Source organism: Thalassotalea sp. G2M2-11 (assembly GCF_017168195.1).
Classification (GTDB): Bacteria; Pseudomonadota; Gammaproteobacteria; order Enterobacterales; family Alteromonadaceae; genus Thalassotalea_E.
This window is the reverse complement of sequence record NZ_JADNYL010000002.1, coordinates 576714-634384: the sequence shown is the minus strand read 5'-3', so window position 1 is coordinate 634384 and position 57671 is coordinate 576714. Positions and strand designations below refer to the sequence as shown.

The window sequence follows — 57671 nt, the reverse complement described above, 5'->3', positions numbered from 1 at the left end:
TGACTTTCTTGGGTCGCTTCAGCATCATATTCTTGATCTTGGGCCAAGTTAGCTGTTTGCGCTGATCCTGTTTTACCAGCTGCATCATATTTGCTGCCGATAAAAGCTTTATGGGCAGTTGCTCCTGGTTTTTGAACCGTGTTATGCATGCCATCGAGTACTATGTCCCAATATTTGGCATCTTTCAGCACTATTGGTCTTTTCTCATCAATCGGATGTGCTTTGGTGACGAGTTTTTGTTGGGGTAATTGTTCGCCTGTTTGTGGTTCGTTGGTATTGTCACTATCAGTGGCAGACTGATCGACAGCTATCACTTCGGTTGTGGCTTTTAATAAGTGTGGTACCTTAATTTGTCCTTTATTGACTAGAATTGAAACGGCTTGGGCAAGTTGTAGAGGTGTCACTGACCAGTAGCTCTGACCTATACCGACTGATAATGTTTCACCGGTATACCAAGGTCGATTTTTTCGGGCGCGTTTCCACTCGACACTGGGCATAATACCGCGACTTTCTTCATAAATATCAATACCTGTATGCTCACCAAAGCCAAACTTTTCCATCATACGGGCGATACGGGTTATCCCCAGCTTATATGCTAGGTCATAATAATAGACATTACAGGACTGTTCTAATGACTTGGTTAAGTTGACTTTACCGTGACCCCATTTTTTCCAATCTCGACGTTTATTTTCTACCCCTTTCAATTGATAAAAGCCAGGGTCATAAATCTCTGTTTCTGGCGTAATAATCCCTTCTTCTAAGCCTGTAAGAGCCAATAATGGTTTAATGGTTGAAGCGGGCGGATAACCAGAACCTGACACGGTACGATTAATTAAAGGGCGGTTACGTGAACTTAAAATGTTTTTATAATCACGGGTGCTAATGCCGTGAACAAATAAATTACCGTTATAACTAGGGTTTGAATACATGGCAAGCACACCGCCATCTCTAGGATCAATAGCAACTACAGCCCCACGTTTACCTGATAATGCTCGCTTAGCAATCATTTGCAGTTCTATATCTAAGGTCAGGGTTAAATCTTTACCGGGAATAGGTGGCGTGAAGTCTAATGTTCGTATAATACGTCCTTGGTTATTAACTTCTACCTCTTGGTGTCCTACGGTGCCATGTAAAATGTCCTGGTAATACTTTTCTAGTCCTAATTTACCTATATTGCGGGTTGCCGCATAATTTTCTGTTTTGTTTTGCTCTTCTAGCATGATCGCATCATGGCCATTAATACGGGCAACATAACCGATTGAATGAGTGGTTAAATCAGCAAATGGATAGTAGCGCTTGAGTCTGGCATCAATAAAAACCCCTGGAAATTTATGTTGGTTGACTGAAAACATTGCTACTTGTTGTTCGCTAAGGCGCGATTGTAATTCAATTGGCTTGAAACGGCGTTTGCTTCGTAGTGACTTAAAGAGTTTTTCTTGTTTTTCTTTTGATATATCAAGTAACTCACTGACTTCAGTAATGGTTTTTTCGAGATCTTTGACCTGCTCAGGGATGATTTCAATACTGTAGATTGCTTTATTTTCAGCCAATAATACATTGTTGCGATCGTAAATCAGTCCTCTGTTCGGAGCGACAGGAAGTAATTTTATTCGGTTTGAATTTGAACGCGTTTGATATTTTTCGTAAGAACTAATTTCCAATTCATAAATATTATTGAATAAGATCAATATTAACGTACAGACACCTAAAAAAGCGATAAAGGCTCTGCGAGCGAATAGGTTAGCTTCTGCGCTATGATTTCGAATAACAACGCGTTTATTTTTCCGCATGGTTACTCTCTGTGATAAGGATGGTTATTGTTTATACTCCAAGCCCGATAGAGGCTTTCGGCGACAAGTACGCGTACCATAGGATGCGGCAATGTTAAGGGTGACAGTGACCATTTTTGCTCTGAAGCCTCGATACATGCCGGCGCTAACCCTTCCGGTCCTCCCACTAATAACGCGACATCTCGGCTATCAAGTTGCCACTTTTCAAGTTGCTTGGCAAGCTGTGGTGTTGTCCAAGGTTTTCCCTCAACTTCTAGTGTGACAATACGGCAACCTTTTGGAATAGCAGCCAGCATTTGCTCACCTTCTTTTTCAAGGATGCGCGCAATATCGGCATTTTTTCCTCGTTTGCCCGGGGAGATTTCAACCAAATGAAATGACATATCACGAGGGAATCGACGGCTGTATTCGTTGAAACCTTGTGTGATCCAATTCGGCATTTTATTGCCGACTGCGTAGAGTGTGATACGCATTAGCTGAAATTATTCCCAGAGTTGTTCAAGTTGGTATTTATCACGGCTTTCATCGGTCATGATGTGGATCACGATATCGCCTAAATCAACCAAGGCCCATTCGCCAACATCATTACCTTCGATGCCTAAAGGTTCGACACCTTCTGCGCGACAGTCTGTGACTAATGATTGTGCGATGGATTTTACATGACGACTGGAGTTGCCTGAGGCAACGATCATGTAGTCGGCAAAGTCGGACTTATCAGCAATATCTAACGTGGTAATATCGCGACCTTTCATGTCTGCTATTTTTTCAGTGACAAAAGCGGTTAATGCTTTATTTTGCAAAGTTACTTCTCTTTTAATGTTAAGTTGTTTAATAACCCAATGGGCTGTTGATCTTTGCTGTTTAATTTTTGTTCGAGAGAAAAGCGTTTTAATCACGGCGTGAGGATTGACGCCTAGTCATCTAAGCAAATCTCCTCACAACACCCAGTTAAACGCTTTTAAGCGAACCTTTCAGGCAGCGTTTGTTGTCATTTCTACTGTGTTAGCACTTTTTCATGTGGAACAACCACAGATCAAAAGTACTGCCTTGTATAAATCTCCAACAAACTGCTGAAAAAATAAACTTGAAGTTCAACAGCCCTTAGATAATACCACTAAATTTTTACTAGGTTAACCGTCTAGAGACGCACTGATTAAAGATAAAGTTGCTGTTGCTTTATATAACTGATGATATTTGAAGGTAATTTATTGTTATCAAATATGTTTTTTGATATTTCATCACGTATTTCAGTCGATGATATATCAAGGGCTTGTTGTTGGTGGAAAATGATCTTTCCCGATGTTAAATGGTGTAACTGCGCTAATGTTTCCACAAAGTGTGCTGACAATTCCTTCATTGATGGCGTGTGCAAGTCTACCGGCTGATAGCCTGGCCTCACATTGACCACTATATGGCAAAGTTCTAAGATGGTTTGCCATTGATGCCAAGTGGTGAAGCTGAGTAGTGAATCCATCCCCATGACAAAAAATAACTGGCTGTGAGGTTGTTCCTGTTTAAGTTCTGTTAATGTATCGACTGTGTAAGAAGCTTTAGTACGAGCTAATTCTCTGGTATCAAGTTTTAGTATGGGAAATTGCTGACAAACCAGTTCTACCATGGCTTTACGTTGTTGTGCGTTGGCCGTAGTATTGTGTTTATGAGGGGGAATGTGGGCTGGCACTAGGTGCAAGCATTCAAGCCCTAACCATTGAGCTGTTTCTATGGCAGGGAAAATATGCCCATGATGGATTGGATCAAAAGTTCCTCCCAGTATGCCGATACGATGAAGTTGCTTTGTCTCTGACTGCCGTTTAGTTGTATTCATAGTTCAGTGATAAGTTTTTCATCTGCTCACTGTGATATAAGGTAACAATCACATCGGCTAATAAAATGAAAGGATTAAAGTCACTGGCACTTTTTGACTGAAAATCGACTTCAGCAATGCGCGATAAGGCAAGCGCCAGACTGCGCGAAGAGAGAGTATTGAGAGCTTGTTGATAAAGTGGCTTTCTTTTGTCCCATATACGATACTCGCTGCACAGTTTGTTGAAGGTTTCCCCTAGCTCCATACGTTGTTGCATTGTTGCTAATTGTTTGACTTCTTTATGAACAAACCAAATTAATTGACCAATAGCGGTTCCGTCTTGTTGTAACTGATCTAACATAGCAACTGCTTTTTTGATATCGCCTGTTAGTACAGCATCAATAAGTTGGAAAGGATTAAACTTTGCTTGTTTAATTAGCAATTGTTCGGCATCTTCACTGGTGATCAGCTGTTGGCCGAATAAGATCGCTAATTTTTGTAACTCTTGATCTAATGCGTTTAAATTACCTTCAAATAATTCTGCTAATTGCAGCACCACATCGGGCTGAATATTGAGCTGATATTGCCTTGCCTGGTTTTGGATCCAATGGCTTAATGGTTTACCTTCAATATCATATAAAGGCACAAAGCAGCCTTGAGATTCGAGTGATTTAAACCATTTTCTTTTTTGACCAGCGCCATCAAGTTTTTGACCATGTATGAGCAATAACACATCTTGATGAAGCTGTTGACTAAGCTCGCTTAGTACTTTGCTACCTTTATCGCCTATCTTATTGCTGGTCAGTTCCACTTCAATAATGCGCTGGTTAGCAAACAAGCTCATCGCTTGATATTCTTGCTCTAGTTCAGACCAATCAAATTTTTCGTCAACGGTCAGGCGTATCAGTTCTTCATAGCCTTGCTGCTTGAAATGTTGTTTGATCGTGACCAGGCTATTGTTTTTTTGCCAAGGTTCATCACCAAAAATTAACCAAACAGGCTTGAATCCTTGATTAACAGTATTGATTAATTGATTGTGATAAATTCGCATAGGCGATAGCAATCCTTAAAGCTCAGTAGGCTATGATTGAATACTGGCCATAGAACGTAAAATTTTATCTGCTGCATCTAGGCGCATTTCACGTAACATTAATGCCAGTTCACGACTTTTAGCTAAGGCAAAGTTGGGATCATCCTGATAGTTGCGATTGATCTCAAATTTAAATGATTGCTTCTCTTTGTTGGCCCGTAAAATTTCATAGCGCACCGTGTAAATTAGCTCATATTCTGCCACTTGACCATTGGGGAATACTGATAATGTTCGACGGTCTAGCTTATCTTTGAGGATGCGCATTTGTGGTAGATCATCACTGAATTGTTTTACCACATTGACTCGGTTACGGATCAAATGTTGTTTAACAATGCGGGTGAGTTCACCATATTGATCCACAGAGCTAACATAAATGGTTTGCAATTCTGGCGACAATAAGTAATTGCCGCGTAACTGAAAGCCACAAGCAGCAAGCAGTAAAGTGCATAGGATCATACTATGCACTTTCGCTTTATGGTGTAAGTAATCACTTACTCTTTTCATCTAATTAACCTATTGTATCGACAATGACTCACAGGGTTAATTGGCCACAATATTGAGTAGTTTGCCTGGGACAAAAATAACTTTACGCACGGTTTTGCCTTCAACAAACTTAGCAACGTTTTCTTCTGCCAAACCTTTTGCTTCTACTTGATCTTTGTCTGCATCAGCGGCAACTGTGATTTTACCACGTAGCTTACCATTGACTTGTACTATGATAAGTTTCTCATCTTCAACCAATGCTGACTCATCAACTTGCGGCCATAAAGTATCTTCTACTAAGTTGCCATTACCGATCACTGACCATAAATGGTGTGCCAGATGAGGGACAATTGGGCTTAACATTAATACCATCGCTTGAATAGCTTCTAACATGACGGCACGGTCTTCTGTGCTGTCAGTTTTTGCTTTACTCAAGTGGTTCATTAATTCCATAATTGCGGCGATGGCAGTATTGAAAGTATTTCTACGACCAATATCATCACTGACTTTTTTAATGGTTTTATGTAATTCTCGGCGTAATGTTTTTTGATCGCTATTGAGCCTTAACCCTTCAACCGCAACAGCTTGTTCACCTTGGGTGAAGTCATGTACAAGTTTCCAGACACGTTTTAAGAAACGATGAGCCCCTTCAACTCCTGAGTCAGACCATTCAAGCGTTTGCTCTGGTGGCGAAGTAAACATGATAAACAAACGAACGGTGTCTGCACCATATTGTTCAATGACATGTTGTGGATCAATACCGTTATTTTTTGACTTCGACATTTTGCTCATACCCGCAGAAATTACAGGTTGACCGTCTAGTTTACTGATGGCTGAAGTGACTTGACCTTTTTCATTGCGCTCAACGGTAACGTCTGATGGTGCAATCCACTCTTGACCACCATTTGCTGCTTCGCGATAGTAAGTATCTGCTAATACCATGCCTTGACATAATAAGCTTTTAAATGGTTCATTACTTTGTACTAAGCCAACATCTCGTAGCAGTTTATGGAAAAAGCGTGCATATAATAAATGTAAAATAGCATGTTCAATACCACCAATGTATTGGTCAACAGGTAACCAATAATTAGCTTTTTCTGGATCCAACATTTGCCCGTCTTCATTTGGTGAGCAATAACGGGCGTAATACCATGAAGATTCCATAAAGGTATCAAAGGTGTCTGTTTCACGAAATGCCGCTTCCCCATTGTATGTGGTTTTGGCCCACTCTTTATCGTCTTTGATTGGCGAAGTAACACCATTCATTACCACATCTTCGGGTAATTCAACTGGTAGCTGATCTTCAGGAACCGGCACGGATTCACCGTTGGCTAAATTGATCATTGGGATTGGTGCACCCCAGTAACGCTGGCGTGAAACACCCCAATCGCGTAGGCGGTAATTAACCGTGACTTTACCTTTGCCTTGAGCAATTAACTTATCAGAGATAGCTTTAAAAGCGTCATCAAAAGCCAAGCCGTCAAATTCTCCTGAATTGATCAGGGCATTTTTTTCGACAATCGCCGCTTTGTTGATGTCATCTCCATCGCTTGCGGTGATGACTTGCTTGATGGGTAAGCCGTATTTAGTGGCAAATTCCCAATCACGTTGATCATGACCTGGTACCGACATGACTGCGCCTGAGCCGTAATCCATCAAAACAAAGTTAGCTGCCCAAACGGCAACTAATTCACCAGTGAGTGGATGGATCGCTTTTAATCCGGTATCGACGCCTTTTTTCTCCATAGTCGCCATATCGGCTTCTGTGGCGTTATTGCTTTTACATTCTGCAATAAAGTCGGCTAATGCTGGATTGTTTTTCGCTGCTTCAAGCGCTAATGGGTGTTGGGCTGCAAGTGCCACATAGGTAACCCCCATCAAGGTATCTGGACGGGTTGTATAGATGTCAAAGCTGTCACTAGAATCAGCTACCTGAAAGGTCATTTCAACCCCTTCAGAGCGTCCAATCCAGTTTTTTTGCATAGTTTTTACTTGTTCAGGCCAGCCATCTAACTGGTCTAAATCATTTAGTAATTCTTCAGCATAATCGGTAATTTTGATAAACCATTGTGGGATTTCTTTTTTCTCTACAATGGCTCCAGAGCGCCAACCTCTACCGTCAATGACTTGCTCGTTAGCAAGTACGGTTTGATCAACTGGATCCCAGTTTACTGTGGCATTTTTCTTGTACACTAAGCCTTTTTCATAAAGCTTGGTAAAGAACCATTGTTCCCAACGATAATAGTCTTTTTTACAAGTGGCTAATTCACGATCCCAATCATAACCAAACCCTAATAACTTCAATTGATTTTTCATGTAATCAATATTTTGATAGGTCCATTTGGCAGGAGCTGAGTTATTTTTTATCGCAGCATTTTCAGCAGGTAAACCAAAAGAGTCCCAACCCATAGGTTGCATGACGTTTTTGCCTTGCATGCGCTGATAACGAGAAATCACATCGCCTAAGCTGTAATTACGAACGTGACCCATGTGTAATTTACCGCTTGGGTATGGGAACATAGAAAGACAGTAAAACTTTTCTTTTTCTGGTTGTTCTTCTGCTTTAAAAGTTTTGTTATCTGCCCAAAATGCTTGCACTTCAGCTTCAATTGATTGTGGATTGTAGATGGATTCCATTAATGATTTTCTCAAAAAAATTTGATGTGATGCCGATGCTTATTTTGTTTGATAAAACGAGACATTTCGGCGGATAAAATAATCGTCATAGAATACATGAAATACCTATTATTCGACAAGCTTAATCGGAAGAGGTGTTCGATAATTGTGCGATTTATCACTGTTTTTTGATTCTATCGGTTGATAATAGGATTTATAGGCAAATTTATACTATATAAAAGATAAGGACTAATAGCGGTGGAGTTGCCTGTGAATAAAGAGCGAAGTTCAGATTTTTATAATCGATTATCTCGTTGGATTGTTGATGTTAAGCAACACGAAGTCACAAAAATTGTTGAAATTGTTGAGCACGCTAAGGTGGTATTAAAAGCGGCGGAAACAATTCCTGAAGAAAAGGTAAAGCAGTTTATTGATAATTTTAATTATGATCTACATGAGTTTTATCAGCAATATCAAGAACAAGCTAAACACTCTATTTATCTGGGCCTAATGAATGAATCATTTTGGGCGTTAATGGAAAATATAACCGATAAATCGCAAGTAGAATGGGCAGAGTTGTCGGAAGATTTTCAGCATCAAGGAGAATATACAACGGGGGATTATATAGGCTTTGGTATTATAGAATGCCAAAAGTGCCACCATATTTTACATATAAGCCATTTAACTGAAATTACTGATTGTCTACATTGCGGTCATAACCATTTTACGCGTAAAAGTTTAACACCATAAAAAATGCAACATTTTTTGCTTATTAAAGCCAATGCAGAGTAAACTAAGCGTTCTTTTGTATTCTAGTGTTAGTGTTTATAACTTGTTCATTTGTTTTGTTTTTCTACATGATGCTTAATACAAACTTACCGCGAATAATAAATTAGCCCTTTGGTGATATTGCATGACCTTATCGATTGAGAATAACCGTTTATCAGCCCAACAATTAACTGCAGAACTGGATGAAACGCTTTTTGCTTCAACGCAAGATGAAGAGAAAAATGAATCCGTGTTTTTAGGTCATCACCGTGCAAAAGAAGCATTAGACTTCGGCTTAGCGATGCAAAATAAAGGTTTTAATATTTATGCGATGGGGGAGCATGGCACTGGTCGTCAAACCTTGATTATGCAAATGTTATCGGCTAAAGCTGCGAAAGAACAAACGCCTGATGAGTGGTGTTATATTAATAACTTTGATGATGTTCATGCACCTTATCGCTTGTATGTGAGTCCCGGCGATGGCAAACAATTGTTAGCGCGTATTAATACCTTTATTGATGAGTTATTAGATTTATTTCCTGAAGTGTTTGATAACCCAGGATATCAGCGTCAAAAGGCTGCAATTGATCGAGAGTTTAATCAAAAATATGATGAAGCCATTGCCATTGTTGAAGCGACCGCATTAAATAATGATGTAGTGTTATACGAGGAAGCGGGTGAAATCGGCTTTTCTCCTTTGGTAGATGGTCAACCAATCAATGATAAAGAATTTGCAAACTTACCAGAAAGTAAGCGTAATGATTTCTATGCTTTATTGGAAAAGTTAGAAAACTTATTATCAGAGCAGTTAATCGAATTACCGCAATGGAAGCGTATTTCATCAGATAAGTTACGAAAATTGAAGCATGAAACTGCTGAGCAAAGTATTCGTCCTTTTTTAAAAGAGCTTGAGCATGAGTTTGCCAGTAATTTAGGAGTATTAAAGTATTTATCCAAGGTAAAAGCACATGTTGTAGAGGCTACGCTTGATATTCTTTTAGATGAAAATGCAGAGAAAGAGCAAAGTGAGAAAGATGCGCGTAAATTAATGCAGGAGCGTTTTTTGCCAAACTTATTAGTGGCACGTTCTGCCGATGAAGGCGCACCTGTGGTCTATGAGCAAAATCCTACCTTTCAAAATTTATTTGGACATGTTGATTTTTCAACGTTTCAAGGGAGCACTTACACGAGTTACCGATTAATTCGACCTGGTGCTTTGCATAAGGCTAATGGTGGTTATTTATTATTAGAGGCTGATAAGTTGTTAAACCAACCTCTTGTGTGGTCGCGATTAAAGTTGGCATTAAAAACTCAACAAATAACCATTGAAAACCCTTATTCAGAATACGCTCAAACGAGTGGCGTGACGTTACAACCTGAGAAAATACCACTTAATGTGAAAGTAGTATTATTAGGGGATCCAGATATTTACTATACCTTGCAAGATTATGATCAAGAGTTTGCTGAGTTATTTCGTGTATTAGCCGACTTTGATCGTCACTTAGACAATACAGAGCAACATTTACTGGAGTATGCTCAATTAATTCGTTTACGAGGTAAGAAACACCAATATCCACCGATCACTACCAGTGCCGTGGTTGAATTAATTCGTTATGCCCTTAGGCGAGCAGAACATCAGCATAAAGTGTCAATTAATATTTCACAAGTTAATGATTTACTTGATGAAGCGGTATATTTTTGGCAACAACAAAATGAGCAGCAAGAGTTAACAGCAGAATTTGTTAAACGTGCTTTGGCTGCCAAAGAAAGACGGACCGGACGGATCAGTGAAGCTTGGCTTAATGAAATCAAAGAAGAACAAGTGTTGATCAGTACCCAAGGGAGTCAAGTGGGGAAAGTGAATGGTTTGACCGTGTTAGAAATCGGCGACAGCGTCTTTGGAACACCCGCTAGGATCACAGCCACTGTCTATGTGGGAAGCCATGGAATTACCGATATAGAGCGAGAAGTTGATTTAGGGCGCTCTATCCATTCCAAAGGTGTCTTATTACTATCTGGTTATATTGGTCATAAGTATGGTCAACGTTTTTCAGTGACAATATCCGCTAATATCGCCATTGAACAATCTTACGGTCATATTGATGGTGATAGTGCTTCTATGGCTGAGTTATGTGCATTGATCTCTGCTATTTCACACCTGCCCATTGACCAAGGCATCGCGATCACAGGTTCAATGAACCAACATGGTGAAGTGCAATCAATCGGTGGGGTTAATGAAAAAATCGAAGGCTTTTATCGACTGTGCCAAGACAAAGGTTTGACAGGTCAACAAGGGGTCATTATTCCCAAGACAAATATGATCAACCTGATGTTATCTGCTGAAGTGATTGCTGCCGTTGAGGCGAAAAAATTTCATATCTATGCAGTAGAAAATGTTGATCAAGCATTGGAAATATTGATGAAACAACCCGCGGGTATGATCAATAGTGTCGGGCGTTATCCGCGAAAATCCATTCACGCCATTGTACTTGATAAACTGGCTAATCTTTCTGATTTACTTGACGGTGGTGAAGAAGATTAGGACCTGCCCTGTGAGATTGTTGCACACCTTGCTCATCTCCAATCACATCTAGTATCGGGTTTATCGACAGTGGAGATAACGTTTTAGCGATGCTGTAAGACATTCTGTGACCTAGAAAATAGCAGCTTTTAGACAAACTTAACTTTATTTGCTCAATTATTAAGCAAATGAAGTTTTTTTTTCTATACTCAAATTATTGTTGTGATCATGCAATGTTATCTTTGGATTGATGAGGAGCAGACATCGAATAATAATAATAACGCTATAAAGATAAGTTAATTGGTTATTGGTTCAATGCGCTATTGACTAATATCACAATTTTACCCCGTCGGTTAAGACGGTATCACCACTAACATCATTTTCAGACAGTTATTGATACTGTCACGGCTTTCTATGGCTATTCTTTTATCTAAAGCTATTGAATTTTAAGAAAATTTTGCATTTTTCAAGCTTTATCTTATAGTCAGTATTAACAACAAAATATATAGATTGCGACTTAGGTTAGGCATTCGTCATGAAGATCATGAAGTAAGTTGCATAGTGGGCATTTCGGTAAGTCAGCGGTCTATCGATTTATACATCCGTAAAGATGTTAAATGATTTGGGGGCGCTGTGAATATATCAGAGCAAATGACGCAATTATGGCCGATCGCCGCATATTTTCTTATTTTGGCGGGTATGTTGGTGTTTATGATGGTGCTCTCTTATGTGCTTGGCCCTAAAACCCATACCCGTGCGAAAAATATTCCCTATGAATCGGGTGTGGTTTCCATTGATGACAATAAAACACGTTTTACCAGCCATTTTTTCCTCTACGCTATTTTCTTCGTTATTTTTGATTTAGAAACGATTTATTTATTTGCTTGGGTGATTGCATTCGATGACGTTGGCTGGATGGGATTTATTGAAGCGAGTATTTTTATATTCGTGTTACTTGCTGCTTTGATTTATATCTGGCGAATTGGTGCTTTGTCATTGAAACGCCGACACCTTCCCTATAGACAAAATCAATTAACAATGTCTTCCTACACATCAACATCGCGAGGTCGCTGATGGATTGGTCGTTAACAAAAGCGAAACTTGATCAGGCAATGACAGCATCGCAAAAAATATCAGAGCAAGAGCTTAAACGAAATATTTTTATGGCCAAACTTGATGATATGGTGAACTGGGGGCGAAAAAACTCAGTTTGGCCGTTCAATTTTGGTTTAAGTTGTTGCTATGTTGAAATGGCCACAAGCTTTACCTCACGACATGATATTGCACGTTTTGGTGCTGAAGTGATCAGAGCCACCCCGAGACAAGCTGACTTAATGGTGATCTCAGGTACCTGTTTTCGAAAAATGGCACCTGTGGTACAGCATTTATATGAGCAGTTGTTAGAGCCTAAGTGGATTATATCCATGGGCTCTTGTGCTAATTCTGGTGGTATGTATGACATTTACAGTGTTGTACAAGGGGTGGATAAATTTATACCGGTTGATGTTTATGTGCCGGGCTGTCCGCCAAGACCGGAAGCGTTACTGGAAGGTTTGCTGTTGTTGCAAAATGCAATTGCCCACCAGCCAAGACCCTTAAGCTGGGTGGTGGGTGAGCAAAATGTGACGCAAATAGAAAAACCATCACTGCGTGATATTAAGCATGAACATCGTATCAATGTGCAACAACTTGACGAGCCGGATTCTATCTAATGGCAAGTATTAACCTTCAAGCAAGCCGTGATTGGCAACCTAGCCATACATTGCCCATTATCGATGAAATACTTGCGCAAGATAGTGGCTTATCGCTTACGCCTGTGACAGCAATTGAAAACATTGTGGATGATATTACCAGTTGCTGGGTTGATAAGAACCAACTATGTCAATTGATGCAAGTACTGAGGTTTGACTTAGCTAAGCCATTTGAAGTGTGTTTTGACATTACTGCCATTGATGAGTCTGAACGAACTTGCAAAGCCGTGCATGTCAGTGATTTTACCGTGAGTTATCATTTAATTTCGTATCAACGTAATGTTGATTTGCGTATTAAAGTAGCCTTAGGAAAGCAGGATAAAACGCTGCCAAGTATCTGTAGTTTTTGGCCGAATGCTAACTGGTATGAGCGAGAAGTTTGGGACATGTTTGGCATTGTGTTTGACAACCATCCCTATTTGACGCGAATTTTAATGCCGAATACCTGGCATGGACATCCACTATTAAAAACACATCCTGCTCGGGCGACTGAAATGGAACCCTTTAGTTTACCGCCGCTTAAACAAGACGAAGAACAACAGGCATTACAGTTTGATCCTGAAGCTTGGGGCATGAAGCGCCAGAGTCAAGATAACGATTTTATGTTTTTAAATTTAGGCCCTAACCATCCGAGTGTGCATGGCGCTTTTCGAATTGTTTTACAAATGGATGGTGAAGAAATTGTCGATTGTGTGCCCGATATTGGTTATCACCATCGCGGCGCAGAAAAAATGGGTGAGCGACAATCTTGGCACAGTTACATCCCTTATACCGATCGTATTGATTACCTCGGCGGGGTAATGAATAACTTTCCTTATGTTATGGCGGTTGAAAAGCTTGCAGGGATCACAGTGCCTGATAGGGCAAAAGTGATCCGCATTATGACGGCAGAAATGTTCAGAATTTTAAGTCATTTATTATTTTATGGCACCTTTGCTCAGGATATTGGCGCTTTATCACCAATCTTTTATATGTTTGTTGATCGAGAAAAGTTATTTGGCATTATCGAAGCGTTTACTGGCGCAAGAATGCACCCTAGTTGGTTTCGAATTGGTGGTATTGCTTCAGATCTTCCCAAAGGTTGGGAACAATTAGTGCGTGACTACGTTGAATATTTACCTAAGCGTTTAGATGAATACGAAAAGATGGTGATGCAAAATTCTTTGTTAAAAAATCGTACCATTAATGTCGGAGCTTATTCAACCAAAGAGGCATTGGAATGGGGAGTCACAGGCCCAGGTTTGCGAGCAACAGGGTTCTCGTGGGATTTAAGAAAGCAGCGGCCATACGGCGGTTATGATCAATTTGATTTTGATGTGCCTGTTGGTGAACGTGGTGATTGCTATGATCGTTGTCGTGTGCGGGTAGAAGAAATGCGGCAAAGCATTCGTATTATTGAACAGTGTTTAAATAATATGCCAGAAGGGCCTTACAAAGCCGATCACCCGCAAACCACGCCACCGGATAAAGCCAGAACCATGACAGATATTGATACCTTGATCCCACACTTTGTGAATGTTTCTTGGGGGCCAGTGATCCCTGCGGGAGAAGTCTCTGTGGCGGTCGAAGCAACTAAAGGGATCATGGCATATCACTTGATAAGTGATGGTTCTACCATGAGCTATCGCACACGGATCCGCACACCAAGTTTTCCACACCTACAAATGTTACCAGTGATCAGTCGGGGACAGATGGTTGCTGACTTAATCGCGACGCTCGGCAGTGTGGATTATGTTATGGCAGATGTTGATAGGTAATGTGATGAATATTGTGAATCAAGTCATGCCTCACCCAAATAACTATCTTACCGATGCTGAGTTGGCGCAAATTGATCATGAGATCAGTATCATGGAGACGCGTGAAGCAGCCGGCATTGAAGCATTGAAAATAGTGCAAGCGCATCGCGGTTGGATAAGTGATGATTCTTTATTGGCAATAGCGCATTACTTGCAAATGTCGAGTGCTGAACTTGAAGGGGTGGCGACATTTTATAATCTGATTTATCGCCAACCGGTAGGTAAATTTGTTATTCATCTTTGTAACAGTGTGAGTTGCCATTTAACGGGATATGCAGAAGTATTAGCGGCTGTTAAACAATACTTAGGGATTGAATACGGACAAACCACGCAAGATGGTTTATTTACTTTATTATCTAATGCCTGCCTTGGCGGGTGTGATAAGTCACCAGTGATGATGATTGGTAGTGAGCATTACCAACAATTAACACCGGATTTAGCCATCGACATTCTCGAGCAATTAAAACAAACAGCAAAAAGTCATGGTGGTGATTCATGAATGCTATGACACACCCGTTAACTCATTTGGTTAATTTAGCAAAACCACTTAATTTTTCTCAATATAGTGAGCAAGGGGGTTATGTTGGCGCACGTAATGCTTTACTTGAATATAGTCCTGAACAAGTATTAGAGCTCGTTAAATCGTCAGAGTTAAAGGGGCGTGGTGGAGCAGGATTTCCCACCGGAATGAAATGGAGCTTTGTGCCGCAATTTGATGAGCACGACCGCCGAGCAGCTCAGAACAAATATTTAGTCTGTAATGCCGATGAAATGGAACCGGGTACCTTTAAGGATCGGTTATTACTTGAAGGGGTACCACATCAGTTAATCGAAGCGATGATCATTGCAGCTTATACCATAGGCGCAAATAAGGCGTATATCTTTTTACGTGGCGAATATTTTTTAGCCGCGCAAAGATTACAACAAGCGATAGATGAAGCGTATCAAGCTGGTTGGTTAGGAAAAAACATTCAGCAAACAAATTTTCACCTCGATTTATACTTACATACTAGTGCTGGTCGTTACATCTGCGGCGAAGAAACCGCATTGATTAATGCTTTAGAGGGTAAGCGAGCAAACCCCAGAGCTAAACCGCCATTTCCGCAAGTTGCCGGACTTTTTGGCAAGCCGACCATTGTCAATAATGTCGAAACCTTAAGCAATTTACCGCACATTTTAAAAAACGGTGTCAATTGGTTTAAAGAACTGTCTCCGGGTAGTGATGCTGGCACTAAAATATATGGCGCTTGTGGTCGAGTGAAAACTCCTGGCTTATGGGAGTTACCCATGGGAGCGACCATTGGCCAGGTATTAAATGACCATGCTGGCGGCTTATGTGAGGGTTTATCACTTAAAGGCTTGTTACCAGGCGGTGCATCAACTGACTTCTTATTACCTGAGCATTTAGATACGCCAATGGATTATGATTCGATTGCCAAGGCAGGTAGTCGTTTAGGTACGGGTGGTTTGATTGTGCTAGATGATAAAAACTGTCCTGTTGCTATGGTGTTAAATTTACTACAGTTTTTTGCTCAGGAGTCGTGTGGATGGTGTACACCATGTCGTGATGGTACGCCTTGGGCTGTGGAACTATTAACACGTATTGAACAGGGCACAGGCACGGTCGATGACATCGATAGCTTATTAAAATTATGTGATTTCATGTGGATAGGTAAAACCCATTGTGCATTAGCTCCCGGAGCCGTTGAACCGTTAAAAAGTGCCTTAAAGTACTTCAATGATGATTTTGTTGAACACATTGAAAAAGGCTGCTGTCCTTACCATGGAGGGCATTAATATGACGTTTGATAAGCAAAATAGCCAAGTCACTATTTATATTGATGATCAGCCTTATCAGGTGTCGACTGATAACAATTTACTCGCTGGTGTGCTCTCTCAAAAACTCAATTTACCTTATTTTTGTTGGCATCCTTCCATGGGCTCTGTTGGTGCGTGCCGTCAATGTGCCGTCACGCAATATCAAGATGAAAATGATCAACGGGGCCGACTGGTGATGGCTTGTACTACGCCAGTGACTGATGGGATGAGGATCAGTTTAAAAGATAGCCAGTCAGAGCAATTTCGTGAGCAAGTGATTGCCGCCATGATGACTAACCATCCCCATGATTGCCCAGTGTGTGCTGAAGGGGGGGAATGTCATTTACAAGATATGACGGTAATGACGGGCCATACACACCGTAATTATCAGGGCGAGAAACGGACGTTTAACAACCAATACTTAGGAGAATTTGTTGGCCATGAAATGAACCGCTGTATTACTTGCTATCGCTGTGTGCGTTTTTATAAAGATTATGCTGGCGGTGATGATTTTGGGGTGTATGGTTCTAAAAACCAGGTGTATTTTGGTCGTCAGCAAGAAGGGCAACTAGAAAGTGAATTTAGTGGTAACCTTGTTGAGGTATGCCCAACAGGTGTGTTCACCAATAAACTTTTCTCTGCCCATTATGCTCGTAAGTGGGACTTACAATCGGCACCGTCTATTTGTGCCCATTGCAGTATCGGCTGTAATACCAGTGTCGGTGAACGTTATGGCAGTGTTCGCCGAGTAATGAATCGTTATAACCAAGCTATTAATGGTTACTTTTTATGTGATCGAGGCCGTTTTGGTATTGGTTTTGTTAACGGTGAAAAACGACTTCGTCAAGCAAGCGGCATTCGTCAATCATCACCCGAACGTTTAAGTAAGCTAGATGTCAGTAAAGCTTTGGTCCATTTTAGAGGTAAACGTTTTATTGGTGTTGGTTCGGCTCGAGCATCATTTGAAGCGAATTATTTATTGAAGCAATTTGTCGGTAATAGCAAATTTTCACTAGGCTTAACCGAGCGACAAATGCAGTTGGCGTCACTTCACCAGCAATATTTAAGTCAATATCAGCCGGTGAGTATAGCCGACATTGAACAAAGTGATTTTGTGCTAATTGTCGATGAAGACATCACACAAACTGCCCCAAGAATGGCATTAGCAGTGCGGCAAGCATTACGTAATGCCAGTATTGAAAAAGCGTCTGAATTGGGCGTGCCCCATTGGCAAGATAGTGCAGTAAGAACCATTGGCGGGCAGGAGTTATCTCCGCTATACCTTATCCAATCGATGGGTACTAAACTTGATAATGTTGCTGAGCAAGTGATCATGCAAAGTACAGCAGCGACTATTAAGCTACTCAATTTGATGACGGAGTTAATCACTAGTAACGCACCGTTAATCGATATTCATCATCAAGGGCAACAACTATCGTCGCTACTGAATCAATTAGTCAGTGCGAAAAAACCTTTAATTATCGGTGGTTGGAGCCGTCAAAGTCCGCAGTTGCTAAGCGCTATTATGTCTTTACTTGATGTTTTAACGAAAGCGGATATGCCTGTACGTAGTGCCATAGTAGCGCAAGAGGTGAATCAAGTAGGGGCGATTTCATTGCTCGACCAACAAAGTTTATCAGTTGAAGATATCTTAGAAAATGTTAAACAAGAGCAATCATCTGAAGTCGGCGGTATCATTTTTCTTGAGCAGGAACTATCAGGAGTATCGCAAACACAACTTGAACAATTAAAACAAACTCAGTTAGCGATTATTGCTCTTGATCATAGTGAAAATGCAGTGACAGCGCTTGCCGATATTGTTTTACCTGCTGCTTCTGTGACAGAAGGCGATGGTCATTATGTCAATTATCAGGGACTGATCCAACGATATTATCAAGTGCATCCTAACCGTTTGCCAATAATGGATAGTTGGCGTTGGTTAACCTTACTGGCAACGACTTTGTTTGCTGAACACCCGCTAGCGAAAGAAGCCCAGTCTTTAAGCCAACTACATGATGATTGCCGTCAATATGATGCGAAGTGGCCGATGTTACCATTAGATGATCATTATGATATTGCTCGTGAAAGTCATCGTACTAGCGGACGCACTTCGAAAACCGCAAATATCAGTGTACATGAACCTAAAACCACTCAATCAACCGATGGCTACCGTTTTTCTATGGAAGGTAGCAAGCCTAGTAGTACGGCAGAAATGCCTTTTACTTGGGCGCCAGGTTGGAATTCAAATCAATCAATCACTCAATTCCAACAAGAGGTGGCAGGGTCTTTATTGTTACCAATGACGACCCAGTATTTATCAATAGCGCAATCTATTGCAAAGTATTGTGATCATAGCGAAGCGGTCGTTCAAACAAGCCAAGCAAATGCTTTGCAGTTTTCTCAGCAAATAAAGTGGTATCAAGGCGATTGGCAAGCAGGTTTAACACCGGAGTTTACCTTAATCGAATCAACGAATTATATCTTTTTATCGAGCGACTATGCGAGTCAGCAAGGCTGGCAATCGGGGCAATGGTTGCAAGTATCTTGCATGAGTTCAAAAGATAATGCACCCACTAGTGTGATAGCGGAGCTGTTTTTTGATCCTAGGTTAAGCGATGAGCTCTGTTATGGTCAGTTAAATGAGCTTGCAACATTTGATGTCAAACAAGTCAGCTTGATGGCTGCCAGTGAAAAGCAAGTTGCTGATTATAAAATGCGAAGGAAGGCAGAACATACTAAGGCTGAGCAAGCACAACAGTACATGCTTGAACGTTTAAAACAGCAAGACCAATTCATTCCGATCCGTTTAATGAATGGAGGGCTTGATGATGTCTAGTGCTCTTTGGCAGTTAGTGGAAATCACTATCATTATCTCTCTGCTTATTCCTATTGCGGCGATGTTAGTGTGGGTTGAAAGGCGTTTAATCGGTATTTGGCAAGATAGACTAGGACCTAATCGTGTTGGGCCTTTTGGTATTTTGCAGTCGTTTGCCGATTTATTGAAAATACTTGGTAAAGAAGATTGGATCCCTCCTTTTAGTGAGCGATTGGTATTTACTATTGCGCCTGTGATCGGTGCGGTGAGTGTACTAATGAGCTTTGCAGTGATCCCATTTTCGCCAACTATTGGTGTCTCGAATTTAAATATTGGCTTGCTATTTTTTCTAGCCATGGCTTCTTTAGCTGTGTATTCCGTGGTACTTGCGGGTTGGGCATCAAATTCAAAATATGCACTGTTGGGCGGTATGAGGGCTGCGGCACAAACGGTGAGCTATGAAGTGTTTATGGGCATATCGGTGATGGGGGTAGTGATATTAAGTGGTACCTTTAATTTACGTGAAATTGTACTTGCACAAGCAGACGGTTGGTTTATTCAATCACAATTTGTTGGCTTTGTGGTGTTCTTAATTGCTGGCATTGCTGAGAGCCACCGTTTACCTTTTGATTTACCTGAAGCTGAAACAGAATTAACAGCTGGATTTCACACCGAATATTCAGGCTTAAAGTTTGCGCTATTTTTTCTCGGGGAGTATTTAGGCGTTACCTTAATTTCGGCAATGTCGGTGGTATTGTTTTTTGGCGGTTGGCAGATGCCTGAGCCTATAAATACTTGGTTACCGCCTTTGGTTTGGTTCATTCTAAAAGTGATGTTGTTAGTGGTGTTTTTTATTTTGTTAAGAACATCCTTACCTCGACCACGCTTTGATCAGTTAATGGCGTTTGGTTGGAAGTTTATGTTGCCACTTGCCTTATTAAACTTACTGGTGACAGCTGCATTAAGGCTGATGGGAGTTTTGTAATGTTGAGTCAATTTCGCACCATTTGGTTAGTGCTTAAACATACATTTACTAAGGCTGATACGGTTGAATATCCAGAAAAAAAACCGTATTTAGCGCCGCGATATCGCGGTCGTATTGTGCTCACCAGAGAACCAGATGGCCAGGAGCGTTGTGTCGCTTGTAATTTATGTGCAGTAGCGTGCCCTGTTGACTGTATTGCCCTGCAGCAAACCATCGATGATGACGGCCGTAAACGAGCCGAGTTTTTCCGCATTAATTTTTCCCGCTGTATTTTATGTGGTTTTTGCGAAGAAGCTTGCCCAACCTATGCAATTCAATTAACACCAGATGTTGAGCTAGCAGAATATGATAGGCAAAACCTGGTGTATGAAAAAGAACACTTATTGATTAACGGAGTGGGAAAATATCCTGATTATAGTTTTTATCAACAATCAGGGATTGCGATAAAAGATAAAGCTAAAGGGGCTGGTGCACAGGAAAAACCACCCATAGATATTAAGGGGTTGATGCCATGATCGGTCAACTATCGCCAATTGCTCTTTTATTTTACTTGGCAGGACTTGTCGCCATTGTTGCTAGCTTAAAAGTGATCACCCAAAAAAACACCGTACATGCTTTGTTGTATTTAGTTGTGTCTTTGCTAGCGGTAGCTGTTTGTTTTTATTTAATGGGAGCACCATTTGCAGCAGGGCTTGAAGTGATTGTCTATGCGGGGGCAATTCTAATTTTGTTTGTGTTCGCCATTATGATGTTCGGCTTAAAACAAGATGAAACTCGTTATGCTCCACAAAACCAAGGCTTATCGATATGGCTAGGACCATGTTTGTTGGCAGTATTGTTGTTAATTGAAATCTTAGTGTCACTTGATAATGCCGATATACAGCAACAATTGAGTAGTAGCGTGGTAACTTCCAAGCAGGTGGGAATTTTACTCTATGGCCCTTATTTACTGGCCGTTGAAATTGCTTCTTTTTTATTATTGGCTGGCTTAGTTGCTGGTTATCACTTTGCTAAACCAGATAATCAACGAGGGCACTTATGAGCACCATACCTCTTACTCATGTGCTGATTTTAGCCAGTATTTTATTTGTTATTGGCTTTATAGGTGTAGTGGTACGAAAAAACACTTTGTTTATGTTAATGAGTTTGGAAGTCATGCTAAATGCCGTGGGTGTTGCATTTATTGGCGCCGGAAGTGTCTGGCAATCAGCGGATGGGCAAGTGATGTTTATTTTAATTTTAAGTTTGGCAGCTTCTGAGGTTGCTGTTGGCTTAGCATTGTTGATTCGTATGAAGCAACGTTTTAAATCCCTTGATATTGATCATCTTAATCAATTAAAAGGATAGGGGGCTAAATGTTACTGGCACTGTTACCTATTTTCCCATTACTCAGTTTTATATTCTTGGTAGGCTTTGGAAAAAAACTGTCGTGGCTGCAAATTACCTTAAGTAGTGTCGGTTCAATGTTAATTTGTGCGCTAGCTAGTTTGTATCTTTCTTACACCTTACCCAATGCAGAAAATGGCGTCATGGTAGCCCATTTATGGCAATGGTTTTCGCTAGATAATGGTGCAGGTCAATCAAGTGTCAATGTCAGTTTTTATCTTGATGCGCTTTCTGCGGTAATGATTTGTGTTGTTTCTGGTGTTGGATTTCTAATTCATTTATTTGCCAGTATCTATATGAAAGAAGACAATAATTTTAGCCGGTTTATGGCATACATGAACCTGTTTATTGTTGCTATGTTGATATTGGTACTAGCTGATAACCTAGTACTACTTTATTTAGGCTGGGAAGGTGTTGGCCTGTGTAGCTTTTTATTGATTGGTTTTTGGTATCAAGAAAAAAGCAATGTTTTAGCGGCGCGTAAAGCATTCATCGTGACTCGAATTGGCGATACTGCTATGGCGATAGGCCTCTTTTTATTATTCAGAGAACTAGGCACTGTCAATATTAATGAGATCAGTGAATTGGCAACAAAACAGTGGCTGGTGGGCAGTGATAAAGCCTATTGGATTTGCTTATTATTACTTGGTGGTGCCGTGGGTAAATCTGCGCAGTTACCATTACAAACTTGGTTACCTGATGCTATGGCCGGTCCTACCCCAGTTAGTGCATTAATTCATGCTGCTACTATGGTGACAGCGGGGGTGTATTTAATCGCTCGTATGCATGGTTTGTATTTGTTATCACCTGAGGTGATGAACTATGTGGCTTGGGTGGGGGCAATCACCTTATTATTGGCAGGTGTTTCGGCACTTGTACAAACGGACATGAAACGCGTATTGGCTTATTCCACCATGAGTCAAATTGGTTACATGATGTTAGCTTTAGGCGCTGGAGCATGGTCTGCAGGCATCTTTCATTTAATGACACATGCATTCTTTAAAGCTTTATTGTTTTTAACCGCTGGAGCTGTGATTTATGCACTTCATCACCAACAAAATATTTTCAAAATGGGGGGACTATTAAAAAAACTGCCGTTTGAAAGTACGTTATTTATTATTGGGCTGGTTTGCTTGATGGCACTTCCCGGTACCTCGGGCTTTTTCTCAAAAGAAGCGATAATTGCTGAACTTTGGTCATCACCCACTGCAGGAGCAACGCTTTGGTGGTGTGCAATTGTTGGCGCATTACTGACCAGTATTTACAGTTGTCGATTATTTTTTCTGGTATTTTTGGGAACACCACGTTTTGACCAGCCGCTGCATGCATCGCATAGCATGTTATTAAAAGGTGCTTTGCTTGCGTTAGCGCTGCTGTCGTTAATTGGGGGATTGCTCGCCCCTGATTTACGAGAATTATTTTCAATTGAACAGTTAAGTAACAGTAACGGAAATATTGCAGAACCAGCATGGTTACATACCGTCGCCATTATCACCCCTTTTATTGGTATTGCATTTTCGTGGTTTTATTTTGCCAATTATCGCCGTGGCGATAGTAATGAATTAGCCAGAGCTGAAATGCAGATTTCGACAAATGTTATTAAGCGATTGTCTTTTGGTGGTATAGGTTTTGATATGCTCTATTCATTATTATTTGTTCGGCCATTTGTTGGTATAGCAAGGTTGAATCGGCGCGATGTAGTCGATCAACTGCTGATGAGTATTGCTTGGTACGTTCGGATTTGTCGCGATGTACTGGTTTTTAGTCAAAATGGCTTATTGCGATGGTATGCGGCGGCATTTGCTTTCGGTTTAGTCGTATTGATTGGAGGCTGGCTATTATGATCATCACATTGTTAATGGTTGGCTTAGTGTTAACTGGCGGTTTTGCTTGGTTCAGTGAAGAAAAAAAAGCAGGCTCTGCCAAATTGATAGCATTGCTTAGTCTGTTATTTTTTAGCGTTTGTTTTATCACTTTTGTCATGGCTGCCAGTACTGAATTTGCGCAGTTACAGCAATTGACGAAAGTCACATGGATTGCCGTGTTTAATATTCATTATCAATTGGCGCTAGATCATTTAAGCATCATGCTTCTGCTGTTAACGTTTTTGTTGTCGATAATAGCAGTATTGATATCCTGGCGTGAGATCACTTATCGCAGAGGATTTTATTACTTTAATTTATTACTTACCGTGGCTGGTATTATTGGGGTATTTACCGCGGTTGATATGTTCTTATTCTTTTTCTTTTGGGAAGTGATGCTGTTACCTATGACGGCATTAATCGCCATTTGGGGGCATGAAAATAGGCGCTTTGCCGCGATTAAATTTTTTATTTTTACCCAAGTTAGTAGTTTGTTAATGCTTATTGCCATTATCTTAATGGCTTATCTTCACTTGCAACAAACGGGCTCGTTAAGTTTTTCATATCAGGATTGGTTAAAGCTAGAGCTACCGCAAGAATTAGCAAGTTATTTGATGCTGGGGTTTTTCATTGCTTTTGCGGTTAAATTACCATCCTTTCCTGTCCATAGCTGGTTACCTGATGCTCATACTCAAGCGCCTACCGCAGGGAGTGTTTTGCTTGCGGGCGTGTTATTAAAAACAGGTGCTTACGGCCTGATCCGCTTTGTCATTGTATTATTTCCTCAAGCCAGCCAGGAATTTGCCCCTATTGCAGCAATACTTGCACTGATCAGTATTTTATATGGCGCTAAGATGGCCTTTGCTCAGTCTGATTTTAAACGCTTGGTCGCCTATAGCAGTATTAGCCATATGGGCTTTGTAATGCTGGCGCTATTTTCATTTAATGTGAATGCTTTTCACGGGGCTGTTATTACATTAGTGGCACACGGTTTAAGTAGTGCTGCGCTATTTGCTTTTGCTGGCATGCTCTATGCGCGTATTCATTCTCGCGATTTAGCTAAAATGGGGGGCTTTTGGCAATCAGCGCCTGTTATGGGGGGCTTTGGTTTGGCTTTTTGTGCCGCCGCATTTGGTTTACCAGGTATGGCTAATTTTGTTGGTGAATTTTTCAGTTTGATCGGTGCATTTCAGCGTTTTCCAGTGATCACTATTTTAGCTGCATTAGGGATCATCGGTTCTGCTATTTATGGTGTCGTGTTATTCCAGTCAAGTTTTCATGGTGCGGTTAAACAGCAGTTTATCGATTTATCGATACGTGAACGTATTATCGCAACGAGCTTGTTAGCATTTTTACTGATCATCGGGGTCTTTCCTAATGTGATCTTACAATTTACGTTCAATGGAGGCGGGTAATGGATAGTCAAACGATAATCGCATTTTTGCCTCAACTGATTTTGGCCGCGGGTACGGTTGGTGCGTTACTACTGGTAGCCTGGCGACGAAGTCAGCGGATGATAGCCTATTTCACTTTAGTTACCTTGCTGCTGACATTGGTGTCGACTTTCAATGGCATTGGGCAATTAACCACGGCAGTAACTCAATTATTTTATGTGGATGATTATGGTCGCTTTGCTTTGTTGCTCATCCTCTTAGTTAGTATCTGTTCACTATTTTTAAGTATGCAGCGCTTATCAACAGATGTTGAGGTGCATGATGAGTACTATTTGTTAATGTTGTTAACCGTTCTTGGTGGCAGTATTTTAGTTATCAGCGATCATTTTGCGAGCTTATTTCTTGGTTTTGAACTCCTCAGTATTTCGCTTGTTGGCTTGGTTGGCTATTTTAGGCAACAACAGTATTCAGTTGAGAGCAGCTTTAAGTACTTGATATTAAGTGCCAGTGCGTCAAGTTTTATGCTGTTAGGGATTGCATTTATTTATGCGCAAACTGGGACTTTAAGCTTTTCTCCTTCCGCCGATATTACTGGTGTTTCATCACTTAGTCTGGCTAATAATTATCTATTACCGTTAGGATTTATTTTATTTTTTTCGGGAATGGCGTTTAAATTATCCTTAGTGCCGTTTCATTATTGGACACCTGACGTTTATCAGGGGGCTTCTACTCCAGTTACTCTGTTAGTCGCTACAGTCTCTAAGTGTGCTATTTTTGTGGTACTGCTCAAATGTTGCTTTGCCTATTATCAACATTATATGGGTTTACATGAACAGGTATTTAATGTCATCGCCGCCGTGGCTATTTTATCAATGATTTTGGGTAATAGTTTGGCATTAAAGCAACAATCAATAAAACGTATTTTAGCGTATTCATCCATTGCTCATATGGGATATTTATTGATTATTGTTTTATTAAATCAAGTGCATGCCATTGAAATGGCATGGCAGAGTACGTTATTTTATTTAACTACTTATTTGATTGCTTGTGTGTCAATTTTCACTGTTATTTGTCTGAGTGAAGGTGAACAGCATCAGGATGTAAATTTAGCAGATTGGCAAGGATTATTTTGGCATCGTCCTTTACTGGCAAGTTTAGTGATTGTTGCCGTGCTAAGTTTTGCTGGCATTCCATTAACAGCGGGTTTTATAGGTAAGTTTTATCTGATTAATTTAGCGGCCAATCAAGCAATGTGGCCGTTATTAGCTGCGCTTATTATAGGCAGCGGAGTTGCATTGGCGTATTATTTACCTATGGTTTTCACTTTATTTACCGAGCAAGGTCAGTCTGACAAAAAATATGATCATTTGTTGTCATTTGGTCACCGCTCTATGGTGAGCTTATTTATTGTTTTAGGCCTATTACTGGGAATTTTCCCTGATGTGCTCGGGCATTGGCTGTTAGAGTTTTAACTTGTAATAAGGTTCTCTAATGGTAAAACCTGATGTTTTATGGTCGAAAATTGATTATTCGCTTGCTTCTATTTTGAACACCTGTATAATGCGCGCCTCGATATTGGCTGCTTGGACGCGACCAATATATTAAAATGTGGGGTTATCCCAATAGACTTGCCCAGCTAGATTCTTCACTAGCTTAATGAATGTGCCTAAAGTCTTCCTGGTGGTTTCCTCGAAATGTATGCAGGCGTTGTTAGCTTACAACTTGACCTGCCATGAGAAGACAAAAATTATATGTTAAATGTAAACAATGCCGAAACCGGCTTTGATGCCTTAGGCTTGCCTGAATATTTATTATCTGCTGTAAAAGCCTTAGGTTTTGATAATGCAACTCCGATCCAAGTAAAAACTATTCCATCATTATTGGAAGGTTATGATGTGCTTGGTGAAGCCCAAACGGGTACGGGTAAAACTGCTGCTTTTAGTTTGCCTGCGCTAACTAAAATTGATGTGTCAGTGAAAAAGCCTCAATTGATGGTGTTAGCGCCAACACGTGAACTAGCGATTCAAGTAGCTGAAGCGATTGAAACGTTCGCTAAAAATATGAAAGGATTGCGTGTAGCAACCTTATACGGTGGTCAATCTTATGGACCACAATTTCAACAGTTAGAGCGCGGCGCTCAAGTCGTTGTTGGCACACCAGGCCGATTAATGGACCACTTACGCCGTAAAAGCTTAAACCTGTCTAATTTATCATTTTGTGTGTTAGATGAAGCAGATGAAATGCTCAACATGGGCTTTTTAGAAGATATTGAGTGGATCTTAGAGCATTTACCTGAATCTACACAGATGGCGTTGTTCTCAGCGACTATGCCGAATCAAATCCGTAAAGTAGCTAATCGCTTTTTAACAGATCCTGTACATGTCAAAATTGAAGCCGTTAAAAAAGCAAAAGCGAATATTGAGCAATTTGCGTGGAAAGTCAGCGGTATTAACAAAATTACCGCGTTAGAACGTATTGCGGAAACGGTTGACTATGATGCGATGATCATTTTTGTCCGTACTCGAAACGATACTGTTGAAGTAGCGGAGAAGCTTGAACGTGCAGGTTATCCAGCGCTAGCACTGAACGGTGATATGAACCAAGCGCAACGTGAACGAACTGTTGATCAAATTAAATCGGGTAAATCGTCAATTTTAGTGGCGACCGATGTCGTGGCGCGTGGTTTAGATATTCCTCGTATTTCAACCGTCATTAATTATGACTTACCTGGCGACAATGAAGCTTATGTTCACCGTATTGGCCGTACTGGTCGTGCTGGTCGTGAAGGTATTGCGATTTCATTTGTTCGTCCACGAGAAATGTATTCATTGCGTCATTATGAAAGATTAACTTCTGGTGTGGTGAAACCTTATGAATTACCAAGTATTCAAGAAATAGGTAAAGCCCGTATTGAGCGTACTCGTCAAGAGATGGCCGCGATCGTTACAGAAAAAGACTTAACGAATATGCGTGAAATCATTGAAGCGATGGCCAGTGAATCAGAACTTTCAATGACAGATTTAGCGGCTGCTTTGCTGTATCAGAAGCAATTAAAACAGCCATTGCAACCGAAAGAAGATCCAAAACCTCGCCGAGAAGCGAAAAGTCGCAGTGATCGTAATGATCGTAATGATCGCGACGGCAGAACTCGTCGTGACGCTAGGGGTGAGAAGGGCAGTCGAGCAGAGCGTGCCCCTCGTAAAGCAAAAGCGGTTCGTAATGATATCGATTGGCAAACATACCGTTTAGAAGTTGGAAAAGAGCATGGTGCAAAACCTGGTGATATCGTTGGTGCAATTGCGAACGAAATTTCATTAGATAGCAGTTATATTGGGCAAATTAACTTGCATGAGCGTTACACATACGTGCAGTTACCTAAAGGGATGCCTGATAAATCATTTAAACAATTAAAACGTGTACGCGTGCGTCGCCAAGCTTTGGAGATTTCTGTATCAGAAGCACCAATTGCCAGCGAACGTCGTCCTCGTCGTAGTGAGCGTACAGGAAACGCGAACTAAGCAGTTTTATTTAGATGATAACTAAAAGGCGCTATATAGCGCCTTTTTTTATGAGAATTTAATCTGTTTTCTTAGAGAGAACTTCTCAATTTACCGTTAAGTTTTAGCTAAATAAAATGGCTGTACAACTATGTTTACATCACTAGTGCAGGTGTTATATGAGCTGACTTAGCGTCGAAAATTATTTAGCCAAAAATAACGTACATATTCATTTACACGCTTCCTTATTTATAGATGCGCCATGCGCTTTCTCTTCACCTGCTAGCCAGTAATAATGACATTATTGATAGAGAAGAGAGATAGCTATGACGGAAGTAACAAACCCTTTAAAACTTCGTGGTATTGAATTTACTGAATACGCAACACCAGATTCAGACTTTATGGAAAAAGCTTTTTATGGCTTTGGTTTTTCTAAAACGAAAAAATTTAAAGGTCGTGATATTGATTACTTTAATCAAAACGACATTCATTTTTTACTGAATAACGAGCAAAAAGGTTTTTCTCGCGAGTTTGCTAAAAGCCATGGTCCAGCAATTTGTTCAATGGGCTGGCGAGTAGAAGATGCTAAATTTGCGTTTGAACAAGCCATTGAGCGTGGTGCTAAATCTGCGGAACATGAAGAAAATAAATTACCATACCCGGCAATTTATGGGATTGGCGATAGTTTAATTTATTTTATCGATAAGTTTGGTGATAAAGGCACTATTTATCAAGAAGACTTTGAAGGCTTGGCTGAGCCTGTCATGGTAAAAGACAAAGGCTTTAAGGCTGTTGATCATTTGACCAATAATGTTTATCAGGGCACGATGGAAAAGTGGGCTAACTTCTATAAAGATGTCTTTGGTTTTACCGAAGTGCGTTATTTTGATATTAAAGGCGAAAAGTCAGCTTTGGTTTCTTATGCATTACAATCACCTTGCGGAAAATTCTGTATTCCAATTAACGAAGGTAAGGGCACAAATAACAACCAAATTGATGAGTATTTAGAAGAATATAACGGTCCAGGTGTGCAGCATCTTGCATTTATTACTGATGACTTAGTAGGGTCTTTAGATCAGCTTGATAAAGATATCATCGATACCTTAAATATCGTACCTGAGTATTATGACGATGTCTTTAAGCGTATCCCTTGGGTAAAAGAAGATCATAAGCGCATTCAAGAGCATCAAATTTTGGTGGATAGCCAGAAAGAGAACTCTTACTTATTACAGATCTTTACTAAGAATATCTTTGGCCCAATTTTTATCGAGATGATCCAGCGAGTTGATGATAAAGGCTTTGGTGAAGGTAACTTCACTGCGTTATTTAAATCAATAGAGCTAAATCAAATAGAGCGTGGCGTATTATAATTTAACTAAGCGTTACTTTAAAAAAAACCGGCTGAGCAGCCGGTTTTTTATGTACAGGATGTACGGTATGTCGTGGTTACATGGACGTAAAAGAACGACCATGTACAGGATGTACGGTATGTCGTGGTTACATGGATGTATAAGAACGGCCATGTGCAGGACTCACATCATTTTATCTGGTTAACGACTGTTGATCTGACGACACCTTTAAATCTTTTAAAATACCATCCGCTAAATTGTAAACAAAACCATGTACGGTAAGCTCTTGTTTTGCTTTCCAAGCGTTTTTTACTATGGTGGTGTTACAGACGTTCGCTACTTGTTCAATGACATTAAGCTCACACAAGGTATTGAACTTTTCTGTGTTATCCGTGATTGCATCAAGCTTTTCTTTATGAAAACGATGAACGTCTACGATGTGGCGTAACCAGTTATCAATTAACCCATAACTATCATCGTCCATAGAAGCTAAAACACCACCACAGCCGTAGTGACCACATACGATAATGTGTTTTACTTTTAAATGATCAACGGCAAATTGAATAACGGATAAGCAGTTTAAATCAGTATGGATCACTTGGTTGGCAATATTACGATGTACAAAGACTTCACCAGGCATCATACCTAAAAGTTCATTAGCTGGTACACGAGAATCTGAGCAACCTATCCAGAGATATTCAGGTTTTTGCTGCTGAGCTAAGGTATCAAAAAATGAAGGATCTTCTTCAATGATTTTTTCGGCCCACGCTCGGTTATTTTTAAACAGGTGATCAATATTTGACATAGCTGATTCTTCGTTAAGTTAAGTGTATTTATGACATTTTATGTCATAAATACACTTAAAGTAAATCCGACCTCTATGTTATTGGTTAATTTTTTTTAATTTCTATTACAATAGTACACAAATAAATTTTGTGAGAAGTAAAAATGGCAACGGCGTGTGCACGACACATCTTGGTAAAAACTGAAAAACAAGCACTACAAATAAAAGATAAAATTGATAAAGGTGCAGATTTTGGTGAAATGGCGAAGAAGTTTTCTACTTGTCCTTCTAAAAAGAAAGGGGGAGATTTGGGAGAATTTAAAAAAGGCCAAATGGTCAAAGCGTTTGATGATGTGGTATTTAAAAAAGCGTTATTAACAATTCATGGCCCAGTAAAAACTAAATTTGGTTTTCATTTGATCCAAACCATTTATCGCCAATAAGTTATGTAGCATTAATTTAAAATAATTTTAGAGATAAATGAAAAGCCGAGTAAACAACTACTCGGCTTAATTACTTTAAAACAGACTATTTAACTAGAAATCAATTGATGCACTCAACTGAACATAACGTGGAGCTTGCCATGTAGAAGCAACACCGAAAGTACCATCCGCTACTCCTAGATCTTCTTCAGCGTCCTCTTCATAGTAAGTTACACTATCACCTTCTAAGACGTTGAATATGTCAACGCGGAAGGTCATGTTATAGCCATCCATGTCCATGTTGTATTGCGCTGCTAAGTCTAATTTGTTCACCCAATCAGTTGTACCATAGGTACCACGTGGCATATAAGTGAATTCAGGATCAGTAGCACAGTTAGCATGACAAACATAGTATGTTTGACCATAATCAACAGGACCACCTTGACCATCAGCACCTGCAGTCGGGTGACCTACACCAAAGGCATTGCGTGGGCGACCTGATTGAATAGATAAGTTAGCACTTAATGACAAGTTTTCAGTAACGGCATAAGCACCGAAAACCTTAAACATGTGACGTCTGTCATTTGCTAAATTACCGTAGGCGCCATCAGTTAACTGTACAAAGTCAAAGTCGGTTGTGATACCAGCATCGTCCTGTGCGTTATCAGACTTAACTAGACCTTCTGAGTTACCGTAAGAGTGTGACCAAGTATATGATGCACTTAAGCTCCATACGTCATCCCATTCGCGGTCTAATTCAAATACCATTGAATTATATTTACGCTCTGCCTTAGGATAACCTAGCGCTTCACCAGGGATTGTGAAAATTCCGTCACCTTGACCGTCACAGTTTGTATCAAGTTGTACATCCATATCTTCACCTGGATTACCCAATACATAAGCGTGGTTTAAGTGACCACAACCAAATTGTGCTTCAGTGTAGTGATCGATTAGCATATCATCGATTGCACCATTTAGTTCACGTCGAATGAAGCGAGCGCCCCAAGACCACTCTTCATTAATCATTGCTTGATAACCAATGATCAATTCATCTTGATACATAGGATCTAAATCTTGGTCAACAATAATCGTGGTATCAGGAACAGAGCCATCAGCATTAACGTGAGTACCGAATTTTTCACCTAAATCCAAATCGACGATGTATTCACTACCGCCATAGTTACCGTAAATTGGAGCATTTAATACATAATACTCTTGAACATCGTATTCATTACCAGATAAACGAACGTTAGTATTATTTGCTACCGGTAAGAAGTAACGACCAGCATTAGCAAAGATTTTTGATTCACCATCACCATTGACATCCCAGCTGATACCCAAACGAGGGGCAATCATATCGTCGATTTTGACGAAAGTTTCACCATTGGAGTTTTTATTATCAAATGTTTCACGGCGTAAACCAAGCGTTAAGGTGAGGTTATCAGTCGCAGTCCAGATATCCTCGATATAAAGAGCTGTTGCTTCAGTTTCAAATTCACCACCAACAGTACGAGTACGGTCACGGGCATACCACTCAATTCCATCTGGTACAAATACGCCATCTACAACTTCAGTACCAGCTACGGCATCTCTTAAACGCCAGTAACGACCATCCCCTTCACCCGAATATCTTTGTTGGCTGAATGAAGTGTTTGTTTCGCTATCAAAACCTGCACGGATAGTGTGATCACCGATGAAATATTCAATATCAACACGTAAAGCTTCACGCGTATCTTCACCTAACTCAACGAAGTAATCACCTCCTAATGTGGCACAACCAGCATCGAAGATTGGACCAGCATCACGGTAATCTAACATCATTTCACATTCACCTTGGTTATCAGCTAATGATGTAATGCTGTATTCATTCTCGCCATATAGTGCGGAAACGGTCAAATCTTCTGTCCAATAACCCGTATATTTTAGTGACCAGTTATCGCCACCAGACTCTGTGGTTGCTGTTGAAATTAAATTACCTTTTTTGCGAGCAGCAAAATCATAACCGTAAGTTTTATCAATGACATCATTTGCATCTGAGAATGCTAAGTATTCTAATTTATGATCATCAGTAATATTCCAGTCAATTTTTGCGCCCCAGAAAGAATCATCTTGTGAGCGATCTCTAAATACTGAACCACGAGAAATAACATCTTCCTGCTCATATGATTTAGGGTTATAAATTGCGTAGAAGAATAATGTATCTTTAATGATTGGACCTGACGCATAAATATTACCATCTATGTTGTCACGTGAGTCTTTACTATTGTATCGGAACACGTCACCTGTAGCTTCAAATGAGTTAGGTGCATCATCTTGTAAACTATCAGGGCGATAATACAGGTTACCACCAAATTTGAATTCATTAGTACCGCTCTTAGTGACAGCATTTACAACACCACCCGTTGAACGACCAAATTCTGCTGAGTACCCGCCAGTTTTTACTTGGAATTCTTTATAAAACTCAAACGGTACACTTGAAAAGCCCATACCATTACGGAAGTTGGTAACGTTCAATCCATTAATGTACATAGCATTTTCAGAGACAGATGAACCACCAAAAGAGGCAAATCCTTGGTTGCCTGCTGGACCGAAACGCTGATCACCAAGAGTGGTACCAGGCGCGAGTAAGGCAACAGAAGTGACAGTACGAGGAACTGGGATACGATCTAATTCAAGTTCACCGATAGTTAATGCTGACTCAGAAGATGTTACATCGATAGTGGCAATGGCATTACCACGTACCTCAATAGTTTCCATCCCTGATTCAACGAGTGGAATATTTGCTGAATTGGAACCAATGCGAACAGAAAACTTGTCTAATGATTTTGATTCATAGCCATCTTTTGATACGACGATTGAATATGAGCCAACGGGTAATTTACCAAAACGGTAATTACCATCACTATCTGCCGTTACCGTTCGAGTAAAGCCTGTTTCTTTATTTTTGATTGTTACATTTGCATTGGCAATCGGTGATTTTGCTGTTGTTAGTACCTGACCAACTAATGAACCATCATTATTACTTGCATAGGTTAAACTCGATGTGCCAATAACAGCAGATATTGCAACTGCGGTTAATGAACGTCTAAACACTTTCAAATAACCAGTATTGGAATTTTTCATTCTTATCTCCCTGATGTCACATAGTGACTTGGTGTTATTTTTTGCTTCTAAAGCCTATTTATTGTTAGTAAGCGACTTTGGAAGTTTTCATTTTTTACTGCCTAATACGCAGTTGGACGAATATTACGTGTAAGTTCTAATGGCGTTCAAATAGGGAAATGAGAAAATCAGCTAAAATGTAACACACTGAAATAGTTTGTTTTTTGTCTTAAGTATTTGTTATTAATGGTGGTTTTAATTCTCTATCCAATAAGTTGTTTCAGAGTTGTTGAGATTGGGCATGGTTATTTCATCAGAAAAAGAGGTGTTTTAAAAAATTGTTTAAAATCAGTTGATTATATTATTTCAATTTGTAACTAGTTTAGCGTAATACCAGTGACTGTTTGTCGTTATGATATTGGAGTTAAGTTATTAAATGTAATTAAAACAACAGCTTGTTTTTTATGGTTGGTGTTTAATAAGAGCAAGTAGTAAGTGGTGAGTAAATTATTGAAATTAAAATGTAAGAAATGTAAATATATTGTTAGTTTGTGAAATATTCACAGAAAGTATGTTATTTGCGTCAGCGGTTAACTTATTTATCTGCCTATGTGAATTGTTTAACAGAGATCGCTTTTGATATCATTTCTATCGAAGACTCTTGGTAAAAAATAATCTCAGAAATCAGTTCATAACGCTTATAAATATTTATTTCTTTTAGTGAGTTACTGTAAAAAAAAGTCGCAAATTGCCTAATTTCCCTGTAAGTTTTAATAGTTGTTGATGCAGAGCCATGAATACAACATTTAACAAAAATAACGATAAAGATTAGATCAATTTATATTGGATGCCTTATGTTCAATCAATTACACATAAAATTATTAATACCAAGCCTGCTCTCAGGGCTTTTAGTCATGCTTAGTGTGGCGATATTTGTTGATGAAATGACGACAACAGGTATCATTTTATTACTTTTTGCCACTGTGGTGATACAAACTGGCGCGAGCTTTATTTTTTCTCAGAAAATGTTAGCTAAGCGTATTGAATCATTGCAGCAATTTTTAGATTTGGTGGTCAGTGTTGATCAAGCACCACAGACACCTTATGTTGATAATTTTAAAGATGATTATTCGAAGGCTGTTAATCAACTAGGGCTATTTATTGCAAGTTTATCTGATGTAGTGAAAGAGATCCGCAGTGAATCTGAAAGCTTACGACAAGGTACCGGATCGCTTACCAGTCAAATCAGTGACTCAGTGATTGCCGTTGATCAATCTTCTGAACAAATTGCGCAAATGGCATCATCAATCGAAATGGTTGCATCAACATCTTCAACCTTGTCTGATAGTGCATTGCAAGTGAGTGAAACATCAAATCAGGTGTTGTCTTTATTACAACAAGGTACAACATCTTCTAATACTAGTCAGCATACGGTCGAAGAATTTGCCAAAGAGGTGACCGAAATGGCCAGTGATTTAGCTCTATTACAAGAAGAAAGTGCTCGTATTGGTTCAGTCTTAGATGTGATCAGAGGCATTGCCGATCAAACAAACTTATTAGCGTTAAATGCCGCGATTGAGGCCGCTCGTGCTGGTGAGCAAGGGCGAGGGTTTGCCGTTGTTGCTGATGAAGTGCGAGCGCTTGCCCATCGCACACAAGAGTCAACGGTTGAAATCCATTCAATGGTTGAAGGACTGCAACAAAAATCAAACAATGCGGTGAATGCCATTGCCAAAGGGCAAACGTTAACGCAAGACAGTTTAGAACATTCGGCAGCTGTGGTTGAAGCATTGGAACAAATTGGCCAAGTGTTTACCGAGGTGAATACACTCACGTCACAAATTGCGAGCGGTACCCAAGAACAGCAACAGTCGACAGCATCTATCAATGATAATATGAGTGCCGTTGTTGCCTTAAGCCAAGAAATTACTCATGGCTTAAATCGTGTTGCTGAACATGCAGAGCAGCAAAAAGCTACCTCAGAAGAAGTGGATATGACACTTAACCGAATTTGTGTCTAAACTCTTTATTAGCTCCTGTATAGCTTCAACCATAAGCTTGGTTCGCTTAAGCTTATGGTTGAAAGCCTTAACGTATTAATTACTCGCTTTGGCTTGTCGTTCTTTCGCTAATTGTTGTAATTGTTTTGATTGTATATGTAAGCTGGCGCGTACTAAAAGTTCACGATCTTCATCCCGGATAAAATGAAACAGTAATTTGTGTTGATATTTTTCTTGAATTTTTTCTACGTCAATTATTTCAGCATAGCTATATATGGCGGCATTTTCTGTGGGTAAAAAGACTTTTAACTCAACAAAATCATTTAATTTAAATGCGGAATCAGCATGGAAAATGATACCCGCACCTCCAAATTGTTGCCCTTGAAAACGTAGTGCTTGTTCATCTTGCTGACTTAAAATATAACCTAACAGTAGATCGATTTTTTGCGCCTGATGATGTAAATAATCCACTAATTGCCCAGCAACGCCACTCACTGCTTGTAGCGGTTTAAGTGCTGCCTGATCAATTGAGGTCATATCATTAACTAGCTTAAAGGGGGCAGGGATAGCCGCTAAAAAGTGTTGATAATCAGTTATCTCACTTGTATTAATCACTTTAACATTAATATTAAATTGATGTTTAATGGTAAAGAATTCATCAAATTGTTTGAGCTTTTCTTGATTGTCAGTGACGCTCATCAATATTCCTATATTCGCGGCTTATGAAGCTTATTCTAAGTGAATAATATGATTATGAAATAATTTGTTTTATATAACAAATAAGGTTTAGTGTGGCTGATTGGCTAAAAATAAATTAACTGCACATTCACACATTTCTTCAATACTGGTGTTATCTTTATATATGCCATCTATGGTGAGTCTTGCAATGCCGTGCAGGGTACCCCAAATGACTTGTGCCAATCGTAAAGATGATTCTGTTTGCGGAAATAAGCCTATATCTTGCCAGTGTTTGGTAATTTTAACCTGATAGTCAAAAGTAGGATACGCGGCTTGGCGTAAGGTTTCATTACTGCCTTGATCTTTCCAGATAGTACGACCAAACATTAAGTCATATAAATTCGCATTTGCAGTGGCAAAATCGATGTAATTGTATACAAAAGCACGATAATGATCGCTTTTTGATAGTGTTTTATCACTTAACACTTTTTCTGCTTGTTGTTGCCATTGGGTAAACCCTTGAGCAGCAATGGCGCATAATAAATCGTTTTTATCAGTAAAGTGATGGTAAGCCGCTGTGCGTGAAACTCCGACATTTTCAGCAATTTTGCGCAAAGATAAACTGTCAATGCCTTGCTCATTAAGCATTTTCGTGGCTGTTGTTAGCAAAGACTGATGTAAATCACCGTGGTGATAGCTTTTTTTTGCTTTCTGGTTACTTTTCATTCTTCATTACTGCTTATAATGCTTTTCTTGATGGGAAAGTTACATTAGCAAAAATAAGTCCAGCAACCAATGACATAAAAATAAGAAATGTCTGTGAATTGATGCCAGCACTATTACCGATTATGTCTTGCCCTGAAATGGCAATATTTAAGCCCACGTAGACCTTACTGCCGGGAACTAATACCACTAGGCCGAGTAACTTTACAATGCTAGAGGGGAGGTTCATCAGTCGTGAGAAGATATTACTATAGATACCTAATGCAAAGGCTCCAACAAATGCACCTAGTGCAATTCCAAGATAGGAAGCGCCCCATAGACTCGCTGCAAAGGCTACATAGCCAGAAAGAATGCCCCATGGCGCATCTTTCTTACGGACTTTAAATAGGATCACCAAGGAAATTGATAGTGTTGTGACTGCCGCCCACCCAGCCCATGTAGGCATGGCATCGGGTCTGATATAATCAGCAATTCCCCAAAGTTGATCGCCAATTGCGACTCCCAAAACTGCGCCGAAATAAAGTTTGAAAAGTACCATTAGGGCATCCATTACCCTTGCGGTACCTGCGATTAAGTTGCGGGCGGAAAGCTCGGATAATCCTACTGTGAGAGCGAGCCCTGGGATAAAAGCAATAATGGCAGATAAAATCACGAGTGGGGCATTAATTTTTGGATCAACATGAGTGATCGCTGATGCGAGTAGTGCACAAAGTAATGCTGAGAGCGGCTCAAGCATTTCAGTGACGCGTTTTGAACGTTCTGACCAAAAGACAAATAAGCACACGATGGACCCGAGTACAACAGACCAAAATACGTCATGCCAACTGGTGCGCATCAGCATGGCAAAGGCACCACTTGAGGCGCCAAAGGCCAGAAACGTTAAAAAGCGCCCATAAGGCTCAGGTTTGTTGCCAATTTCCTCTAAACGTTCAATCGCTTCACTTAAGGTACGACTGCCAGATTGCAATTCATCGACGAGTTCATCTGTTCGGGCAAGTGCGCCTAAATCCAATCCGCCAGGAGTTACTCTCAGCATGTGATTATATTCTTGATGCTCATCGTCACCAGATAAAATAAAGGTCAGAGATGTTGGTGTGACAATAAAACTTGCTTGTAAGCCAAGAAATGTCGCAACCGTTTGTAGGTGTGCTTCTAGTCGGTAAGATGGGGTACCAAATTTATGTAATGCTTTACCTAGGCGGATTATAAAGCGGCGCTTTTCAATAAATTCATCTTGAACGGTCATTTGTGGCTCATTTTATGGTTGTAAATAAAGCATTTTTTATAAACACCTTAACTATTTGATATTTTATGTTAAATTTGACTTTTATCAAATAAAGATCTGTTGTTATGACACTTTTAATTATACTTGCGATTGTGTTTGCTTGTGTGGCGTTGATGGTGGTTGTTGGTGAAAAATACGGCAAACCGATGGAGCCAGGCGAGCAGGCAAAATACAGTAAATGGGTAAGAATTTTAGTATTTGCTTTGATAATTATAGCGTTATTAAAGGCGATAGTTGAATAAAACGTTCTAAGATAGCGAGATAAGTGATGAATGCTTGCTTTATCTCAAGACAGAGCTTAACTAAAATGATTATAACTTAGCGAATGAACGTAATTTGCTAAGTAAGGAAAACTTATGTTTGAAATTCCACAACTTGATTTAAAAAATAAAGTGTCAGCGCAAGAATGGCAAACTAGGGTTGATCTTGCTGCATGCTATCGGTTAATAGCCATGCATGGCTGGGATGATCTTATTTATACCCATATTTCAGCGCGAATTCCTGATACCGAACATTTATTGATTAATGCTTTTGGTTTGGCATTCGATGAGATCACCGCTTCTAACTTGGTCAAAATTGATATTGATGGCAATATTATTGACAAGTCATGCCCATTTGAAATTAACCCTGCTGGCTTTACTATTCACAGTGCCGTGCATGAGGTAAGACATGAAGATCAATGTGTTTTGCATTTACATACCAATGAAACCATTGCCATTGCAAGCTTAGAAGAAGGGCTATTGCCATTGAGCCAATATTCTGCATTTGCTCTGGCATCAATGAGTTATCATGATTATGAAGGCTTGGCTGTTAATGCTGAGGAGAAAAAGCGTTTGCAGCAAGATTTAGGCAATGCAAATTTTATGTTGCTGAGAAACCATGGAGGCTTAACGCTGGGTAAAACCATTGGTGATGCTTATATGCATATGTACGATTTAACCCGCGCTTGTCAAGTGCAGCTACAGATCATGGCAACAGGTATGAAGCCTATCATGATAGAGCAAGGTATTGTTGATGGAATTAAAGCGCAAGCGAATATAGTGCACACTGGGTTAACAGGGGGACAAAAATCATGGCCTGCCATGCTTAGGCGAGTCTATCGTCAAGATCCATCCTTCGCGAGTTAATCCGAAAACTTAAGAGCGAAATAAATGAAAATAACCCATGTAGAAATTTTTGATATTGAATGTCCTGAACGGCCGCCTTGGAACCCAGTATTTGTTCGCGTCTATACCGATGAAGGTATTTGCGGTGTCGGTGAAGCTGGGCTTGCTTATGATTGGGGGCATAGTGCTGCAGCGGCAATGATCAAAGAGATCAGCGAAGCAATTTTAATTGGCTTTGATCCGTTTCAAACTGAACTTCTATGGTCGCGCATGTTGCGTGAAAGTTTTTGGGGGCTTGGTGGCGGGCCTGTGCTTTACTCGGCAATGAGTGCTATTGATACCGCTCTTTGGGATATTAAAGGCAAAGCCTTAGGTGTCCCTGTTTATCAATTATTAGGCGGTAAAGTGAATGCTGAATTACGTACTTATGCTAGTCAATTACAATTTGATTGGGATGAAGAGTGTACGAAATTGATTGAGCCGCAACAATATGCTGAAGCTGCTTTGAAAGCCGTGGCACAAGGGTACGATGCAGTAAAAGTTGACCCGATTGTCTATAACCAAGACGGTAGTTCATCATTTGATCGCACTAAGTTATTTACTCAACCACAAATGCGTTTATTTGGTGATCGATTGCGGGCTATTCGTCATGCGGTGGGTGAAGATGTTGATATTATCTTTGAGTCTCATTCATTAATGGGGGCGGCATCTGCGATCCAAATGGGCGAAGTGATCGAAGAAGTTGGCTGCATGATGTATGAAGAGCCGGTGAATTACCTTAATAGTAAAGTACATAAAAAAGTGTCGGAACGGGTTAATGTGCCGATTGCTGGTGGTGAACGTTTGTATCATCGCTGGGATGTACGTCAATATTTTGAAGATCAAAGTATTGATGTGTTACAGCCAGATGTTGGTTTATGTGGTGGTTTTACTGAAGCGAAAAAAGTGTGTGATTATGCTGATGTCTACGACATTCGAATTCAAGCACATGTGTGCGGTGGTCCAGTAGCAACGGCGGCATCACTCCATCTAGAAACGGCTATTCCTAACTTTTTGATCCATGAACATCATACTTATGCGATCAAGTCTTGGAATAGAGAATTATGTATACAAGATCCTCAGCCGGAAAATGGGGTGTTTAAAGTCTCTGAAACACCTGGCATAGGTATCGAGCTTAATGATGAAGTTGTTAAGCGTTCGCCAAATGTTGTGGTTAAAGCATTAAAATAACCTTAACGCTGTAGCATGTAAAAGGATGGCAAATGCCATCCTTTTATCTTTCTACCCTACTTAACCTCAGGTTTGTATAAGAAATAGTGCCATACTAAATAAAACAATAACTTAGGAATATTTTATATTTCTAGCTTGGTATTTTTGTCTGAATTCAAGGCATTTTGAAGTAGGAATAGCTGGCTATTTCACTTTAAAATAACGATGAAGTCAGTAAAAATAACTGCTAGAAACGTATTCCTTATGCGAAACTGAGGTTACTTATATATAGTCGACAGGGAGTGCAGTGGTATATTTCATTTCTTCCATGGCAAAACTTGAACTAATATCAGCAAAGCTAGCTTTATCGATGAGCTTTTTATAAAAGCTATCATAGGCTTTCATATCGGATACTACGACCCTCAGCAAATAATCAACTTCGCCACTCATTCGGTAAAACTCAATAATTTCTGGAAACTCATCGGCAATTTCACCAAAGTCGCTCAGCCATTGAGGGTTATGTTGATTGGTCTTTATCATCACAAATACGGTTAAGCCGACATTAAGTTTTTCAGGATCGGCAAGTGCTACTCGACCTTTAATGATGCCAGACTTTTCCATGGCTTGAATACGCCGCCAGCAAGGAGTGGTCGACAAACCAACTTGTGCGGCAACTTCACTTACGGCTAGGGTGCAATCTTTTTGAAGGATAGTGAGAATTTTTTTATCGAATTTATCCATATATCGGTTTATTTTACTTAGAATAGGCAGGTGATAAGTTTTATTTTGCCGTAATCGAGCAAATTAGCAAATTTTTTACAACCTATATGCTTGCGCAGTTGAGGTCTTATTGGTTAGTGCTAAGAGAACTTAACTTGTACCAGTGCTTTGCATTGTTATAGCAAAGGGCGTGTTGGCTATCTTTACTGAGTAAGTTCAACATCATCTGCCAGTAGCTTTGATAAGATTGGCTAAATAAGGTTAAAGGGAAATTACTGGCAAGCATGACGCGGGAAAGCCCTAAAATATCAAGACAATGATCAATGATGTCTTTCGCAAAGCTGCTAGTGTAATGACGATCTATCATTTCCCAACCAGAGCATTTTATCGCAATATTTGGGTTACTCGCTAGTTGACATAAGTTGTTGAGCCAGTTACTAAATAAACGCTGCTCTGGAGCGATAGTTGGAAAGCCAGCGTGATTAATGATGGTAACTAGCTCAGGTATTTGTTCAAGTAATTGAACCAGCAGTGTTATGGCGTGATCATCTGCTAACGATAATTGGCATTCAAAGCTTAATTGTTGGCTGGCTAGATAACTAAGATTTGTTTTTACCTGCGGTAAATGCAGTACTTGTGCGGCTTGTTCATCAAGAATATATCGAACACCAATGAAGCTCTTTTGGAGGAGTAGTTGCTTGATACAGGCTTGAAAGTTTTCCGATGACAAGGTGATATCAGCATAAGCGACGCTTTTAAAAGGCAAATAACAATTTTGTTCAAGCCAAGCTAATTCACGCCAAGGCTGTTGATTATCAAAACCTGCTTCAATATGAACAAAGCCAGCTAAAGATAAAGGCTTAGTTAATTGTATGTCTTGTTCGCTAAAGTTTTGTTTGATCCGCGCTTTATCAGGCCAAAACGGCGGCTGATTTGCTTGCAACCACTGATAGTTACCTTTAGTTAAATCGAATAGATGTAGGTGCGGGTCGATTATTTTCATTGTCCGTTGCACTTATTGCGCGGTATAACCGCCATCGATCACTTGTAAACTGCCAGTAATAAATGTTGCTTTGTCAGAAGCTAAAAATAAGACTAATTCAGCAACTTCTTCTGGCTGTCCTAAGCGATTCAATGGTTGTTGAGCGGCTTCTTCTTGGTGTACCGATGCTTTATCGGCACCAGAGCGCTGGCAATAGTTATCAATAGCTTGATGATAAAGTGGGGTTTCTATCGTACCAGGGCAAACCGCATTAGCGCGAATATTATACTCGGCGTAATCAATCGCTGTGGTTTTAGCCATTGACGCTAGTGCTGATTTACTCAAGTTATAAGCAAACGAGTTAGGCTTAGCAATCAACGCTTGGTCTGACGACATCAGAATAATCGCGCCGTTTTTTTGCTGTTTCATGCTAGGGAGCACGGCTTGAATAGCTGAGTATGCCCCTTTGACATTAATATTAAAAACCTGTTCCAGTTCAGCTTCACTGGTGTTCTCAATTGATGATGAAAAATGGATGCCCGCATTCGAGACTAAGACATCAATGGAATGTGATTGTGCAATTTCATGAATGATATCTTGCACTTGTTGGTGATTGGTAACATCACACAACTGAAATTCACCATGCCCGCCATCAACAAGATCTAGGTTAATAACACGGTAATCGTGTGCGATAAATAATTTAACAATACTTAAACCAATGCCCGAACTACCGCCGGTGACAATACATAATTTTTTCATAAAACGAATATTAATATATTTTTGTTTATCATACCTTTTTTGCTATGACGGGGCTAGAGAGTACTCAACGGTTAATTTGTCTGAGGTGCCTGTATAGTGGTAGGTAAGCTGATAGTAAAGCAAGCACCACCTAAAGGGGAGTCAGAAACTTGGCAATTGCCATGGTGCCATTCACTGGCTTTTTTGACAATTGCTAGCCCTAAACCATAACCGCCATGGGATTTATTTCGACTTTGCTCTACACGAGAAAATGGATCGAAAATTGTTGGCCAATAAGCCTTTTCAATGCCGGCACCATCATCTTCGACCGTTATTTTTAATTGGTCTTTGGTTTGAGTAGCAGATACTTTGATTTGTTGGTTCGCATAACGTAATGCATTGATAATTAAGTTTTGACAGGCGCGTTCAATCAACTCTCCATTGCTGTATAACCAGAGGTTTTTGGCAATATCTGTGATTATGTTTACCTGATGATGTGTACGGTGTTTTTCAACTTGGTGTTGCAGTAATTCACTAATATTGGTTTGTGCGCGATTTTGCTGCAAAGCAATATGTTCGATTCGTGAGTAACTTAACATTTCATCCACTAAGCTTTCAATTTCTTGAAGATCTTGTTCTATGCCTTGCTGTTGTTCTGGCGCAATATTTTTTAGCATGGCAATCGAAAAGCGCAAACGTGATAGCGGTGTTCTTAACTCATGTGAGACAGCATTTACCAGTTGCTTTTGTTCTTGAATTAAGTGTTTTATTCGCAACGCCATTTTATTCATGGCACTAACGACATTGGTGATTGGAGAATGGCTAGTGATAGGTTTATTTGAAATTTTTTGTAATGAGTGAATATTATTCGCAAGGGATGTTAACTGCTTAAGATCGCGCCACACGGGGCGAGTCCATAAAGCAATAATCAGTGCCAATAATAGGTATGAAATAGTCTGTACGATAAGTTTAGTGCCAGAAAAACTGGTCGCTTGGCTAATCGGCCCGACTTGCAGTAATTGCGCTTTGTTAGCGGTTATCGCATATAAATACAATTGTTGTTCTAAATCATACAACGGTAAGACATCACCTCGTTGCAGTGCTGCTTTCTGTGCTGGTAACCAAGCTATGTCTGATAATTCAATGAGCTTAAGTTTAAAGGGGGTGGGATTGATATTGGTTAATTGCTCTGAATTATTGACTAATTGCGCAAGAGAGCTTGTCAACGCCATTGAAGTTGACAATTCTCTCGACGGGGAGTGATCGAGAGTTGACCAAAGTAGTTCAGATGCCCAATTAATCGATAATATGCCTGTGATAACCACCAAGTATAAGCTGATGAACAAGCGTAACACTAGGGCGTTTCCTGTTCCGTTAATGGTTGTTGCCAGGCATTAGTGTTAAATAAATACCCCTTGCCCCACACAGTAATAATTTTGTATGGATTGTTGGGATCATCACCTAATTTTTTTCTTAACCGAGATATTCTAACGTCGACGCTTCTATCTAAGCCATCATATTCTCTACCGATCATTTGTTTATGAATGTAATCTCGGTTTAATGGCTCATCTGCATTTTTTGCCAGTAGCCATAATAGTTCAAATTCATGACTGGTAAGGTCTACAGCTTGTTGTTGATAAATAACGCGACGTGATTTTTTTAATATACTGAGCTCACCAACAATGATGTCTTGATGGTTATTGCTCGATTGGTGTGAGCTTCGGCGCAGAACGACATTAATATGGGCGAGCAACACATGTGGGACAACGGGTTTAATAATGTAATCATCTGCGCCTATTTCTAAGCCAAGTACATGATCAAAATCGCTGTCTTTTGCGGTCAAGAAGATAATTGGTTTATCAAAGGATTTTCTCAATCTTTTGCAGATGGTGAAACCATCCATTTTGGGCAACATCACATCGAGGATCACTAAATCTGGCTGACTGTCGATAATTAATTGCGGAGCATTTTCGCCACTATTGAGTACGGTAACGCTAAAATTGTTACTTTCAAGAAATTGTTGGATGAGGTTCGCTAAGCGAACATCGTCTTCTACCAAAGTGATATGCGTCATTAAAACAAACTCCATTGCGCGCGTAATCGACGACGATACAGTTGAGATTGACTAAGGTTAATTTTTACCTTTTGACTAGCCAATATCTTACCTTGTGTATTTACTAAGGTAAATGTCATGTCTTTATCGAGTGAAGTGGCTATTTTCTGATTAACTTGTGTTTGTTGTTGCCAACAGCTTAATTTTTTTTGCGCTTGGTAGAGGCAAGTATCAATCGGTTGCGGGCTTTGCCAAGTTGCAGTAATGGTCATTTGGCAATTATTTCCTGATTTTGCTACCACGCAAATCATCGGTTTGATCTTCAATGGTATTGGCAATTGAGCATTTATTGCAGAGGCGCTAATTGAACAACTTATTGAAATCAATATCCCTGAAACAAGCAATAAGCGATCAAAACGCATAGACCACTCCAACAAAGGCTGAGCTGATATTTGACTCTTGAATTAACGGACTATTACTAATATGACTACCAAGAAATTCTCTTTTTATAAAGAATTGTGCTTGCCAGTGCTGACTTAATTGATGGCGAATATTGAGAGAAATAAAAGGATTACTGCCAGACTTTGCTTGATATAAAGAGCGCACAGCAACCTTATCGGATGGTGAAATACCATAATAATAATTACTGAGCTTTTGACTCTGCCAATTGAGCCCTATCGCTGCATTTACACGAGTGTTATTGGAGAGCGATATGAATTTATCAAGACGTAATTGACTATTAAAGCCTTGATAAACGTTATTGATATCGTGCAGTAATTGCGCTTTTAATTCGATAGTATCACTAATAAACCAATTAACTTGTACACCACCATCTAGTGCCCACTTACGCTTTTTTATCTCGTTTTGGTTAACATATTCTTTCTCCGGCTGAAGGTTAACCGTATCAGAAAAAGTAGGGATAAATAAATGCTTAGCTTGCCATTGGGTAAAGAAGGATTTTTCACGGTTTAATTGGCTGATCACACTTAAAATAACGTCTTCTGATTGGAGGAGGCTGTAACCAATCACATTATTTTCGATGAAAAATTGCTCACCATAATAATGAATATAAGGTAAGACAACTAACGGTATATTTTCACCACCATGTAAAGGATTGGTTAATACTCCCGCACCTAATGCTGTAGATATATGCCATTGTCCTGTAAGCACACAGTTATCATCTGCTTGTTTACATTGCGCTGATGCAGCTGGTGAAGACAAAAATATGTAAATTAATAATACAGTGGTGATCAGTATGCGGTTAATACTCAAGAGTAACAATTTCCGTAATTCTAGCTCAGTAGTAATGTAACACTGATTGGTCAAGATAAAAGTCTCAATTACATAAGATTACATTTGATAGCACTTTACAACAGCAATTTTTACATTAAAGAGTAGGCTAATAAATAGACAATATAAAAAGGAGAGTTGAATAATGTGCTTAACAAGATCCTTGCTTACCCTTATTTGTTTGTTATTGGTTGCTTGTGGAGGCAGTGACAATCACGATGTTAACTCATTTAAGCCTGTCCAAAGCATACCAAATTTAAATCCAATCTCAATGCCGTTAACATCACTTGTACAAGCGACACCTGTGAGGTTTGAACGCTATTTAAAAAATGGTGTCTACCTGCGCAGTCAAGATGAGTTAAGAGTAACATTCAATGATTCGCCTGAGACATCTAGTGATGATAGTTCGGTATTTTCAACAACGAATGTACAAGAACAAGGCGTTGATGAAAGTGATCGCATTAAATACGATGGCGAGTATTTGTTTATTGCCAATCAGCATAGCTTAATGGGAGGGTTGACAGAAGATACACCCAATGCCATGACGTCAGTGCGTATTATGCAGCGAGGGTTAACTGGTGAAATGCTTGAATTATCGACAGTGACAATTAATCAAGCAGCAAGTTACATAAATGGTTTGTATTTAAGAAACAATACCTTGGCAGTGCTCTCTAATATTGACTCATATCATATTGCCGTTAGTACATTTGTCGAAGGTTTTTTTCCAACCAAGCAGCAGTTTAACTTGTCATTTGTTGACACTGATGAAAAACAAACGCCATCCATAGATTTGTCGTACACCATTGATGGAGCAATTGTAGATAGCAGGCGTATTGACAATATGCTTTATATTGTCAGCAGTTATCGTTCAGCTCTTGATACTATTACGTATACCAGCTCTGAGCAGGAAAAGTTGGCTCACTATAATACGATTATGCAAACGGATATTAGTCAGCTTTTGCCTCAATATAGCGATGGTCAGGGCAATCAATATGCCTTGGTTGATAAGAACAAGTGTTACCTACCGGAGTCGGCGACTGAGCTTGATGGTTTTGATGGTGTGGTGACCATCACTGCGATTAACCTTGATGCTCCCAGTGAAATGCATTCGGTTTGCGTGAATGCACAAGTGCAGGGATTATATGCCAGTCAAAGCTCGCTTTACCTTTATGGCACAGAGTACGGTTATGTTGATGATAAGTTGATTGAAACATCGGTGGTTCATAAGTTTAGCATAGCGGATGCGAGTATTGATTATCGGGCGAGTGCCATGCTGGATGGTCGTTTTAACTGGAACTTGTCGAATTTACGCTTTAGTGAACAAGGTGATTATTTGCGTGTTGTCACTACCACAGGGGATCGTCAGTTGGGTTATGCGCATCGTTTGAATGTATTAATTGACGACGGTGAGCAGCTTAGCCTTATTGCACAGCTACCAAATGCCACTTATCCTCAGCCAATAGGTAAAGTCAGTGATGATGGTAAGGTGTATGAAGATATAAAAGCGGTGCGATTTTTTAACAATCAGGCCTTTATCGTTACCTTTTTAAATCTGGACCCCTTGTATGTGATCAATCTGTCGGACAATCGAAATCCTCTTATTGCCGGAGCACTTGATATACCTGGTTATTCAGCATATTTACACCCCATTTCCGATCAATTGTTATTAGGCGTAGGTCAAAACGTAGATCCCAGAGTGGTGCAAACTGATAGCACAAACCCTGATGAATCCTCGGTGGTGATTGAGGGAGCTAAAGTAACTTTGTTCGACATTGCCAGTATTAATGCTCCCCATGAGATTGATTCGATTGTTTATCCAGAGGCTTATACCCCTGTGGAGTTTGATTACCATGCATTAAGTTATTTAACGATGAATAGTGGCGCTACCCGTTTCGCCTTACCGATAGAGCGTTGGCATACACGTACACTGGTAAATGAACAGACACAAGAAAAATATGATATCTGGACCAATGAGAATGCACTTTCTGTGCTGGAAGTCACAAGTAAATATAATGACGCGCAGTTGCACGAGTTAGGTCGTATTAAAGCGGTGGACTCAGCAGATGAACAATTAAATGTCTCTGGCTGGAACGATCGGTCAATTTTCCATCAGGATGATGTTTATTATATCCATGGAAGTAAAGTGTGGCATAGCCGTTGGGCTGATTTATCGTTGGTATATGGCCCTTACTAAGCCAAGTTTACGTGAGATTTTGTCCTGCTCTTAGATAATTGTTAGGGGCAGTTCCCCCTTGAGCAGGACAATTTTTTTGGCGTACTATTTCGCTAGCTCTATGATTGCTGCTGTATACATTTTTAAATTTAACATTAACTGCTTAACGGTAATAAATTCGTGTTCAGAGTGCCCTGTATATTTTGCGCCCGGCATAGAAGGGCCAAAAGATACCGCTGTTGGGAACAACCTTGAGTTAGTTCCTCCTCCAATGGCAATTGGTTTCGCGTTTTTGATGCCAGTAAAGTGAGAAAATACTGTCAGTAAAGTGTCCGTTTGCGGCGCATTGTCTTGCACGAATGGGTCACCAATATAATGAGTTAACTCAGTGATGTCGGCGATATTTTTTAGCTTCCAAGATGCGATGGCTTGATTAATTTCTTCACGCAATTGTTGGGCTGATTTTCCTTTTGGTCGGCGAATATTAATGTTTAATTCAAGATTGTTTTTATGCTGTTTGATCACCGTGGGAGAGACTGTCATAGGTCCCATAAAATCATCACGATACGCGATACTGCCAAACTGTTTACCCTCTAATCCTAAGCCGATATTATCATTGATAAAATTTACTAAGGTACCTGCACCATTATTAGGCCAGCGTTTAATTGATAATAAATCCGCTAAATACGGAATGGCATTAACACCTTCTTGTGGTTTAGATGAATGAGCTGATTGTCCTAACGCGGAAACGGTGAGCTTTTTATCTTTCAATAAAAAATCAAAATTTGCGTCAGAATAGTTACGTGCTTTATTCATTAACTGTTCCAGTAAATGAGCATCGGCATTATTGATGACAGCTTTGGCATCTTCTGGGATCTGAGAGCCAAAATAGCCGCCCTCAAAATGGCTGATATATGGGTCAAATAATGGCGCGTTGTCAGTTTTGTTAAAGGCTATTTTTATGGTGCCATAACCCTTTTCTGCGGTAACCACAGGGTATTCGGCATCAATGGTAATATTGGTCTGAGGGAGGTCGTGGTGTTTAATGTATTCTTTTAACGGTTCCCAATCAGATTCTTCCGCCATATAGACATATAATTCAATGCGTTTATTGAGAGGTATTTGTTTGTCTTTAATGGCTTTCATGGCATAAAGAGCGGTTGAAATAGGGCCTTTGTCATCTTCAGTCCCGCGGCCAATTAATTTGCCGGGTTCGGTAGTGCTGTCTAGTTCAAAAGGCGATTTTGCCCATTTTTCAGGATTGACTGGCTGGATATCACCATGAGTAATAATACCTAAGCGTTCTTTATTCTCACCTAAACCTATAATGACGACATAGCCTTCATCGGTATAATCTAATCCGAGTTGAGTTGCTTGTTTCTCTAACGTTTGCTTAAAGGCAATATGTGCAGGATTATCGGTTGCTGATACCCCCTCTTTAGCAACAGTATTATGTTGAACTAATTGTGCTAAGCTGTCGATCATTGCTTGTTGGTATGTATTTACAGCGTATTGTGCTGTTTGTTCAGCAAGCTTACTGACAGATTTTGCATGAGCAGACATGCTTAGTGTTAAACTCGCAGCAAGAGCGATAAAATAATAGTAGGGTGTAGTTTTCAAGCGCACGACTTTTCCTTATTATCATGAATGTTATCGGGGACACTATAAATGACTCTTGTCTGTGTATATAGCTACAATATTTTGAAAATACTACCTATACAGTTGGTCATTATGTCATTTTAGTCATAGTGTATTGGCTATTAGTCACTATGAGTTGTCAATAATTCCCTTTATTTTTAATGAATTTATACTACGAGGCACTGAATGTCTGAAATAACTATTCGAACAGCGACGATCGATGACGCTGAAACCATATTGTACTTTATTCGTGAATTAGCTATTTATGAAAAAGCTGAACACGAAGTTTTAGCAAATGTTGAAACCATTAAATCGAGCATGTTTGAAGCTCATAGTGGTGTACATGGCCTTATCTGTGAACTGGACGGTGAAGCAATAGGCTTTTCAGTGTATTTTTACAATTATTCAACATGGTTAGCAAAGCCAGGTTTGTATTTAGAAGATCTTTATGTATCGCCACAGTATCGAGGTCGGGGAGCAGGCGTAGCATTGTTAAAGCGCTTAGCTAGTATTGCCGTTGAGCGGGGCTGTGGTCGTTTTGAATGGAGTTGTTTAGATTGGAATACACCATCGCGTGAGTTTTATGAAGCGTTGGGGGCAGAACCTCAATCTGAATGGATTGGTTATCGAATGTCTGGTCAAACATTGATTGATTTTGCTCAATAAGCGCCAATATTCTTTGTTTGCTTGCGGGTAAATTAGTGTTTTTTGCTTATAATTATTATGTCTTGAGACAAAGTGAGAGCGTCAATGGCAACAAAGAAAGATTTTGAAATCCTTTCTCAAAAGGATCTGGATGACTTATTGCGCATTAATGAGTTTATCGAACAAAAAGATGAAAACTCGTTAGTGAGTGAATTGAAGCGGGCTATATTAGATTCCGGTAAACTGGAATTAGTACAATGGGAGTCACTAAGAAACCATATCAGAGAAATTGAAGAATTGATCCCGCATATTGACTTGATTATTAAATTGAAAAAAGAAAAATAATCTCTCCGTTTCGAACAAAATAAAGCCAGCAAAGTTTACCATAGTGCTTTATAATGGCGGTGTTTATAAAGAGGGTAGCTATGAAAGTTTGTGGTGTAGAATTAAAAGGGAATGATGCAATAATTTGTGTCATGTCGAAAGCGGATGGCTTGTACGATATTCCTCATATGAGAGTTCCTAAAATTAGTATTGCTGATGCCGGTGATGCAGAGCAAGTGAAAAAGTTTCAGTTTACATTTGCTAAATTATTAACTGATTATCACATTGATTCTGTTGTGATAAAGGGACGGGCATTAAAAGGAAAGTTTGCCGGTGGTCCGGTGGGCTTCAAATTAGAAGCTGCAATTCAATTGATTGATGATATAACGGTTGAAATTGTTTCGGGGACTTATGTTAAGTCAGCTTTGGCTAAGTCACAAGTTGACATTGATTTCCGTGATACGGGCTTAAAGAAATTTCAAGAAACAGCATTTCAAACGGTATTTGCCTATCTCGAAAATCATTAATTGTTTTTACGTCTTCAAAAATAGCATTGCCCGATACGGCAATGCTTTTTTTATCTGTCGAATCAGATCTACAAGATAAGCATCCTAGATAAGTAATAAAAGTATTTGATTTTACATACGAACGGTGCAATATGAATGCTATTGTTTGAATGGATTAATTGGATCATAGATGACTGAGTTGCGTTCTTTTTTGTTATCGAATCAACAGGGGGATGAGGTATGTATTACCAATTATGGTGCACGTATTGTTCAATGGCATACTTTAGTTGAGGATGAAGAACGAAATATTGTTTTAGGCTATTCTAAACTTGCCGACTACCTTGACGATGCTGCTCATTTAGGCGCAATAGTTGGACCATATGCTAATCGAATTGGTCACTCTCATGTGAATATCAATGATCAGCAAATGCAATTAGCGTCTAATGAAGGGCTAAATCACTTACATGGTGGTCCAAATGCTTTGAGTCACGTGTTGTGGCAGCTTGAAGCACAAGAGGCACAATTCATTTCATTTTCTTACCGCTGTGAGGATGGCTTTAATGGTTACCCTGGGCCTATCCATTTTAAAGTGGACTATCAGTTAACTGAAGAAAGTGAGCTTAAAATTACCTTGTCAGCTACTGCTGAGCAAGCCACGATTGTTGGACCAACTAGTCACGCGTATTTTAATTTAGCAGGGGTTGAGCATAATGCTAATGAACACCTTTTGCATATTAACGCGCAATATTATACCGATTTAGATGATAAAATGATCCCTACAGGAGATATTTTACCTGTTGCTGGATCTCGTTATGATTTTACTAAACCACGCATATTAAAGCATGACGATGAACGTGATCAGATAGACTTAAATTTTGTTATCAATCAACGGGATGATTGGCAAGCGGTATTAATAAGCCCGGATAAAAAACTTCAATTACACGTTCAAAGTAGCTATCCTGGTTTGCAAATATATACAGGGGATCATTTATCCGGTAAATTTTCGCCTAGGCAAGGAATATGTCTCGAACCTCAGTATTTTCCTGATAGCCCAAATCAGCGAGAATTTCCCTTCCAGTTAACAACCCCTGAGCAACCATTTCGCCAAGAAATTGTTTATCAGTTAGTCAAAATACTCCAGACTGCTGGCGATAAAAATAAGCATGCAGAGGACGGATAATCAATAGTTTTAACAAGTGAGGAGAATTAGTGAGTCAGTTTATGAGATATACTCTTTCTTTTTTCCATAATGCATTGCGTGATGCGTTGAATTAATTCACTCGTTTCATAGGGTTTTTTGATCACTTTGTCGGTAATAAATTGATTTACTGAGGGCGAGTTTTGCTCGTAATAACCGCTGATAAACAATATTGCTGTGTCTGGGTATTGTTTTTCGACTATCTTAGCTAACTCAACCCCGCCCATATTTGGCATGATGACATCGCATAATAAGGCATCTACTTTATGCTGTTCTAAGACGATGAGTGCTTGCTCCCCGCTGTCGGCAGTATAGACTTGATAGCCAGCATTGCTTAAGACTGTGTACGATAATTCAACTAATGATGGCTCATCGTCAACAACCAACACCGACGCGTTTTGCACAATATCTGTCGGTGAGTGAGTTTTGCTGGTTTTTGAAGATAATTTCCTTTTATCTGCAGGTAAGAATAATGAAATTTCTGTCCCATGGTTGAGTTGAGATTGAATATCGATAAAACCGTTTGAACGCTCGACAAAACCATAGACTTGACTTAACCCTAGGCCAGTTCCTGTGTTGCCTTTGGTGGTAAAAAAGGGCTCAAGTGCCTTTTGTTGTACCTGTTCATCCATGCCTTTGCCATTATCTTTGATGGTCAGTTTAATATACTGTCCAGCCACTAATTCACGCAGTTGAGCTTGTTGTTTAGTGAATGATTCTATTGTGGTATCTATGGTGATTTCACCATGATCTTCAATGGCATGCATTGCATTAATGGTCAAATTTAAAATACAATCTTGCAGCTCTGATTTATCAATGTTCGTTAATGGTAAATTATCATCTAAATCAAGAGTTAACGTGATGCGGGGCGTTAATGTCTTCTGTAACATATCATATTCATCACAGAGTAGCTGATTGATATCAACTAATTCTTTATCTTCGGTATTTTTCTGGGCAAAAGAGAGCAGTTTTTTCGTCAGTTTTGCCCCACGAGAGCTGGCATTTAGTATATGTTGTACATATTTTGCGTCTTTACTTTCGGCTTGGGCGTGATGAGTTAATAATTCCGCATAACCGTTTATGATGCCAAGTAGGTTGTTAAAATCATGAGCAATTCCACCGGTTAAACTACCGAGAGCGTCCATTTTGTGTGATTGTTTGAGGGATTCTTGTTGGATTTTAAACTCTGTTAAATCATGGCATGTTGCTAGAATGCGCTTTTGCCCTGAATTATCATTTGGCATAGCGGTTAACGATAAGTTTAATTGGAATTGCTCACCATCTTTTCTACGTCCCCATATTTCTCTGTTTACCGGTAAATGCTGCTTGGGCAGTGATGTTAATAAAATGGCTAAGTATTTGTCATAGTACTTTTTGAATTTTCCTGTCAGTAATATGTCGGCACGTTTACCAACTAATTCATTCATTTTATAGCCAAAGAGTATTTGTACTGCACGATTAGTGGAAAGCACTTTGCCTTGTTGATCGATAATAAAAATAGCATCGGTTAATGCATTAAAAATTTCATTTTGTTCATGTTCTTTTAAATAAAGCGCGCTTAATGCATTATGCTCTGCGGTAACATCATTGATCATAGACGCAACGCCAGTTACCTCTCCGTCGCTGTTTAATAGTGGTGTGTTGTGCCATTCACATAAAATTTCTTTTCCTTCTTTTGTCAGGTTTTTACTCAGGCTGTGATAGCCACCTTTGTTGGCAATTAATTCTTTGGTTAATTCGACCACGTGAGCAATTTCACTTCTGGGTAATAGCATTTTTAATGCGGCTTTACCTTCGAAGTCTTCCATACTAAAACCAAAGATTTTCTTGGCTGCCTTATTCCATTTAACAATGTTAAAACTAGTATCCCATTCAATGACGCCTAGTGGTGTATTGGTGATATGAAAATCGAGCTTTTCTAGCGCAGTTTTCAATGCCTCTTGTGATTCCTGATGACGAAGTTCATTGGCAATGCGTGCAGCAAATACATCTAATACCTCGATAAAGTAATTATCCTCATCAAGTGGTCTATCATCTAAAACAGAAAGAAACCCTATGATGTGACCGTCTGAATCTTTTATATTTACCCCTAAATAGCTCACTATATTATGTGAAGATATCCACTCGTCTTGTGGAAAAAGTACTTGAACATCATTGGGGTAATTACCTAGATGGTTATCGATAAGTTTTTCGCTAGGCGTGTTGGCTATTTCATAAGTAAAGTTAGCAATAGGTTTTTTGTCGTTAATCACTGCCACAGTGGTTGCTGTCATTGGCGTGCTATCGTTCAGTTGGCTGAGCATGACGTATTTAGCGTTATAAACACGAGAAATTTCGATTAGAAAATTTTTAAAAAAATTCTCTGTTGATAAGCTAGCAATACCTACCACCATGTTTTGAATGGCTTTAAATGCTTGAGATTCTTTGGTGATATCACGAACCTGCACCAGTACATTATTGACTTCTTGCTGATGATTTACATAGGGTTGATAAGATATTTCCAGATCTTTTAGGGTCCCTTTATTGGAATAGGCAACTATATTTTGTTTGATTAATTGGCCAAAAATAGCTTTCTCGATGTTTTTTTTCATTGCATCTTGATCAAAAACTCCCTTTAGACTGGTAAAAATGTCAGTGAAATTTTGTTTGATCAGTTCAGATTTTGGTTTATCTAAAAATCGTGATGCTTGCTTATTCACTGAGATCACAATGCCCTCAGCTGAAATGAGAAATAACATTTGGTAGGCTTGTTCAAAGACGCGTTTAAACTTGTTTTCTGCCTGAATCGCTTTATCGTGGCTTTGTTGTTTTTGCTGCTGCAATTGTTGAATATAATCAACAATTGCCGTGCTAAGCAAAGTAATTAAGATGATGTTACCGAAGCGAGTTAGTTCAATTGATATGTAAAGATCACTATGGAGTAGATTAAAAAGTAGTGACATTTGGAAAAATTGTGCAGTGGCTAAACCACATAAACCAATAAACACGAGTCGCGCGTGGTATTGTTTTGCTCGCCAAGCATAACCGCTATAACAGGCTCCTATGAATGGCAGTAGGAATACGGCTATCACATACATTTGATAGGGCAATAGTATGCTAGTGCTATAGGCTAAGATATTTACGATGACAAAATAAGGTATTACGGTATAGCGAATCATACTCTTGTACTTTTTCTTGAGCTTATTCAAAAGTAAGTATTCGATATAGAAATAGAGGCTGATATAAGCGATAGAGCCACTGGTTAATAAAATTAAAGTGGAATTAGTCGCTGCGCTTTCTGGAATTAAATAAACTAAGTAGTTATCGTATGCACTGTAGAGAATTAAAGAACATAAAATATAAATAGTTAAAAACAGTTGGCTTTTAAACTTTAAGATAGAATAAAAAATTAAGTTGATAATAAGTAATACTATGGTTATTCCTAGCACGATGCCTGAAGGTAAGTCAGCCGCATAGTTAGATTGTATTAATGCAGATTCAGAACTGAGCGATAAGTTGATGATCAGTGGTGTAAAAGAGCGTACTTTAACATAGTAAGTTCGTTGTTCATTGGTAGGAATGATCACTGGAAAAATAATGCGATGACTTGGGTAGACCCTTTGATCTAATGAACGACGGGTTCCAGATAAGAAGTGATTGACTAACCGATTATTTTCTACTTCATATAAGTCGATAATTTCAAGCGCATTATATTCATTTCGTAATAACCAATAATTAATTTCTGTTGTGTTCTTGATTGTGAATTTTAACCAAATGGTTGATTGGGTAAAACCAAAGTTCACGTTTTCAGACTGAATCGGTTTGAAATTATTGTTAAATATAGGGGAAGTGATTTGTTCAAATGTAAGTTGAGCACTCGGATCTTCCAGTATTGATACCTTTTGGGTGAGTTGGTAGGTATTGTGCCCTGATTCGATAACCGTTGTTTGCTTAGACAGGCTTGGTAAGCTTAAGAAGAGTAGTAGGATTAAGCCGTAGATTTTTTTGCTTATTGACATAGAAAGTAATCTCGTAATTTTCAATGTCAAAACCACGCTAATAGCTGGTCAAAGCACATGGGTTTAGCAATATAGTAACCTTGAGCATAGTCACACTCTAGCCGCTGTAGTTCAGCTAATATTTCTTTGTTTTCTACCCCTTCAGCAAGTGTTTTCATTTTTAACATTTTACCTAACATAATGCAGATATTAACAATGGCTTTTGCTTCTTTATCAACTAACATTTTAGAGGTGAAAGTACGGTCAATTTTAAGCTCATTAAATGGTGCCTGATATAATTGTTGTAAAGATGAGTACCCTGTGCCGAAGTCATCGATAGAAAGATGAAAGTCTTTCATCCTTAAGCGGTTTAACACATCAAGGGAAGATGTT

The 57671-nt window shown here is 39.6% G+C and carries 49 protein-coding genes (2 of these 49 cut by a window edge); 27 read left to right on the top strand and 22 right to left on the bottom strand.

Annotation, left to right across the window (positions count from 1 at the left end):
* The 7 genes from mrdA to leuS all read right to left on the bottom strand — a co-directional run.
* On the bottom strand, positions 1 to 1790 hold the 5' portion of the coding sequence (gene mrdA / locus IV514_RS08715) for a penicillin-binding protein 2 (RefSeq protein WP_206484593.1). 238 nt of this gene lie to the left of the window's left edge; the window shows 1790 of its 2028 coding nt (coding positions 1–1790); it begins with the start codon at positions 1788 to 1790; the stop codon falls past the left edge of the window.
* A 2-nt stretch (positions 1791 to 1792) separates the two neighbouring features.
* Positions 1793 to 2263 carry a 23S rRNA (pseudouridine(1915)-N(3))-methyltransferase RlmH gene (rlmH, locus tag IV514_RS08710; RefSeq protein ID WP_206484592.1) on the bottom strand — a complete coding sequence of 157 codons (471 nt, stop codon included), beginning with the start codon at positions 2261 to 2263 and terminating at the stop codon, positions 1793 to 1795.
* 9 nt (positions 2264 to 2272) lie between these two features.
* A complete protein-coding gene (gene rsfS, locus IV514_RS08705) occupies positions 2273 to 2590 on the bottom strand; it encodes a ribosome silencing factor (RefSeq protein ID WP_206484590.1) in 318 nt (105 codons plus the stop codon).
* A 353-nt stretch (positions 2591 to 2943) separates the two neighbouring features.
* The gene (gene nadD, locus IV514_RS08700; protein WP_206484585.1) at positions 2944 to 3615 is read right to left on the bottom strand and encodes a nicotinate-nucleotide adenylyltransferase; all 672 of its coding nucleotides are present in this window, start codon (positions 3613 to 3615) and stop codon (positions 2944 to 2946) included.
* Entirely contained in the window at positions 3602 to 4645 is a 1044-nt protein-coding gene (gene holA / locus IV514_RS08695; RefSeq protein ID WP_206484583.1) for a DNA polymerase III subunit delta, read from the bottom strand. Before holA ends, nadD begins: the two co-directional genes overlap by 14 nt.
* 30 nt (positions 4646 to 4675) lie before the next feature.
* On the bottom strand, positions 4676 to 5188 hold the full coding sequence (lptE, locus tag IV514_RS08690) for an LPS assembly lipoprotein LptE (RefSeq protein ID WP_206484578.1): 513 nt from the start codon (positions 5186 to 5188) through the stop codon (positions 4676 to 4678).
* A gap of 36 nt (positions 5189 to 5224) precedes the next feature.
* The gene (gene leuS, locus IV514_RS08685) at positions 5225 to 7804 is read right to left on the bottom strand and encodes a leucine--tRNA ligase (RefSeq protein ID WP_206484576.1); all 2580 of its coding nucleotides are present in this window, start codon (positions 7802 to 7804) and stop codon (positions 5225 to 5227) included.
* A gap of 249 nt (positions 7805 to 8053) precedes the next feature.
* On the opposite strand from leuS, the gene IV514_RS08680 reads away from it, so the two are divergent.
* The 17 genes from IV514_RS08680 to hppD all read left to right on the top strand — a co-directional run bounded on the left by IV514_RS08680 (position 8054) and on the right by hppD (position 29746).
* Positions 8054 to 8533, top strand: coding sequence for a hypothetical protein (locus IV514_RS08680; protein WP_346776908.1), 480 nt, complete (start codon positions 8054 to 8056; stop codon positions 8531 to 8533).
* A 163-nt stretch (positions 8534 to 8696) separates the two neighbouring features.
* Positions 8697 to 11093 carry an ATP-binding protein gene (locus tag IV514_RS08675; protein ID WP_206484574.1) on the top strand — a complete coding sequence of 799 codons (2397 nt, stop codon included), beginning with the start codon at positions 8697 to 8699 and terminating at the stop codon, positions 11091 to 11093.
* Between the two features lie 612 nt (positions 11094 to 11705).
* Entirely contained in the window at positions 11706 to 12146 is a 441-nt protein-coding gene (ndhC, locus tag IV514_RS08670; RefSeq protein WP_346776907.1) for an NADH-quinone oxidoreductase subunit A, read from the top strand.
* Positions 12146 to 12784 carry an NADH-quinone oxidoreductase subunit B gene (locus IV514_RS08665; RefSeq protein WP_206484572.1) on the top strand — a complete coding sequence of 213 codons (639 nt, stop codon included), beginning with the start codon at positions 12146 to 12148 and terminating at the stop codon, positions 12782 to 12784. Before ndhC ends, IV514_RS08665 begins: the two co-directional genes overlap by 1 nt.
* A complete protein-coding gene (nuoC, locus tag IV514_RS08660) occupies positions 12784 to 14580 on the top strand; it encodes an NADH-quinone oxidoreductase subunit C/D (RefSeq protein ID WP_206484570.1) in 1797 nt (598 codons plus the stop codon). Before IV514_RS08665 ends, nuoC begins: the two co-directional genes overlap by 1 nt.
* A 4-nt stretch (positions 14581 to 14584) precedes the next feature.
* Positions 14585 to 15118: an NADH-quinone oxidoreductase subunit NuoE gene (nuoE, locus tag IV514_RS08655; protein WP_241242259.1), complete on the top strand. Its 534-nt coding sequence runs from the start codon at positions 14585 to 14587 to the stop codon at positions 15116 to 15118.
* Positions 15115 to 16416 carry an NADH-quinone oxidoreductase subunit NuoF gene (nuoF, locus tag IV514_RS08650; RefSeq protein ID WP_206484568.1) on the top strand — a complete coding sequence of 434 codons (1302 nt, stop codon included), beginning with the start codon at positions 15115 to 15117 and terminating at the stop codon, positions 16414 to 16416. The genes nuoE and nuoF overlap by 4 nt, the downstream gene beginning before the upstream one ends.
* A complete protein-coding gene (nuoG, locus tag IV514_RS08645) occupies positions 16358 to 19273 on the top strand; it encodes an NADH-quinone oxidoreductase subunit NuoG (protein ID WP_206484567.1) in 2916 nt (971 codons plus the stop codon). Before nuoF ends, nuoG begins: the two co-directional genes overlap by 59 nt.
* On the top strand, positions 19251 to 20237 hold the full coding sequence (gene nuoH, locus IV514_RS08640) for an NADH-quinone oxidoreductase subunit NuoH (protein WP_241242258.1): 987 nt from the start codon (positions 19251 to 19253) through the stop codon (positions 20235 to 20237). The genes nuoG and nuoH overlap by 23 nt, the downstream gene beginning before the upstream one ends.
* Positions 20237 to 20752: an NADH-quinone oxidoreductase subunit NuoI gene (gene nuoI / locus IV514_RS08635; RefSeq protein WP_206484565.1), complete on the top strand. Its 516-nt coding sequence runs from the start codon at positions 20237 to 20239 to the stop codon at positions 20750 to 20752. Before nuoH ends, nuoI begins: the two co-directional genes overlap by 1 nt.
* A 17-nt stretch (positions 20753 to 20769) precedes the next feature.
* On the top strand, positions 20770 to 21279 hold the full coding sequence (gene nuoJ, locus IV514_RS08630) for an NADH-quinone oxidoreductase subunit J (RefSeq protein ID WP_206485291.1): 510 nt from the start codon (positions 20770 to 20772) through the stop codon (positions 21277 to 21279).
* The gene (nuoK, locus tag IV514_RS08625; protein WP_206484563.1) at positions 21276 to 21584 is read left to right on the top strand and encodes an NADH-quinone oxidoreductase subunit NuoK; all 309 of its coding nucleotides are present in this window, start codon (positions 21276 to 21278) and stop codon (positions 21582 to 21584) included. The genes nuoJ and nuoK overlap by 4 nt, the downstream gene beginning before the upstream one ends.
* 8 nt (positions 21585 to 21592) lie before the next feature.
* Positions 21593 to 23467 carry an NADH-quinone oxidoreductase subunit L gene (gene nuoL / locus IV514_RS08620; RefSeq protein ID WP_206484561.1) on the top strand — a complete coding sequence of 625 codons (1875 nt, stop codon included), beginning with the start codon at positions 21593 to 21595 and terminating at the stop codon, positions 23465 to 23467.
* Positions 23464 to 24900 carry an NADH-quinone oxidoreductase subunit M gene (locus IV514_RS08615; protein WP_206484559.1) on the top strand — a complete coding sequence of 479 codons (1437 nt, stop codon included), beginning with the start codon at positions 23464 to 23466 and terminating at the stop codon, positions 24898 to 24900. Before nuoL ends, IV514_RS08615 begins: the two co-directional genes overlap by 4 nt.
* Positions 24900 to 26351: an NADH-quinone oxidoreductase subunit N gene (locus IV514_RS08610; RefSeq protein WP_206484558.1), complete on the top strand. Its 1452-nt coding sequence runs from the start codon at positions 24900 to 24902 to the stop codon at positions 26349 to 26351. The genes IV514_RS08615 and IV514_RS08610 overlap by 1 nt, the downstream gene beginning before the upstream one ends.
* A 279-nt stretch (positions 26352 to 26630) precedes the next feature.
* Positions 26631 to 28397, top strand: a complete 1767-nt coding sequence (locus tag IV514_RS08605; protein WP_206484556.1) for a DEAD/DEAH box helicase — start codon at positions 26631 to 26633, stop codon at positions 28395 to 28397.
* A 305-nt stretch (positions 28398 to 28702) separates the two neighbouring features.
* Positions 28703 to 29746: a 4-hydroxyphenylpyruvate dioxygenase gene (gene hppD / locus IV514_RS08600; RefSeq protein ID WP_206484554.1), complete on the top strand. Its 1044-nt coding sequence runs from the start codon at positions 28703 to 28705 to the stop codon at positions 29744 to 29746.
* Between the two features lie 172 nt (positions 29747 to 29918).
* On the opposite strand, the gene can is transcribed toward hppD, so the two are convergent.
* Complete coding sequence (can, locus tag IV514_RS08595; RefSeq protein WP_206484552.1) at positions 29919 to 30530, bottom strand: carbonate dehydratase; 612 nt, start codon at positions 30528 to 30530, stop codon at positions 29919 to 29921.
* 143 nt (positions 30531 to 30673) lie between these two features.
* Here can and IV514_RS08590 point away from each other — a divergent pair, with 143 nt between their 5' ends.
* Positions 30674 to 30952: a peptidylprolyl isomerase gene (locus tag IV514_RS08590; protein ID WP_206484550.1), complete on the top strand. Its 279-nt coding sequence runs from the start codon at positions 30674 to 30676 to the stop codon at positions 30950 to 30952.
* A 93-nt stretch (positions 30953 to 31045) separates the two neighbouring features.
* Here IV514_RS08590 and IV514_RS08585 read toward each other — a convergent pair whose 3' ends face one another.
* A complete protein-coding gene (locus IV514_RS08585) occupies positions 31046 to 34054 on the bottom strand; it encodes a TonB-dependent receptor (protein WP_206484548.1) in 3009 nt (1002 codons plus the stop codon).
* Positions 34055 to 34887: 833 nt separating this feature from the next.
* Here IV514_RS08585 and IV514_RS08580 point away from each other — a divergent pair.
* Complete coding sequence (locus tag IV514_RS08580; RefSeq protein WP_206484546.1) at positions 34888 to 36054, top strand: methyl-accepting chemotaxis protein; 1167 nt, start codon at positions 34888 to 34890, stop codon at positions 36052 to 36054.
* 75 nt (positions 36055 to 36129) lie between these two features.
* Here IV514_RS08580 and IV514_RS08575 read toward each other — a convergent pair whose 3' ends face one another.
* From IV514_RS08575 to IV514_RS08565, 3 genes are all read right to left on the bottom strand, one after another.
* Positions 36130 to 36732: a PilZ domain-containing protein gene (locus IV514_RS08575; protein WP_206484544.1), complete on the bottom strand. Its 603-nt coding sequence runs from the start codon at positions 36730 to 36732 to the stop codon at positions 36130 to 36132.
* Between the two features lie 87 nt (positions 36733 to 36819).
* Positions 36820 to 37437 carry a TetR/AcrR family transcriptional regulator gene (locus IV514_RS08570; protein WP_206484542.1) on the bottom strand — a complete coding sequence of 206 codons (618 nt, stop codon included), beginning with the start codon at positions 37435 to 37437 and terminating at the stop codon, positions 36820 to 36822.
* 13 nt (positions 37438 to 37450) lie between these two features.
* The gene (locus IV514_RS08565) at positions 37451 to 38680 is read right to left on the bottom strand and encodes a threonine/serine exporter family protein (RefSeq protein ID WP_206484540.1); all 1230 of its coding nucleotides are present in this window, start codon (positions 38678 to 38680) and stop codon (positions 37451 to 37453) included.
* 104 nt (positions 38681 to 38784) lie between these two features.
* Between IV514_RS08565 and IV514_RS08560 the strand changes: the two genes are divergently transcribed.
* From IV514_RS08560 to IV514_RS08550, 3 genes are all read left to right on the top strand, one after another.
* A complete protein-coding gene (locus tag IV514_RS08560; RefSeq protein ID WP_206484538.1) occupies positions 38785 to 38961 on the top strand; it encodes a hypothetical protein in 177 nt (58 codons plus the stop codon).
* Between the two features lie 114 nt (positions 38962 to 39075).
* Positions 39076 to 39846 (top strand): class II aldolase/adducin family protein, encoded by a 771-nt coding sequence (locus IV514_RS08555; protein ID WP_206484536.1) that lies wholly within the window; start codon positions 39076 to 39078, stop codon positions 39844 to 39846.
* A gap of 24 nt (positions 39847 to 39870) precedes the next feature.
* Positions 39871 to 41055, top strand: a complete 1185-nt coding sequence (locus IV514_RS08550) for a mandelate racemase/muconate lactonizing enzyme family protein (protein ID WP_206484534.1) — start codon at positions 39871 to 39873, stop codon at positions 41053 to 41055.
* Between the two features lie 261 nt (positions 41056 to 41316).
* Here the strand turns inward: IV514_RS08550 and IV514_RS08545 are convergent, their stop codons facing one another.
* The 7 genes from IV514_RS08545 to IV514_RS08515 all read right to left on the bottom strand — a co-directional run bounded on the left by IV514_RS08545 (position 41317) and on the right by IV514_RS08515 (position 46799).
* A complete protein-coding gene (locus IV514_RS08545; RefSeq protein ID WP_206484532.1) occupies positions 41317 to 41775 on the bottom strand; it encodes an Lrp/AsnC family transcriptional regulator in 459 nt (152 codons plus the stop codon).
* A gap of 106 nt (positions 41776 to 41881) precedes the next feature.
* Positions 41882 to 42757, bottom strand: coding sequence for an amidohydrolase family protein (locus IV514_RS08540; protein ID WP_206484530.1), 876 nt, complete (start codon positions 42755 to 42757; stop codon positions 41882 to 41884).
* Between the two features lie 12 nt (positions 42758 to 42769).
* Complete coding sequence (locus tag IV514_RS08535) at positions 42770 to 43495, bottom strand: SDR family oxidoreductase (RefSeq protein ID WP_206484528.1); 726 nt, start codon at positions 43493 to 43495, stop codon at positions 42770 to 42772.
* A 71-nt stretch (positions 43496 to 43566) separates the two neighbouring features.
* Positions 43567 to 44829, bottom strand: a complete 1263-nt coding sequence (locus IV514_RS08530) for an ATP-binding protein (RefSeq protein ID WP_206484526.1) — start codon at positions 44827 to 44829, stop codon at positions 43567 to 43569.
* Positions 44829 to 45548, bottom strand: a complete 720-nt coding sequence (locus IV514_RS08525) for a response regulator transcription factor (protein WP_206484524.1) — start codon at positions 45546 to 45548, stop codon at positions 44829 to 44831. The genes IV514_RS08530 and IV514_RS08525 overlap by 1 nt, the downstream gene beginning before the upstream one ends.
* Entirely contained in the window at positions 45548 to 45949 is a 402-nt protein-coding gene (locus tag IV514_RS08520) for a DUF3019 domain-containing protein (RefSeq protein WP_206484522.1), read from the bottom strand. The genes IV514_RS08525 and IV514_RS08520 overlap by 1 nt, the downstream gene beginning before the upstream one ends.
* Positions 45939 to 46799: a MipA/OmpV family protein gene (locus IV514_RS08515; protein WP_206484520.1), complete on the bottom strand. Its 861-nt coding sequence runs from the start codon at positions 46797 to 46799 to the stop codon at positions 45939 to 45941. The genes IV514_RS08520 and IV514_RS08515 overlap by 11 nt, the downstream gene beginning before the upstream one ends.
* A 163-nt stretch (positions 46800 to 46962) precedes the next feature.
* On the opposite strand from IV514_RS08515, the gene IV514_RS08510 reads away from it, so the two are divergent.
* Complete coding sequence (locus IV514_RS08510; RefSeq protein WP_206484518.1) at positions 46963 to 49011, top strand: beta-propeller domain-containing protein; 2049 nt, start codon at positions 46963 to 46965, stop codon at positions 49009 to 49011.
* An 84-nt stretch (positions 49012 to 49095) separates the two neighbouring features.
* Here IV514_RS08510 and IV514_RS08505 read toward each other — a convergent pair whose 3' ends face one another.
* On the bottom strand, positions 49096 to 50553 hold the full coding sequence (locus tag IV514_RS08505) for a dipeptidase (protein ID WP_206485290.1): 1458 nt from the start codon (positions 50551 to 50553) through the stop codon (positions 49096 to 49098).
* Between the two features lie 261 nt (positions 50554 to 50814).
* Here IV514_RS08505 and IV514_RS08500 point away from each other — a divergent pair, with 261 nt between their 5' ends.
* The 4 genes from IV514_RS08500 to IV514_RS08485 all read left to right on the top strand — a co-directional run bounded on the left by IV514_RS08500 (position 50815) and on the right by IV514_RS08485 (position 53283).
* Entirely contained in the window at positions 50815 to 51294 is a 480-nt protein-coding gene (locus tag IV514_RS08500) for a GNAT family N-acetyltransferase (RefSeq protein ID WP_206484516.1), read from the top strand.
* A gap of 84 nt (positions 51295 to 51378) precedes the next feature.
* On the top strand, positions 51379 to 51618 hold the full coding sequence (locus IV514_RS08495; RefSeq protein WP_206484515.1) for a hypothetical protein: 240 nt from the start codon (positions 51379 to 51381) through the stop codon (positions 51616 to 51618).
* Between the two features lie 80 nt (positions 51619 to 51698).
* Complete coding sequence (locus IV514_RS08490; protein WP_206484512.1) at positions 51699 to 52124, top strand: DUF3010 family protein; 426 nt, start codon at positions 51699 to 51701, stop codon at positions 52122 to 52124.
* A gap of 169 nt (positions 52125 to 52293) precedes the next feature.
* Complete coding sequence (locus IV514_RS08485; protein ID WP_206484511.1) at positions 52294 to 53283, top strand: aldose epimerase family protein; 990 nt, start codon at positions 52294 to 52296, stop codon at positions 53281 to 53283.
* Between the two features lie 26 nt (positions 53284 to 53309).
* Here the strand turns inward: IV514_RS08485 and IV514_RS08480 are convergent, their stop codons facing one another.
* Entirely contained in the window at positions 53310 to 57299 is a 3990-nt protein-coding gene (locus IV514_RS08480) for a PAS domain S-box protein (protein WP_206484509.1), read from the bottom strand.
* Positions 57300 to 57325: 26 nt separating this feature from the next.
* Positions 57326 to 57671, bottom strand: the 3' portion of a protein-coding gene (locus IV514_RS08475) for an EAL domain-containing response regulator (protein WP_206484507.1). The gene runs 818 nt beyond the window's last position; the window shows 346 of its 1164 coding nt (coding positions 819–1164); its start codon lies beyond the right edge, outside the window; it ends in the stop codon at positions 57326 to 57328.

Coding starts and splice junctions, on each gene's coding strand:
- rlmH (WP_206484592.1), bottom strand. CDS start 2,263: ATGCGTATCACACTCTACGCAGTCGGCAATAAAATGCCGAATTGGATC.
- nadD (WP_206484585.1), bottom strand. CDS start 3,615: ATGAATACAACTAAACGGCAGTCAGAGACAAAGCAACTTCATCGTATC.
- holA (WP_206484583.1), bottom strand. CDS start 4,645: ATGCGAATTTATCACAATCAATTAATCAATACTGTTAATCAAGGATTC.
- lptE (WP_206484578.1), bottom strand. CDS start 5,188: ATGAAAAGAGTAAGTGATTACTTACACCATAAAGCGAAAGTGCATAGT.
- leuS (WP_206484576.1), bottom strand. CDS start 7,804: ATGGAATCCATCTACAATCCACAATCAATTGAAGCTGAAGTGCAAGCA.
- IV514_RS08675 (WP_206484574.1), top strand. CDS start 8,697: ATGACCTTATCGATTGAGAATAACCGTTTATCAGCCCAACAATTAACT.
- IV514_RS08665 (WP_206484572.1), top strand. CDS start 12,146: ATGGATTGGTCGTTAACAAAAGCGAAACTTGATCAGGCAATGACAGCA.
- nuoC (WP_206484570.1), top strand. CDS start 12,784: ATGGCAAGTATTAACCTTCAAGCAAGCCGTGATTGGCAACCTAGCCAT.
- nuoE (WP_241242259.1), top strand. CDS start 14,585: ATGAATATTGTGAATCAAGTCATGCCTCACCCAAATAACTATCTTACC.
- nuoF (WP_206484568.1), top strand. CDS start 15,115: ATGAATGCTATGACACACCCGTTAACTCATTTGGTTAATTTAGCAAAA.
- nuoG (WP_206484567.1), top strand. CDS start 16,358: ATGATGATTTTGTTGAACACATTGAAAAAGGCTGCTGTCCTTACCATG.
- nuoH (WP_241242258.1), top strand. CDS start 19,251: ATGGAGGGCTTGATGATGTCTAGTGCTCTTTGGCAGTTAGTGGAAATC.
- nuoI (WP_206484565.1), top strand. CDS start 20,237: ATGTTGAGTCAATTTCGCACCATTTGGTTAGTGCTTAAACATACATTT.
- nuoK (WP_206484563.1), top strand. CDS start 21,276: ATGAGCACCATACCTCTTACTCATGTGCTGATTTTAGCCAGTATTTTA.
- nuoL (WP_206484561.1), top strand. CDS start 21,593: ATGTTACTGGCACTGTTACCTATTTTCCCATTACTCAGTTTTATATTC.
- IV514_RS08615 (WP_206484559.1), top strand. CDS start 23,464: ATGATCATCACATTGTTAATGGTTGGCTTAGTGTTAACTGGCGGTTTT.
- IV514_RS08610 (WP_206484558.1), top strand. CDS start 24,900: ATGGATAGTCAAACGATAATCGCATTTTTGCCTCAACTGATTTTGGCC.
- IV514_RS08605 (WP_206484556.1), top strand. CDS start 26,631: ATGTTAAATGTAAACAATGCCGAAACCGGCTTTGATGCCTTAGGCTTG.
- hppD (WP_206484554.1), top strand. CDS start 28,703: ATGACGGAAGTAACAAACCCTTTAAAACTTCGTGGTATTGAATTTACT.
- can (WP_206484552.1), bottom strand. CDS start 30,530: ATGTCAAATATTGATCACCTGTTTAAAAATAACCGAGCGTGGGCCGAA.
- IV514_RS08590 (WP_206484550.1), top strand. CDS start 30,674: ATGGCAACGGCGTGTGCACGACACATCTTGGTAAAAACTGAAAAACAA.
- IV514_RS08585 (WP_206484548.1), bottom strand. CDS start 34,054: ATGAAAAATTCCAATACTGGTTATTTGAAAGTGTTTAGACGTTCATTA.
- IV514_RS08580 (WP_206484546.1), top strand. CDS start 34,888: ATGTTCAATCAATTACACATAAAATTATTAATACCAAGCCTGCTCTCA.
- IV514_RS08575 (WP_206484544.1), bottom strand. CDS start 36,732: ATGAGCGTCACTGACAATCAAGAAAAGCTCAAACAATTTGATGAATTC.
- IV514_RS08570 (WP_206484542.1), bottom strand. CDS start 37,437: ATGAAAAGTAACCAGAAAGCAAAAAAAAGCTATCACCACGGTGATTTA.
- IV514_RS08565 (WP_206484540.1), bottom strand. CDS start 38,680: ATGACCGTTCAAGATGAATTTATTGAAAAGCGCCGCTTTATAATCCGC.
- IV514_RS08560 (WP_206484538.1), top strand. CDS start 38,785: ATGACACTTTTAATTATACTTGCGATTGTGTTTGCTTGTGTGGCGTTG.
- IV514_RS08555 (WP_206484536.1), top strand. CDS start 39,076: ATGTTTGAAATTCCACAACTTGATTTAAAAAATAAAGTGTCAGCGCAA.
- IV514_RS08550 (WP_206484534.1), top strand. CDS start 39,871: ATGAAAATAACCCATGTAGAAATTTTTGATATTGAATGTCCTGAACGG.
- IV514_RS08545 (WP_206484532.1), bottom strand. CDS start 41,775: ATGGATAAATTCGATAAAAAAATTCTCACTATCCTTCAAAAAGATTGC.
- IV514_RS08540 (WP_206484530.1), bottom strand. CDS start 42,757: ATGAAAATAATCGACCCGCACCTACATCTATTCGATTTAACTAAAGGT.
- IV514_RS08535 (WP_206484528.1), bottom strand. CDS start 43,495: ATGAAAAAATTATGTATTGTCACCGGCGGTAGTTCGGGCATTGGTTTA.
- IV514_RS08525 (WP_206484524.1), bottom strand. CDS start 45,548: ATGACGCATATCACTTTGGTAGAAGACGATGTTCGCTTAGCGAACCTC.
- IV514_RS08520 (WP_206484522.1), bottom strand. CDS start 45,949: ATGCGTTTTGATCGCTTATTGCTTGTTTCAGGGATATTGATTTCAATA.
- IV514_RS08510 (WP_206484518.1), top strand. CDS start 46,963: ATGTGCTTAACAAGATCCTTGCTTACCCTTATTTGTTTGTTATTGGTT.
- IV514_RS08505 (WP_206485290.1), bottom strand. CDS start 50,553: ATGTCTGCTCATGCAAAATCTGTCAGTAAGCTTGCTGAACAAACAGCA.
- IV514_RS08500 (WP_206484516.1), top strand. CDS start 50,815: ATGTCTGAAATAACTATTCGAACAGCGACGATCGATGACGCTGAAACC.
- IV514_RS08495 (WP_206484515.1), top strand. CDS start 51,379: ATGGCAACAAAGAAAGATTTTGAAATCCTTTCTCAAAAGGATCTGGAT.
- IV514_RS08490 (WP_206484512.1), top strand. CDS start 51,699: ATGAAAGTTTGTGGTGTAGAATTAAAAGGGAATGATGCAATAATTTGT.
- IV514_RS08485 (WP_206484511.1), top strand. CDS start 52,294: ATGACTGAGTTGCGTTCTTTTTTGTTATCGAATCAACAGGGGGATGAG.
- IV514_RS08480 (WP_206484509.1), bottom strand. CDS start 57,299: ATGTCAATAAGCAAAAAAATCTACGGCTTAATCCTACTACTCTTCTTA.